Annotated in this window: 44 protein-coding genes and 1 pseudogene (2 of these 45 cut by a window edge); 22 read left to right on the plus strand and 23 right to left on the minus strand. The window is 60.0% G+C overall.

The features are described 5' to 3' along the window. A protein-coding gene (locus BTO32_RS02930) for an ExeA family protein (protein ID WP_076722918.1) crosses the window boundary here: on the minus strand, positions 1 to 1,032 show its 5' portion. 12 nt of this gene lie to the left of the window's left edge; 1,032 of the gene's 1,044 nt are visible here — the first part of the coding sequence; it begins with the start codon at positions 1,030 to 1,032; its stop codon lies beyond the left edge, outside the window. 20 nt (positions 1,033 to 1,052) lie between these two features. Next, positions 1,053 to 1,973 (minus strand): XrtA system polysaccharide deacetylase, encoded by a 921-nt coding sequence (locus tag BTO32_RS02935; protein ID WP_076722999.1) that lies wholly within the window; start codon positions 1,971 to 1,973, stop codon positions 1,053 to 1,055. Positions 1,974 to 2,276: 303 nt separating this feature from the next. Between BTO32_RS02935 and BTO32_RS02940 the strand changes: the two genes are divergently transcribed. The 18 genes from BTO32_RS02940 (at position 2,277) to BTO32_RS03025 (ending at position 25,370) form a co-directional block, all read left to right on the plus strand. Next, the gene (locus BTO32_RS02940) at positions 2,277 to 3,683 is read left to right on the plus strand and encodes a TIGR03013 family XrtA/PEP-CTERM system glycosyltransferase (protein WP_076722919.1); all 1,407 of its coding nucleotides are present in this window, start codon (positions 2,277 to 2,279) and stop codon (positions 3,681 to 3,683) included. A 34-nt stretch (positions 3,684 to 3,717) separates the two neighbouring features. Next, positions 3,718 to 4,356, plus strand: coding sequence for an XrtA/PEP-CTERM system exopolysaccharide export protein (locus BTO32_RS02945; protein WP_076722920.1), 639 nt, complete (start codon positions 3,718 to 3,720; stop codon positions 4,354 to 4,356). Continuing rightward, complete coding sequence (locus BTO32_RS02950; protein WP_076722921.1) at positions 4,356 to 5,924, plus strand: XrtA system polysaccharide chain length determinant; 1,569 nt, start codon at positions 4,356 to 4,358, stop codon at positions 5,922 to 5,924. Before BTO32_RS02945 ends, BTO32_RS02950 begins: the two co-directional genes overlap by 1 nt. A 2-nt stretch (positions 5,925 to 5,926) precedes the next feature. Continuing rightward, on the plus strand, positions 5,927 to 6,802 hold the full coding sequence (locus BTO32_RS02955) for a P-loop NTPase family protein (protein ID WP_076722922.1): 876 nt from the start codon (positions 5,927 to 5,929) through the stop codon (positions 6,800 to 6,802). A 4-nt stretch (positions 6,803 to 6,806) separates the two neighbouring features. Next, the gene (locus BTO32_RS02960; RefSeq protein WP_076722923.1) at positions 6,807 to 8,156 is read left to right on the plus strand and encodes a hypothetical protein; all 1,350 of its coding nucleotides are present in this window, start codon (positions 6,807 to 6,809) and stop codon (positions 8,154 to 8,156) included. Positions 8,157 to 8,184: 28 nt separating this feature from the next. Then, positions 8,185 to 9,180: a polysaccharide deacetylase family protein gene (locus BTO32_RS02965; protein ID WP_076722924.1), complete on the plus strand. Its 996-nt coding sequence runs from the start codon at positions 8,185 to 8,187 to the stop codon at positions 9,178 to 9,180. Continuing rightward, positions 9,177 to 11,003, plus strand: coding sequence for a carbamoyltransferase family protein (locus tag BTO32_RS02970; RefSeq protein WP_076722925.1), 1,827 nt, complete (start codon positions 9,177 to 9,179; stop codon positions 11,001 to 11,003). Before BTO32_RS02965 ends, BTO32_RS02970 begins: the two co-directional genes overlap by 4 nt. Further along, positions 11,000 to 12,148: a GNAT family N-acetyltransferase gene (locus tag BTO32_RS02975; protein WP_245820245.1), complete on the plus strand. Its 1,149-nt coding sequence runs from the start codon at positions 11,000 to 11,002 to the stop codon at positions 12,146 to 12,148. Before BTO32_RS02970 ends, BTO32_RS02975 begins: the two co-directional genes overlap by 4 nt. Next, positions 12,138 to 13,223 carry a FemAB family XrtA/PEP-CTERM system-associated protein gene (locus tag BTO32_RS02980; protein ID WP_084206752.1) on the plus strand — a complete coding sequence of 362 codons (1,086 nt, stop codon included), beginning with the start codon at positions 12,138 to 12,140 and terminating at the stop codon, positions 13,221 to 13,223. The genes BTO32_RS02975 and BTO32_RS02980 overlap by 11 nt, the downstream gene beginning before the upstream one ends. Then, positions 13,220 to 14,485 (plus strand): glycosyltransferase family 2 protein, encoded by a 1,266-nt coding sequence (locus BTO32_RS02985; protein WP_084206753.1) that lies wholly within the window; start codon positions 13,220 to 13,222, stop codon positions 14,483 to 14,485. The genes BTO32_RS02980 and BTO32_RS02985 overlap by 4 nt, the downstream gene beginning before the upstream one ends. 37 nt (positions 14,486 to 14,522) lie before the next feature. Then, positions 14,523 to 15,398 (plus strand): sulfotransferase family protein, encoded by an 876-nt coding sequence (locus tag BTO32_RS02990; protein ID WP_076722928.1) that lies wholly within the window; start codon positions 14,523 to 14,525, stop codon positions 15,396 to 15,398. An 11-nt stretch (positions 15,399 to 15,409) separates the two neighbouring features. After that, entirely contained in the window at positions 15,410 to 16,768 is a 1,359-nt protein-coding gene (locus tag BTO32_RS02995; RefSeq protein ID WP_076722929.1) for an O-antigen ligase family protein, read from the plus strand. After that, the gene (locus tag BTO32_RS03000; RefSeq protein ID WP_076722930.1) at positions 16,765 to 17,919 is read left to right on the plus strand and encodes a glycosyltransferase family 4 protein; all 1,155 of its coding nucleotides are present in this window, start codon (positions 16,765 to 16,767) and stop codon (positions 17,917 to 17,919) included. Before BTO32_RS02995 ends, BTO32_RS03000 begins: the two co-directional genes overlap by 4 nt. Positions 17,920 to 17,921: 2 nt before the next feature. Continuing rightward, positions 17,922 to 19,814: an asparagine synthase (glutamine-hydrolyzing) gene (gene asnB, locus BTO32_RS03005; protein ID WP_076722931.1), complete on the plus strand. Its 1,893-nt coding sequence runs from the start codon at positions 17,922 to 17,924 to the stop codon at positions 19,812 to 19,814. Next, positions 19,804 to 20,685 (plus strand): hypothetical protein, encoded by an 882-nt coding sequence (locus BTO32_RS03010; RefSeq protein WP_084206755.1) that lies wholly within the window; start codon positions 19,804 to 19,806, stop codon positions 20,683 to 20,685. Before asnB ends, BTO32_RS03010 begins: the two co-directional genes overlap by 11 nt. A 2-nt stretch (positions 20,686 to 20,687) precedes the next feature. After that, on the plus strand, positions 20,688 to 21,821 hold the full coding sequence (locus tag BTO32_RS03015) for a glycosyltransferase (protein WP_076722932.1): 1,134 nt from the start codon (positions 20,688 to 20,690) through the stop codon (positions 21,819 to 21,821). Next, positions 21,821 to 23,257, plus strand: a complete 1,437-nt coding sequence (locus BTO32_RS03020) for an oligosaccharide flippase family protein (RefSeq protein WP_076722933.1) — start codon at positions 21,821 to 21,823, stop codon at positions 23,255 to 23,257. The genes BTO32_RS03015 and BTO32_RS03020 overlap by 1 nt, the downstream gene beginning before the upstream one ends. A gap of 136 nt (positions 23,258 to 23,393) precedes the next feature. Next, on the plus strand, positions 23,394 to 25,370 hold the full coding sequence (locus tag BTO32_RS03025; RefSeq protein WP_076722934.1) for a PA14 domain-containing protein: 1,977 nt from the start codon (positions 23,394 to 23,396) through the stop codon (positions 25,368 to 25,370). Between the two features lie 21 nt (positions 25,371 to 25,391). On the opposite strand, the gene BTO32_RS03030 is transcribed toward BTO32_RS03025, so the two are convergent. Beyond that, on the minus strand, positions 25,392 to 26,237 hold the full coding sequence (locus BTO32_RS03030; RefSeq protein WP_076722935.1) for a sulfotransferase family protein: 846 nt from the start codon (positions 26,235 to 26,237) through the stop codon (positions 25,392 to 25,394). Then, positions 26,234 to 27,655 (minus strand): glycosyltransferase, encoded by a 1,422-nt coding sequence (locus BTO32_RS03035; RefSeq protein WP_076722936.1) that lies wholly within the window; start codon positions 27,653 to 27,655, stop codon positions 26,234 to 26,236. Before BTO32_RS03035 ends, BTO32_RS03030 begins: the two co-directional genes overlap by 4 nt. Before the next feature lie 197 nt (positions 27,656 to 27,852). Between BTO32_RS03035 and BTO32_RS03040 the strand changes: the two genes are divergently transcribed. Both BTO32_RS03040 and BTO32_RS17655 read left to right on the plus strand, forming a co-directional pair. Next, on the plus strand, positions 27,853 to 28,845 hold the full coding sequence (locus BTO32_RS03040; RefSeq protein ID WP_175618622.1) for a glycosyltransferase family 2 protein: 993 nt from the start codon (positions 27,853 to 27,855) through the stop codon (positions 28,843 to 28,845). A 237-nt stretch (positions 28,846 to 29,082) separates the two neighbouring features. Beyond that, positions 29,083 to 30,918 carry a right-handed parallel beta-helix repeat-containing protein gene (locus tag BTO32_RS17655; protein ID WP_139339003.1) on the plus strand — a complete coding sequence of 612 codons (1,836 nt, stop codon included), beginning with the start codon at positions 29,083 to 29,085 and terminating at the stop codon, positions 30,916 to 30,918. A 14-nt stretch (positions 30,919 to 30,932) separates the two neighbouring features. On the opposite strand, the gene BTO32_RS03045 is transcribed toward BTO32_RS17655, so the two are convergent. From BTO32_RS03045 to BTO32_RS03090, 10 genes are read right to left on the minus strand one after another with little or no spacing between them, the layout of a single operon-like run. Further along, positions 30,933 to 31,862 (minus strand): glycosyltransferase family 2 protein, encoded by a 930-nt coding sequence (locus tag BTO32_RS03045; protein ID WP_076722938.1) that lies wholly within the window; start codon positions 31,860 to 31,862, stop codon positions 30,933 to 30,935. A gap of 2 nt (positions 31,863 to 31,864) precedes the next feature. Next, the gene (locus BTO32_RS03050; RefSeq protein ID WP_076722939.1) at positions 31,865 to 32,464 is read right to left on the minus strand and encodes an acyltransferase; all 600 of its coding nucleotides are present in this window, start codon (positions 32,462 to 32,464) and stop codon (positions 31,865 to 31,867) included. A gap of 6 nt (positions 32,465 to 32,470) precedes the next feature. Further along, positions 32,471 to 35,080, minus strand: a complete 2,610-nt coding sequence (locus BTO32_RS03055) for an RIFT barrel domain-containing protein (RefSeq protein ID WP_076722940.1) — start codon at positions 35,078 to 35,080, stop codon at positions 32,471 to 32,473. Between the two features lie 3 nt (positions 35,081 to 35,083). Further along, entirely contained in the window at positions 35,084 to 36,430 is a 1,347-nt protein-coding gene (locus tag BTO32_RS03060) for a polysaccharide pyruvyl transferase family protein (RefSeq protein ID WP_076722941.1), read from the minus strand. 18 nt (positions 36,431 to 36,448) lie between these two features. Continuing rightward, positions 36,449 to 37,111: a PIG-L deacetylase family protein gene (locus tag BTO32_RS03065; protein ID WP_076722942.1), complete on the minus strand. Its 663-nt coding sequence runs from the start codon at positions 37,109 to 37,111 to the stop codon at positions 36,449 to 36,451. Positions 37,112 to 37,113: 2 nt separating this feature from the next. Next, a complete protein-coding gene (locus BTO32_RS03070) occupies positions 37,114 to 37,899 on the minus strand; it encodes a sugar phosphate nucleotidyltransferase (protein ID WP_076722943.1) in 786 nt (261 codons plus the stop codon). A gap of 17 nt (positions 37,900 to 37,916) precedes the next feature. Continuing rightward, positions 37,917 to 39,209 (minus strand): NAD(P)H-dependent oxidoreductase, encoded by a 1,293-nt coding sequence (locus BTO32_RS03075; RefSeq protein ID WP_076722944.1) that lies wholly within the window; start codon positions 39,207 to 39,209, stop codon positions 37,917 to 37,919. A gap of 16 nt (positions 39,210 to 39,225) precedes the next feature. Further along, positions 39,226 to 39,753 (minus strand): dTDP-4-dehydrorhamnose 3,5-epimerase, encoded by a 528-nt coding sequence (rfbC, locus tag BTO32_RS03080; protein ID WP_076722945.1) that lies wholly within the window; start codon positions 39,751 to 39,753, stop codon positions 39,226 to 39,228. Positions 39,754 to 39,773: 20 nt separating this feature from the next. Continuing rightward, the gene (locus tag BTO32_RS03085; protein WP_076722946.1) at positions 39,774 to 40,796 is read right to left on the minus strand and encodes an NAD-dependent epimerase/dehydratase family protein; all 1,023 of its coding nucleotides are present in this window, start codon (positions 40,794 to 40,796) and stop codon (positions 39,774 to 39,776) included. 17 nt (positions 40,797 to 40,813) lie between these two features. Next, a complete protein-coding gene (locus tag BTO32_RS03090; protein ID WP_076722947.1) occupies positions 40,814 to 41,716 on the minus strand; it encodes a glycosyltransferase family 2 protein in 903 nt (300 codons plus the stop codon). Positions 41,717 to 41,959: 243 nt separating this feature from the next. Between BTO32_RS03090 and BTO32_RS03095 the strand changes: the two genes are divergently transcribed. Continuing rightward, positions 41,960 to 44,269, plus strand: a complete 2,310-nt coding sequence (locus BTO32_RS03095) for an FG-GAP repeat domain-containing protein (RefSeq protein WP_175618623.1) — start codon at positions 41,960 to 41,962, stop codon at positions 44,267 to 44,269. Here BTO32_RS03095 and BTO32_RS03100 read toward each other — a convergent pair. The 9 genes and pseudogenes from BTO32_RS03100 to BTO32_RS03140 all read right to left on the minus strand — a co-directional run bounded on the left by BTO32_RS03100 (position 44,264) and on the right by BTO32_RS03140 (position 56,826). After that, a complete protein-coding gene (locus BTO32_RS03100) occupies positions 44,264 to 45,745 on the minus strand; it encodes an oligosaccharide flippase family protein (RefSeq protein ID WP_076722949.1) in 1,482 nt (493 codons plus the stop codon). The genes BTO32_RS03095 and BTO32_RS03100 overlap by 6 nt on opposite strands. A 112-nt stretch (positions 45,746 to 45,857) precedes the next feature. Further along, a pseudogene (locus BTO32_RS18270) lies at positions 45,858 to 45,941 on the minus strand (PEP-CTERM sorting domain-containing protein); the annotation flags it as partial. 593 nt (positions 45,942 to 46,534) lie between these two features. Then, a complete protein-coding gene (locus BTO32_RS03110) occupies positions 46,535 to 47,941 on the minus strand; it encodes an archaeosortase/exosortase family protein (RefSeq protein ID WP_076722951.1) in 1,407 nt (468 codons plus the stop codon). A 20-nt stretch (positions 47,942 to 47,961) separates the two neighbouring features. Further along, a complete protein-coding gene (locus tag BTO32_RS03115; RefSeq protein WP_076722952.1) occupies positions 47,962 to 50,400 on the minus strand; it encodes a tetratricopeptide repeat protein in 2,439 nt (812 codons plus the stop codon). 42 nt (positions 50,401 to 50,442) lie between these two features. Beyond that, positions 50,443 to 51,810, minus strand: a complete 1,368-nt coding sequence (gene prsR / locus BTO32_RS03120) for a PEP-CTERM-box response regulator transcription factor (protein ID WP_076722953.1) — start codon at positions 51,808 to 51,810, stop codon at positions 50,443 to 50,445. A gap of 138 nt (positions 51,811 to 51,948) precedes the next feature. After that, entirely contained in the window at positions 51,949 to 54,084 is a 2,136-nt protein-coding gene (prsK, locus tag BTO32_RS03125; RefSeq protein WP_076722954.1) for an XrtA/PEP-CTERM system histidine kinase PrsK, read from the minus strand. Between the two features lie 44 nt (positions 54,085 to 54,128). Continuing rightward, entirely contained in the window at positions 54,129 to 55,076 is a 948-nt protein-coding gene (locus tag BTO32_RS03130; RefSeq protein WP_076722955.1) for an SDR family oxidoreductase, read from the minus strand. Further along, on the minus strand, positions 55,076 to 55,891 hold the full coding sequence (locus tag BTO32_RS03135; RefSeq protein WP_076722956.1) for a lysophospholipid acyltransferase family protein: 816 nt from the start codon (positions 55,889 to 55,891) through the stop codon (positions 55,076 to 55,078). Before BTO32_RS03135 ends, BTO32_RS03130 begins: the two co-directional genes overlap by 1 nt. 17 nt (positions 55,892 to 55,908) lie before the next feature. Next, on the minus strand, positions 55,909 to 56,826 hold the full coding sequence (locus BTO32_RS03140) for a D-hexose-6-phosphate mutarotase (protein WP_076722957.1): 918 nt from the start codon (positions 56,824 to 56,826) through the stop codon (positions 55,909 to 55,911). Positions 56,827 to 56,942: 116 nt separating this feature from the next. On the opposite strand from BTO32_RS03140, the gene BTO32_RS03145 reads away from it, so the two are divergent. After that, positions 56,943 to 57,671 carry the 5' portion of a 2OG-Fe(II) oxygenase gene (locus BTO32_RS03145; RefSeq protein WP_084206760.1) on the plus strand. 27 nt of this gene lie beyond the right edge of the window, so 729 of the gene's 756 nt are visible here — the first part of the coding sequence; it begins with the start codon at positions 56,943 to 56,945; its stop codon lies off the right edge, out of view.

A 57,671-nucleotide genomic window follows, 5' to 3' on the forward strand; every position in this document is an offset into this window, starting at 1 on the left:
GGGGGACAGGGGCTTGACGTTGTCCACTGGAGTCACACTCCCTTTCTGGGGGGTGCGGTCGTCCGGGAACACCCGGTCGAGTCGGGCGTCGATGCGCTCCAAGGCCTCGGCAATCCGGACCAACGCGCCGGTGGCCGCGGCCAGATCCGCTGTGGCGCCCGACGGTCGGCTGGCGGGCGTGGCGGCTTCGGCTTTTTTGCGGCTGCCGGTACGGGGGGCGGAACCGGAGCTGTCCTCACCCAGCAGGTCCTTACGGATGCTCTTGAGGTCATGCGGATCAATGAACGGTCGGTCCTCCGCGTAGGCGCACATCATCATGCCATCACAGAGTTTGTTGATGAGCCTGGGGATGCCCTTGCTCAGCTTGTGGATCTCCCGGACCGTTTCCTCGTCGAACAGCTTGTTGCCACCATGGCCGGCCACCAGCAGGCGGTAATCAATATACTCGGAGGTTTCCGCGAGGGTCAGGCCCTCAAGGTGGAAAAACAGTTTGACCCGCTGGCTGAGCTGGGGAATGGCCGTGACGGCCGCCTTGAGTTCCGGCTGACCCAGCAGGATCACCCGCATCGAGGGGCCTCCCATGCTTTCCATGCCGGTGAGCATGCGGATGTCCTCAAGGTTTTCCCGGGTTAGATTCTGGGCCTCGTCGATGGTCAGGACCACCGGGGTCCCGGCCTTGGCCATGCGCTCCAGATACTCGGTGATCTGGAACAGCATGGCGACCTTACTGTCATCCTCCACCTTGAGTCCGGCCTTGCGCAGGATCAGGCCGAACAGGTCGCGTGATTCGAGGTTGGTGTAGGCGATGTTGAGCAGCTTGAGATCGCCTTCCAGGCTCCGGATGGTTTTTTTGAGCAGGGTGGTCTTGCCCGATCCGATCTCGCCGCTGATCACCACGAACCCTTCCGAACTCCAGATCGCGGACGACATGTAGACATACGCCCGGGAGTGCTGCTGACTCATGTAGATGAAGTCGTCTTCCGGGGTGATCCTGAACGGGTGCCTGTGCAGGCCGAAGAATTCCAGATACATGCCTTACATCCTGTGCAACATCACGTCATCCCCACCATTTCGGCGGCACTGAGCCGGTGGCTGTCTGGCCGGTAGGCGTTGTAGCTCTCGGTGACCGTGCCGAAGCGGAAATCCCGGAGCAACCGCTTCAACCGCTCTTCACAGCGGTCGAGGTTGGTGTAATGACGGAAACGGGAGAACCAGCTGGCGTTGTTGAAACGGGGCTGGTCCGGGTCGATTTCCCAGGGGTGCAGGTAGAACATCTGTGGCTGCGCCCCGGCTCCGGAGGCCTGGCTGAACAGGGCGCGGAACAGAGGGTAGGGAAACTGCCGGAAGTAGCCGCCGCCGGCGGCCGGAATCGTCAGGCCCAGAACCCGGGCGGTGGTGAGGGGAAACTCCCGCAGGACCTGCCCCCCGGCCGTTTCGATCAGGAATGGTTGCCGGGGTGCGGTGGGGATGCCGTAATTGTCGTGGCGGATGGGGAAAATACTGGAATCCCAGGTGAACCCGCACTCCGCCAGAATATCCAGTGCCCACAGGGAATCGCGGGTGATGGAATAACTGGCCGCCCGATAGCCCGTGACCGGTGTACCGGTTATGTCTTCGAGCAGCTGCTTGGAACGCCGCGTTTCGTCGCGAAACCGTGCCGGTGTCTGGCGGTAGATCAGCTGGTGACTGTAGCCATGGGAGGCCACTTCATGGCCGGCCGAGGCAATGCGCCGTATCAAAGAGGGGAAACGCTCGGCGACCCAGCCCAGAACGAAGAACGTGGACCTCACGCCCTGGTCCGCGAACAGCTCAAGCAGGCGCTCGGTATTGGCCTCCACCCGGCTTGGCAGGCGATCCCATTGCTCAGGGCGGACAACCCGGGCCAGGGCGGCGACGTGAAAATAGTCTTCGACGTCGATGCTCATGGCGTGCAGGACGCGGCCGGAGGCCGGCCGGCGGGGGTGGGTTGCCATCGTTCCCTCAGGCTGATCGTGTTCCGGCATGGGCGCTCCTTCCCAACATGGGCCTTGTGCTTGATTTTCGCCCAGAGGCCATTTAAATACAATTACCGTAGACAAAAACTTTGTTTCAACAAAATAAAACTTTGCAAAACACGGTTACAAAAAGATACAAATAAGTTGAGTTTGCCCAATACTCAGCGCAGAATGAAAAAATGGAAAGGGGCCAGCGAGCGGGTTGTCCGGATGTGCGGTCGTTGGAATAGCTTGGTGTCGGTTTGCCGGTAACTGGTCCGGCAAGCGGCAAGGAAGTACAGCGTGTCGTACATACGTTTTCGGAAACACTATCTTCATATCCCGTATCTGGTGCTTGCGCTGCTGGAGTTCGGGGTCCTTTTCGGCACTTTCTCGTTTCTCGCGGTTTTCCTGACCTTTGGCGCCGCCGGCCAGGGCGGTCCGGGCAATGAACTTGGCGCGGCCTTCCTGTTCGCTTTCATCCTTAGCTGCGGCACCCTGGCGATGGGTGGCTATCTGGCGATGGTCCAGGAAAGTCTGTCGGCGCTGTTCTACCGGACCCTGGTGGCCTACTGCCTGGTTGGCGGCCTTGGCCTGACACTGGTGTACGTTGTCCTGCCGCAGGCGGATCCGGGCAGTACCAACCTGCTGTGGGCGGTACTGCTGGCGTCGGCGATGGTCATCTTGCTCCGTTTGGTGTTCCTGAAACTGGTGGACTCCGAGCAGTTGGTGCGGCGGGTGGTGATTTTCGGTGCCGGCGAGTTTGCCGCTTCGTTGCTGGAGGAATACCAACAGCACATGCGCGCGCTGGGCGTGCGGATCATCGGCTGCATCCCCGAGAACAGCAATCATGTGGTGGCGGCGGACACGCTGTTGACGGCACCTTACGACTTCTACCAGTTCTGCCGGCAGAACCGGGTGTCGGAAATCGTGGTGGCCCAGCAGGAGCGGCGGCGCAACGAGGGGGGCTGGCTGCCGGTGCCGGAACTGATGGAGTGCAAGCTTCGGGGCATCGCCGTGACCAGCGCCCTGGATTTTTGTGAGCGCGAGCTGAAAAAAGCCAAGCTGGACATGGTTCAGCCGTCGTGGATCGTGTTCTCCGAGGGGTTCAAGGCCTCGAAGGTGCGCAACTTCACCAAGCGCTTCGTAGACCTTGCCCTGAGCCTGATGCTGCTGCTGGTGATGGCTCCGTTCATCCTGTTGACCGCGATCGCGGTGTTTCTCGAAACCGGTCGGCCCATCCTCTACAGCCAGAACCGGGTCGGCATGCTGGGTAAGGAGTTCCGGATCTTCAAGTTCCGCAGCATGCGTCAAGACGCGGAAAAGGACGGCAAGGCCCGCTGGGCCTCGGCCAACGACGCCCGCGTCACCCGGGTTGGTGCCTTTATCCGCAACACCCGACTCGACGAGCTGCCGCAAATCTACAACGTATTGAAAGGGGAGATGAGCATCGTCGGCCCCAGGCCCGAGCGACCGGAGTTTGTGTCCGAACTGAAGGAAAAGATTCCGTTCTACGACACCCGGCACTATGTCAAACCTGGCCTGATGGGATGGGCTCAACTTAAATATCCCTATGGGGCCTCGGTGGATGACGCCCGGGGCAAGCTGGAATATGACCTCTATTACTCAAAGAACCACAGCCTGGTGATGGATTTCCTCATCATGATCCAGACAGTGGAAGTCGTGCTCCTTGGGAAGGGCGTGCGCTAACCGACAATAACCGAGCAGGGACCGGAGGAAGGACATGGGACACTTCAAGCACTTGGGCATTTTTACCTTACTGGCGGTCATGACGTTGCTGACGGCCTGTTCAGGGTTGCCATCGTCGCGGGACATGCCGCCGGTTTCCGAGATCGAACCGGAGCCCTACCTGATTGGTGTCGGCGATACCATCTCCGTTCATGTCTGGCGCAATCCGGAGCTGAGTCAGTCCATTGTGGTCCGGCCGGACGGTTTCATCTCGATGCCGTTGATGGGGGATGTCAAGGCTGAGGGCAAGCGACCGGAGAGCCTTGCCTCGGAGATCAGTTCGGCACTGGGTGAGTTCATCCGTACCCCGGAGGTCACGGTCATGGTCACCAATCCCGTCAGTAAGGAATACCGGGACCGTGTGCGTATCACTGGCCAGGTGGCGTCGCCGCAGTCGGTGGCATTCCTGCCTGGCATGACGGTGCTTGATCTGGTGTTGCTGGCCGGCGGCGTGACAGATTTCGCGGCGGAGGGGCGGGCGGTCCTTCACCGTCAGGTGAACGGGGAATATAAGAGCTACCGGCTGGATCTCGATGCCATCCTCACCGACGGCGACATGACCACCAATCATTACCTGCAGCCCGGCGACGTCATCAGCGTGCCCCGCAAGCAGTTGTTCCGCGGTGAACTGTGATGGACATCCAGTTCATCCTCGATACCCTGCGCGCGGTGAAGCTGGAGCTATACCGGCGCAGGGTGGCCGCAGCCATCGTCTTCATGCTGGTGACCGCGGCGGTGCTGACGGTGGGTTACGTCACACCCAAGAGCTATACCTCCCAGGCGGTACTCTATGCCGATCAGTCCAACATTCTGCAACCCCTGCTGCGGGGCCAGGCGGAAGTCACTCAGCTGGACCGCATCAATGAGGCCCGGGAGCTGATCCAGAGCCGGTCGTTCCTGGAGCTGGTGGCGCTGGACACCGGACTGATCTCGGAACTTGATTCCGACCAGAAACGCAACACCGTCATTTCCGCCCTGCGCAAGACGGTGAAGCTGCAGGTCTCGAACCGGAATTTCCTGGAGCTCAGCTACACCAGCCGGGACCCGGACCAGTCGTTCCAGGTGTTGAGTACTGTACTTAGCCGGTTTGTCGAGCGGACGGTTCGGAAGAAACGCTCGGAAAGCCAGGGTGCGTTCGAGTTCATCGATTCCCAGGTCAAGTCCTACCAGCGCCAGCTGGAGGAGGCGGAGCAGCGGCTTAAGGAGTTCAAATCCAATAACCAGGACGGTACCGAAGGCAACGTACGCGGCCGTATCGAAACCCTCCGCGCGGACATCGAGAATCTGAAGCTTGAAATCCTGCAGACCGAATCCGAAATCCGACTGACCCGGCAACAGCTGGCCAACGAAGAGCCGGTCCGGCGGGTGGTGGTCGATCCCGGCAAGTCCTCCGCTGAGCGGCGCCTGGCGACACTGTATCAAGAGCTGGACGCCCTGTTGCTGAAATACCACGACAGGCATCCGGATGTGGTCAGCGTGAAGGATCAGATCCAGGACCTGAAGCGGAAGATCGCCACCGAAGGCGACCAGGACCGGGAAGGCGCGGTGACCGAAGTGCTGGAGAACCCGGTGTACCAGAACCTGAAGCAGCAGCTGGCGGACGGCACCACCCGTCTCGCCGTGCAGAAAAACCGCCTGGCCTCCCTGGAACGGTTGCTGGAGGAAGCGTTTGCTCGGGCCGAACGGGTGGCGGCGAATCAGGCTGAACTGTCGGAGCTGACCCGGGACTACGACGTGACCCGGGGCGTGTACGAGGACATGCTGCAGCGCCGCGAACGGGCCCGCCTCTCCATGACACTGGATATTCAGGGTGAGGGAGTCAGTTACAAAATTCAGGAACCGGCGTCCTACCCAGCCCACTGGGACGGACTCCAGCTCTACCAGATCGGACTGGCAGGCCCCTTCCTGGGCAGCGCCACGGTACTCGGGTTGCTGGTGGCCCTGGTCATGTTTGATCAGCGCATCCGCTCGCCCAGGGCACTGCACCTGGCGTTGCCGGAGTCGATTCCGGTGTTGACCTCCATTCCCCACTACCGCAGCGCCTGGCGGGAACGCCTGTTTCGCAGGGACATCCTGTTGCTCGGGTTCATCCTGGCGGTGTTCATGGTGGGCTACCTGAGCGTGTTGGTGTTCAGCGTCATGGGGATCACTCCAGAGCAGTTGGTGGACAAAGCATCCTCCCTCATGGGAACTGGGGAATAGTCATGGATGACAACAAACTCTACAACGCGCTGCTGAAAAGCCAGGAAGAGCAGAAGCGCAAAGACGGCGACCTGGAGCGCCTGACCGATCAACGTCGTGACCCGGGTCCGGATCAGAAGAGCCGGAGTGACCGCTACCGCACGAGCTGGCGCAATTTCACCACCCATGACGACGATCGCATTCCGACCGTATACGACGCGTCCGTCTCACTGGGACTGATTGCCAACCCTCGTCCCTGGAGCCGGGAGCAGCTGAGAAAGCGGAAAATCATCTACCCGGGCATGTCGGACAAGGCGGTGATGGATGCCTACCGGGAAATCCGGATCCTGTTGCGAAATCGGGCTCGGACACCCGGGTTCACGGTCATGGTGAGCAGCCTGGGGCTGGAACGGAACTCCCTGCTCACATCGTTCAACCTGGCGGTGGCTTTTGCCATGGATTCCCACACCTCCGCGCTGCTGGTCGACTGCGACCCCTACAACCGGGAACTGCAGGATCTGGTGTCGTCCGATCTGGACGCGGGCGTCACCGACTTTGTTGCCGACCCCTCCCTGAGCGTGAAAAAGATTCTCTATCCCAGCGGCGTTGACCGGTTGACCGTGATCCCGGCCGGCTACCAGGTGTCATCGGCAGTGGAGCTGTTCGCCTCGGTGCGTATGCGGGAGCTGATGACGGAGCTGAGGGAGCGTTACCCGGACCGCTGCATCGTGGTCAACGCGCCACCGTTCCGGGCGAGTACCGAAGCCCGGATTCTGGAACGGTTCTGCGACCAAGTGGTGTTCAGCGTTCCTTTTGGCGAGGTCAGTGGCGACGATGTGGCCGAAGCGGTGGAGGCCCTGGGGTCCGACAAGTTCACCGGCCTGGTCTTCCAGGAGTAACGCCATGGTCAACATACGGTTGTTCGGGGTTCGCAAGGCGCTGATGCTGCTTGGTGCTGGCTGGGTTATGGCACCGGCGGCTGCGGCGGCCCAGGGGCTGGAGGACCAGATACGCTCCATCACCGGGACCGGTTCCGTGTTCACCTCGGTCACTCACACGGAGGTGGACCGGGGCAGTTCAACGGATTCCACCACCGAGCCGAGTCTCGGCGTCAGCGGCAATGTCGCCGGCGAACTGAATAGCGGTGCCAACAACCTGCAGCTCCAGTATGGCGGCAGTCTGGAAACCAGCCGTGACTTGCCGAGCGGCGACCAGACAGAGAATTCCGCCATTCGTGGAGCGGCCCGGTTTACCTATTTCGACCCGACGCAACCGGTGGACTTCAACCTCGGCCATACCGTTCAGTCGGTACGGAACAACACCGGTTTTGTCGTGGACCCCGCCAATTACGATACCCGCAATGAGCTGACTGCGGGTGCCGGTGTCCGGGTCTATCCGGGCGAGCTGTCGTACCTGAGGCTGTCTGCCCAGGCGGGCCAAAGCTTCGGTGGCGGAACGCTCAACGATGACCGCTCGGAGACCCTGAGCGGTCAGTTCGTCCGGCGCCTGGACGAACGCTCGGAAGGCTCCCTGAATGCCAGCCGCTCCTGGTCGGAGACCACGGATTACGACCTGACCATCGATACCGTGCAAGTGGTGTATCAGCGCCGGACGGAATCCGGGTTCTTGCGGGGTGGCGTGGGGCAAAGCCAGGGAACCACTGAATTCCGTGATGGCGGCGACATTGACAGCGACGCGGTGACCGGATTTCTGGAGCGGGGCTGGCAGACCGACGAGGCCACCACCCGCTTTCGCTACGAGCGCAGGCTCTCGGACAGTGCCGCGGAGCTGTCGCTGAACGAGCAGCCGGTGTTCGGATTCCTGGAGGATACCGTCAGAACCCATGATCTGGTGGTGTCGGATTCCGTGCTGGTGTCCCACGATACCCGGAATCTGTGTGACGCCTGCACGTTTGGGGTCGGCCTGGAAGCCTCGGTGCTGGAGTCGGAACTGATCGGGGCGACCACGCACGAGTACCGGGGACGGATCGGGCTGGGGATACAGCTCACTGGCATTGAGCGGGTGTACTTTGATTACGACTGGCAGGCGGATGCGGGTGAGAACGGCGACGTGATTCAGGAGCAGGTTCACCGCTTCACCATGGGCTGGAGCCGGCTGCTGGCGGAGAACACCACCTTTGGGGTGGAACTGTTTCAGTCGTACCTGAACAGCCGGCTGGACCGGCCAGATGAGGACGAATACGCCTTGCGCTTCGTCCTGACCCGGGGGTTTTCCCTTCAGGGCGTTCGGTGAGACGGATTGTACAAGGACCGTGAACAGGATGTTTGACCAGCGCGAGCCCATCGACTTGCCCCTGGAGGCACCGCCACACCTGATTGTGGTGGTGGATACGGAGGAGGAATTCGACTGGCAGGCGGAGCCGGATCCGGACGCCAGCCGGGTGACGGCCATGGCCCGGATCGACCGGGTACAGAACATTTTCCGGGAATACGGCATCTGCCCGTGTTACGTGATTGATTACCCGATTGCCAACCAGCCGCTGGGGCACACGGTCTTGCGACGGCTGGTGGAGCGGGGGGAGTGTGAGATCGGCGCGCACCTGCACCCCTGGGTCAACCCGCCCCTCGGTGAAACCATGAGCCGGGCCAACATGTACCCCGGCAATCTGCCGGCGGCGCTGGAACGGGAGAAGCTGGTTACCCTGATTCAGACCATACGCCAGAGACTGGGCGTTTCCCCGGTGATCTACAAGGCGGGCCGGTATGGGTTCGGGCCGAATACCGCGGACATACTGGCGGACCTGGGTTTTCGTATCGACCTTTCGGTTTGCCCGCCCCTGGACTCCCGGGGTGACGGCGGTCCGGACTACCGTCGGTTCGATGCGCGTCCGTTCTGGTTCGGTCGTGCCCATCACCGCCTGCTGGAACTGCCCTGTACCGGGGCTTTTGTTGGATGGGCCGGCGCTTGGTCCCTGGGAGTGTATGAACTGGCCCTGAAGTTTCGGGCGCTGCGGGCACCGGGGATCCTGTCCCGGTTGGGCGTGGTTGATCGCCTGATGCTGTCGCCGGAGGGCTTTTCCTCCGAAGAGCACATCAAGCTCACCCGGGCGCTGTACCGTCGGGGGGTGCGGACGTTCACCTGGAGTTTTCACAGCCCGTCGGTGGTGCCCGGTCATACCGCGTACGTCCGGGACGAGCCGGAGCTGCGGGTGTTTTTGGAGCGGTTTCGCCGGTACTTCGATTTCTTTTTCAACGAGCTGGGTGGCGTGGCGTCCACTCCGACCCGGATGCGCGCACTGATGGAGGCCCAGACATGAGAGTGCTGGGAATTTCCCCGCTGGACAAGGATTCGACGGTCGCCATTGTCGAGGACGGCAACATCCTGTTTGCCGCCGGGGAGGAGCGCTTCTCCCGGACCAAGCAGCAGTCGGGCTTTCCCCAGCAGGCGCTGGAGGCCGGCCTGGCCTATACCGGCCTGTCCCTGTCCGATTTCGACCAGGTGGTTTATCCGTTTCTGGACTGGCGCAACGAACAGGCCCTGTTCACCCGAAATCTGGAGGACGAACGGCGCTTTATCCGTTCATTCCGGGCGCCGGACCTGACGACTCAGGTTCGGGAGGCCCTGACGCGTGTCCCGGACCGGTCCCGCCCGATTCATGGCCTGGGCCACCCCAATGAAGTCATGGACAAAGGGTTCCTGCACAGCTCCTACTACAGCATGGCCGGCGCTCAGCGGCTGGCCTCCAACAACGCCGCGCTGAAGGGCTCCAGGCAGTGGAGCGACGCTGCCACCGAATCCCTCCGGCACTGGCAGGAAACGCTGGTGACCGGGCTGCGTGCGTTGGGCTGGCAGGCACCGGTCAAGCGCATGGAGCATCATCATTCCCATGCCGCCAATGCCTACCTGTGCAGTGGCTTTGACCAGGCCCTGTGTGTCACCCTCGACGGCTACGGTTCGGGACTGGCGGGGTCCGTTGGCGAGGCGCGGAATGGCCGGATCCGGCGCCTGCATGGCCTGGCCTATCCGAATTCTCTGGGCACGCTGTATGAGCATGTCACTTCCAGTCTCGGCTTCAAGCCAAGCCGACACGAAGGCAAGATCGTTGGTCTCGCCGCCTACGGCGATCCGGCACTGCTTGCGGATATCCTGCTGTCCCGAGTGCTGGAGCTGCCTGGAGACTTCCGCATCTACGAAGCCAACAATGTCTATTTTTCCCGCTATCTGGCCTCCAAGTTTCCCAAGATCGACGTGGCTGCGGCCTATCAGTTCGTGCTTGAACACCTGGCCACCGGATACATCCGTCACTGGGTCGAGCAGACCGGCATCGACACCGTGGTGCTCTCGGGCGGCGTGACCGCCAACGTAAAGCTCAATCAGCGCATTTTCGAGATCGAGGGGGTCCGCAGGATCTTCATCTACCCGAATATGGGGGACGGTGGGTGTGGCACCGGCGCGGCCCTTTACCACAGTTGGCCCGGAGGCATTCGACCCACCATCAGCGATGCCTATTTCGGCCCGGACTACACCGAACAGGCGATGGCTGAGGCCCTGGATGCCGAGGGCCTGGCCCGCCGGAAGCCGGAACACTTGGCCCGGGAGGTGGCCCGGCTGATTCACCAGGGCAAGGTCGTGGCCCGCTTTGACGGGCGCATGGAGTATGGTCCCCGGGCCCTTGGCAATCGATCGATCCTGTATCACGCCCGGGAACCGGAAGTGAACCAGTGGCTAAACAAGCGACTCGGCCGCACCGAGTTTATGCCTTTTGCTCCGGTCACCCTGTATGAAGCCCGGGAACGTTGCTACCACAACATCCGGGGGGCCGAGCACGCCGCCGAGTTTATGACCATCACCTTTGACTGCACCGATGCCATGCGGGAACAGTGCCCGGCCGCGGTGCATGTTGATGGCACAGCCCGGCCACAGCTGATCCGGCGGGAAGTCAATCCAGGGTACTACGACATCCTCAAAGAGTACGAGGCGATCAGCGGTATCCCGAGCTTGATCAACACCAGCTTCAACATGCATGAGGAGCCGATCGTCAATACGCCCCGGGATGCGGTGCGCGCGTTTCTTCAGGGCGCGCTGGATTATCTGGTTCTCGGCCCGTTCCTGGTCGAGCACCCGAGGCCGGCGTCTTGAACAGCGGAGCGGATGCCATGGTGCCGGGCACATTGACGGTGACGTGTGAAGCCGTGCCGGAGCTGTCCTCGTTGCGCCGGGAATGGCTCGATCTGGAAGCCCGAGCCCAGGCCTCGGTGTTCCTGTCCTGGCAGTGGGTGGGGCACTGGCTGCACCTGTACCGGCCGACCGTTCATTTGCTGCGGGTTCGTCAGGATGGCCGCACGCTGGGGCTGGGACTGGTGGTGGAGGCAGAAGAGCGGCGCCACGGCGTGCTGCGCTCGAAGTGCCTGCGTCTGCACCAGACCGGTCATCCGTTGCTGGATCAGATCTGGATCGAGTACAACGGTTTCCTGGCCGAGCGTGGCCGGGAGCAGTCGGTGGCAGCGGCATGCCTGGACTATCTGTGCCGGGAAATGAGGAACTGGGACGAATTCGTCGTGGGTGCCATTGACGCCGACGAAGCGGAGGCCTACGCCCGGCATACGGGACTGTTCCACCATGTGCGCTGGAGCGCGCCCTGCTATGGCGTGGATCTCAACGACCTGAGACGCCATGGCCAGCCTTATCTGGATACCCTCTCACGCAATACCCGATACCAGATCAGGCGGTCGGCGCGTCTGTACGAAGCCCAGGGAGACATCCGGCTGGTCCGGCCCGATACCCTGGCAGAGGCCCTGGCCATGTTCGACCGAATCGGCCCGCGGCACCTTCAGCGTTGGGGCGAAGGGCCTGATCAGAGCGGGTTCGCCAATCCTGACTTCATTCGTTTTCACCGGGAAATGGTCCGGGCCCAGTGGCCCGAAGGCGGTGTTGATCTGGTGTCCCTGACGGTGGGCGAGCGAGAGGTCGCCGCGTTCTACAACCTTCTGTATAACCAAGTGGTCTACTTCTACCTGGGTGGGATCGAGGTGGAAAACGACAACCGCCTGAAGCCGGGTTTGCTGGGCCACAGCCTGTGCATCGAGGACTACCGGCATCACGGCTTTCACTACTACGACTTCATGGGCGGCAACGAACGCTACAAGCAGAACCTGGGGCAGCGGCACTGCAACCTGGTTCAGTTGTCGCTGCAACGGGGCAGGCTCAAGCTCCGGCTGGAACACATGGCCCGGAAGGCTCGCCAAAAATGGCTCCGGGAAGAGGGGAGTGGGTATGAGCACTGATATGGATGTCCGGGTGTCTCGCCACTCGGTGTTTCCGGTCGAGGACTATGACCGCTACGTCGGCGACAGCCCCAGGGCCACGCCGTACCACGCCAGTGCTTGGCTCCAGGCGATCGAGAAGGCGTACGGCCACACCGCCTGGATTGTCAGTGGGCACCGTGGTGGCGCTCTCTGTGGCGTCCTACCCCTGGTTGAGGTGCGCCGGCCGATTGGCCAGCCGATCCTGGTGTCGCTGCCGTTCTGTGATCTGGCCGGCCCGCTGGCGGATGAGCCGGCGCTGGAGGAACGGCTGGTTCAGGCTGCCCGTGATCTGGCTCGTACCAACGGTATTGCCCGATTGCAGGTGCGCAGCGGGGGCCGCGCCGTGGCGCCGGAGGCGATCGCCGCCGGTGATGCGCGCGATAAGGTCCGGATGCTGATGCCATTGCCCCGGACCAGCGCCGACCTGTTTCAGTCCTTTAAGCCGAAGTTGCGCAGCCAGGTACGCAAGGCAGAGAAGAACGGCCTGACCTCCCAGGTGCGTACCGATCCCGAGGCACTGGACCCTTTCTACCGTGTCTTTTCCGCCAACATGCGGCGGCTGGGATCGCCGGTGCACAGCCGCAGCTGGTTCCGGGAACTCCAGCGCAGCTACGGTGAACGTTTGCTGGTGGGCTTGGTCCACCTGGGTGATACCCCGGTGGGCGCGGGCATTGTCCTGATCCAGGGGGATCGGGCCAGCATTCCCTGGGCTTCCACCCTGGCGGAGCACAACCATCTGGCGCCGAACATGCTGCTGTACTGGACGCTGCTCAGCCGGGTTTGCGATTCGGGGTGTCGAGAGTTCGATTTCGGCCGATCCACCCTTGGTGAAGGCACTTACCGGTTCAAGAAGCAGTGGGGCGCCGTGGCCCACGAATTGATCTGGCGGGACGGGGGCGTGGCGGACGACGCTTCGGCCGGAACCCGGTCACCGGCGACCGGAGGCGGTTGGATGTCTGGCCTGCGGCCTCTGGTGGAGTTGCTCTGGAGTCGTCTGCCACCTGGCCTGGTGAACTGGCTGGGGCCCAAACTGAGACGGTACATCACACTATGACCTGGCTGCTCGTACTGACCGTGATTTGCCTTGCCGTGCCGCTGTACGTCTACGTTGGGTATCCGGTGCTGCTCTGGGCCGTGGCCCGCTGCCGGCGATCGCCGATGCCGGAGGCCGGGTGCCCACCGCTGCCGTCCGTGACCCTGGTGATTTCTTGCTACAACGAAGCGGCGGTGATTCGGGCGAAGCTGGAAAACAGTCTGGCGCTGGACTATCCCAAGGAACGCCTCCGAATCCTGGTGGTGTCGGACGGCTCGGACGATGGCACCGACGAGATCGTCCGGGCCTACGCCGATGACGGTGTGTGCCTGGTGCGTCAGGAAGGGCGACTGGGCAAAACCATGGGGCTCAATCTAGCCATGACACAGGTGGACACTGACATCACCGTCTTCAGCGATGCCAATGCCATGTACGATCCCGGGGCCATTCGTGAGCTCGTGCGTGGGTTTGCCGACCCGAATGTCGGCTATGTCGTGGGCGCGGCCCTGTACACGGACGGCGACGCGGGGGCCAGTGCCCGCAGCGAAGGTTTGTACTGGCGTTACGAACTGGCCATCAAAACGCTGGAATCCCGGGTGTCATCGGTGGTGGGTGGAGACGGCGCCATCTACGCCATCCGCACACATCTGTGGCAGCCGCTGGACCAGCGGGACATCAACGATTTCGTCAATCCGCTGCAGATCGTGGCCCGGGGTTACCGGGGCCTGTTCCAGCCCCAGGCCCGTTGCTATGAGGAAACTGCGGGAGACTTTGGCCGGGAGGTGGCTCGTAAGGAGCGGATCGTTAATCGCAGCATCCGGGGCCTGTTTCGGGTGAGGGCGGTGATGAATCCCTTCCGGAGCGGCTGGTTTGCTTGGCAGGTTATTTCACACAAATTGCTGCGCTGGCTGATTCCCTGTTTTCTGGCACTGGGGCTGGCAGGCAGTGCTTGGTTGTCGGCGGTGGGCCTGCCGCTCTTTACCGGGATTACGTTACTGGGGGCGGCCGTCATATCCGCGGCACTGGTTGCCCGGCTGACCGGTGAGCGAAACGTATTACCCGTCTGGCTTTCACTTCCGTATTACTTTGTGATGGTCAACCTGTACTCCGTCAAGGGGGTTTGGCGTGCCCTGACTGGCAAGACTCAGGTTACTTGGGCTAGTGCCAGAACGGCTTCGAACGGAGCAACAGCGCCGGTTCGATGGGTAGATCCGATCACGATGGTGATGGCGTGCTCCGTCGTTCTTTTGTTGGTGAGCGTAGGGGTTGGCTATGCTCAGTAATATCACAAGCCCCCAGAGGGCTTTGGGGACATCTGACATGCACTCTCCCATATTTCTGATAGGTACACAGCGATCTGGAACAACGCTTCTTGGGCGAATGTTGTCAGCACACTCAGCTGTCTTTATCAAGAACGAGTTACCAGTACGTCTCGTGTTTGAGCCAGGGGCTGGAAGAGATCGCATTCAGGCCAACATCGACCGCTTTGTCAGGGAGCGGTTCGGCCAGGGAATTAATGAGTTGCTCGCAGCAGAGGGGAAATCGGTCTGGGGCCTGAAAGATCCGGAACTGACCCGCTATCTTGATGCTCTGGAGCAATTTCTCCCCGAAGCCCGTTTCATCGTAATTACGCGAGATCCCCGTGCAGTGGTCAACTCCTACATGGAGAACAAGTGGGGATTGGGAACCAATGCCTACACCGGAGCATTGCGGTGGAAGCAGGAAGTATCCCGGCAATTGTCGTTCGAGGCTGCCTTACCGGGGTACGTCCTGCGGGTCCGATATGAGGACCTTGTGCTGGATCAAGAAACCCACTTGCGGAGAATCTGTCGTTTTCTCGAACTCCCGTTTGAAGCGGAGATGATGGGCTATTACCAGTCCAAGTCATTTGTATCAAAAAACCGGGAGAACAAAAACACGTTCAAAGCACCCGATGCAGCGCTTACCACCAAGTGGCGTCGAAAACTGACGCCCCACCAGATTCGGGTGATTGACTCGGTGGTCAGACCCCTGCTCGGGGAAACCGGCTACGATGATGAGTCGGATCCCTATTGTCCCCCACCCTGGTTGGTGTTCTGGTACCGGCTCCATCAGCGAGTATTGGGGGAGATTCAGATCCAGTACCAGTGGCGCGTGCGCCGATGGTTGCGGCTCATTCGCCGGCGGTATCAGTCGGCCCGTTCGGCCAGCGTCTGAGCAGGTTAGAAATGTCCAAGTTTGCGCTGCTGTTCATGCTACTGTTTTTTGGGGGTGTCGTTGCGACATTCGCCTACAGTGGTTCTGCATCTTTCCTGCTGTATCAGCTGGTGTACTTTCTCAACCCGGATGCACGTTGGTGGTCCGCTCAGATTCCAGGGATCAGCTATTCCTTTGTTGCCTCAATACTCATGATCGGAACCCTGGCGATGGGGTATCGCCGGTACACTGAGAAAAGCCCTTGGACGGCACAGCCTGCGCTGAAGTGGCTTGTTGTACTGCTGCTGTTTTATTACCTGGCGTATGTTCTCTTTGCGCTTGACCCTGTGATCCACAAGCGTTTCACCATCGACTTTACCAAGCTCGTCATTATTGTCTTTGTTGCTTACAAACTGCTGAACTCCAAGCGCGCCTTGGCCGCTTCCATATGGGCCTATCTTATAGGGGCAACCTACATTGGCTATCTGGCCACCATTACTGGCCGCAATTCGGGTGACCGGGTCGAAGGTATTGGCCTGGTTGACTCACCCGACGCCAATGGCGTGGCCGCAGCCTTGGTTCCAGCAGGAGTGCTGCTGTTGTACTACGCATGGATGGGGAACTGGAAAGTTCGCTTGCTGGCTGTGATATGTGGAGCTCTTATCGCCAATGGGTTGGTGCTGATCAACAGCCGGGGTGCCTTTCTCGGAAGTGTCGCCGGCGTCGCACCATTCTTGCTGTCTATGTTTTTTTCCCGCTACCAGCGCCGGGGACAGCGCCCCATGGCATTGCTTATCGCCATCGTCGGGTTGTCTGGCGCACTCTATGTCACGGACGCACAGTTCTGGGAGCGGATGAATACGCTACAGAATCTTGAATCCAAGGAGAGCGGTGCCGGGAGGGTTACCTTTTGGCTAAAGACTTTCGATATGTTGGAAGACCATCCCATGGGGATGGGGATATATGGGTATAACCGTCTGGCCCCTTTGTACATGGATGACGAGACCCGAGGAGGCGTGGAATTCCGGAGTGTTCACTCGCTGTGGTTCCAGGGCCTGTCTGAAGTCGGGCCGCTTGGTTTTCTGGTGTTCCTGACCATGCTGGTGTCCCTGTACCGGACTTCGCGTAAAGCACGTCACTGGCTTCGGGCTGAAGGGGGAGACAACCGAACGTACTTCCAATTGTTGGCGCTGGAATGTGCGCTGCTGAGCTACCTGGCGGCAGCGACTTTTATCAACCAATTCCGAGCGGAAATCCTTTATTGGATGATACTGCTGTTGGCTGTGGGAACCAATGTCCACTACCTCCAGCACGTTCGGGTTTCCGCAGATACTCCGGCACCTCGTCGCGGCCGGACGCCTGTATCAGAATCGACGGCAGGAACCTTGTGAATCCCATCCGAGTACTTCAGTTCATTACGCCCTCCGGGTTCTACGGAGCCGAGCGTTGGGTCATCGCTTTGGCCAATAATCTGAATTCCGGTGACATTGAATGCGATCTTGTGGTCACCGATGAAGGGGGAGACCAGGACCTTTCGGTCGTTGATCACTTTCCCTCATGGGCGGGCAGAGTCCATCGCATTCCCATGTCCGGCCGGTTTGATCCTCGGGTCATTGCCAGGTTGTCGACGATTATTCGTGAGCGTCGGATCGATGTGCTTCATACCCATGGTTATAAGTCCGACATTCTGGGCTTGATTGCGGCTCGTCAGGCAAAGATTCCCTGTGTCAGCACGCCTCATGGTTTCTCGGGCAAGGTGGGTTTGAAATTGTCTGCATTCATAAAACTGGGAACCTTCATGCTGCGGTATTTTGATGCCGTTGTTCCGCTGTCCCAGGAGCTGGTCCGCGATATGGACCGGTTCGGTATACCGGCCGAAAAGGTCCGGCTGATTCCTAACGGTGTGGATCTCAAGGAGATTCTCCCGGTGTCTCGCAAAACGAAAGTACCTGGGGCGGAACCTGCCGTACAGACGGTGGGCTTCATCGGCCAGCTGATTCCTCGTAAAGGCGTGAAGGATTTGCTCGATGTCTTTGACATGCTGCACCAGAACCACCCCGGGTTGCGACTGGAACTTCTAGGCGACGGCCAGCAGCGAGGCGAGCTTGAACTCCATGCCCAGACACTTGCATGCCGGGATGCCATTGCATTTCGGGGCTTTTGCCATGACCGACTGGAGCAGCTGGCGCACTTTGACCTGTTTGTCATGACGTCGTCACTGGAGGGTATTCCTCGTTGCCTCATGGAAGCCATGGCCATGGGGGTCCCTGTTGTCGCCTACGATATTCCTGGGGTGGACCAGCTGATCAAGCACGAGCAGACAGGCCTGCTGGCACCACTGGGTGACAAGGAGGGGTTGGCTCGGTGTTGCCAACGGTTATTGTCCGACTCTGAATTGGCGGCACGGTTGTCCGAGGCCGGGCAGAGAAAAATCGTCGATCAGTTTTCCGCGGGCGCCATGGCTCGCTCGTACACGGAGTTGTTTCGTGAGCTGGTACAGCCTGCAAGAGTCGATCCGCGCGACCTTGGGGAGACAAAGTAACAATGTGCGGGTTGGCGGGCTTTATACGGCTGGCGGAGACGCCAGAACGAGATGGGCATGGTTCGGTACTTGAGGCGATGGGGGATGCCATTCGCCATAGGGGGCCCGATGCCGGACAGGTGTGGATGGACGAGGATATCGGACTGGTGCATCGACGCCTGAGCATTATCGACTTGTCCGAGGCGGGTACCCAACCGATGGTTTCGGGAGATGGGAACCTAGTCATCGTATTTAATGGGGAGATCTATAACTACCAGGCACTGCGGACTGACTTGATTCGGTCGGGGTACCAGTTTCGGACACAGACCGATACCGAGGTACTGCTGGCACTGTATGAATCACATGGGCCTGCGTGCCTGGAGGCCCTGAATGGGATGTTTGCGATGGCGATCTGGGACCGAACGGACAAGCGTCTCTTTTTGGCCCGGGACCGGTTGGGTAAAAAACCCCTGTACTATTACTGGAATGGAACGCAGCTTGCCTTTGCTTCAGAGCTCAAATCACTAACCCAGGCCCCTTTTGTGCCTCGTGCGATTCGCCTGGACGCGGTCAAGGATTTTTTTGCCTACCAATACATTCCTGATCCTAAGACCATATACGAAAACGTTTACAAGCTGCCCCCCGGCTTTTGCATGGAATGGACGAAAAACGGGATTCGCCAGCATCAGTACTGGGACGTGTCATTTGCCAGGTGTGATAGTGGTAGTGAGGCCCGGCTCGCTGAAGAGCTGGAATATCTGATTGATGATGCTGTACGGCTCCGAATGGTGAGTGATGTCCCGTTAGGGGCGTTTTTAAGCGGTGGCATTGATTCCAGTGGTGTCGTGGGTTTGATGGCCCGACACTCTGATCGCCCAGTTACCACCTGTGCCATTGGCTTTGACTCTGAGCGATTTGATGAGGTGGCATGGGCTCGTAAGGTTGCGGACCGGTTTGCCACTGACCACTATGAATTCACTGTTCGGGAGAATGTTGCTGGCAGTCTTGAATCGATCGCTCGTTTTTTTGATGAGCCTTTCGCTGATCCCTCATTTGTGCCCACCTATTTCGTGTCCCGCTTGGCTCGGCAGAAAGTTACCGTTGCCCTTGCCGGTGATGGCGGGGATGAGAACTTTGCCGGATACAGCAAATACCGGACTGATCAAGTTGAAAATCGACTCCGGGGGTACTTTCCGGCATTTATACGCCGGCATATGTTCCCCTGGTTAGCCGGGCTGGCCGGCCACTCCGGACACGCATTTGCACGCAAGGCAAATACACTGCTGTCCACGCTGGCACTGCCTCCAGATGAAGCTTTCTTCACAACCAACAGTTTTTTTCGGCGTTCGGTCTGGGATGCCTTGGTCAATGGCGAGTTTCACCGAGCGACCACCGATTACGACCCCGCCGACGTTACCCGAGAATACTACCAGCGGGCCGATGCCGAAGATCACTTGGGGAGGGTTCTGTATACGGATATCAAATCCTATCTGCCAGGTGACATTCTCGTGAAAGTCGATCGCATGAGCATGGCCAACAGTCTTGAAACCCGGGCGCCGTTGCTTGATTACCGTGTCGTTGAGTTTGCCGCACGGCTTCCTTCGGTGCTCAAGCTCCATGGAAGGGAAAAAAAATACCTTTTAAAACGGGCATTCTCGGAGTTGCTTCCTGACGATGTCCTGTATCGTCGGAAAATGGGGTTCTCGGTCCCGTTGGCAGAATGGCTGCGTCATGAATTGAGGCCTTTGGCGGCCACGGTGTTTGAGGGCACCGGTGGGGTGGGGCTGGCCATGTTTTTTGATCCGGGGGCAATACGGAGGCTGTGGCACGCTCATCTGACTGGAGACGATCGTTATACACAGGAACTCTGGTCCCTTCTGGTATTCGAGTTGTGGTGGCGGGCCTATGAAGCATAGAGACAGGCGCAGTTCGAGTCGGCGTGCCGCGCAGCCATCCAGGCTGTGGTGGGGCGTTGCGCTGATAGCCTGGGTACTGGGTGCCGTGCTTCTGGCGATCAATCTCTACGGGTTGGCACAGCCATTGAGAAAGCCGGGGTTGGGGCAAACCGATCAGGCGTCGTTACGCTTTGTTCCGGACCAAGTATGGAGTTATGAAAAGAGCCTCAAGGAGATCAATGCTCTCGACCCCTCTCTCCCGGAGGACCAGTTTTTACGGGATGCCAATCGGGTGGTGAACCGGAGTCTGGTTCATGTTGACTGGAATCGAGTCGACCCTGAGGCATACCGGCAGAGGGTGCCGGTCTGGGAAAACTATTTTCTCTACTTACTGGGAAAGTTCTCCGGGCTGCCACAGTTTGAGCGTTATCACTACGCTGACTATCGCAGAAACATTCGTCGAGGTATTGGCATTTGTGGTGATGCTGCAACGGTTCTGTCGAGTGTGTTGGACCGCTATCAGGTGGACAACCGAATCGTATCGTTTGAGGGGCATGTGCTGGTAGAAGCCGGAACGGGGAGTAACGGGGTGTTACTTGACCCGGATTTTGGAGTTGTACTCGATGTGCCACTGGATGCGTTAGCAACCCGTTTGCCGGACATTAGACAACGGTATCTGGATGCGGGCTATTCGGTCAGAGAAATTGACTATCTGATGCCAATTTATCTCGGTCAGTACCGGTTGTTTGATGACACCTACCATTTTATGTCAAAGCGTTACCTGTTTGAAAACGCAAGTTATATTCTAAAGTGGCTGTTGCCGTTAGGTCTGATGATGGCGAGCAGCGCCTGGTTATGGGTTGTATGGTCTCGAGCCGGGAGCATTCGCTGAAGATGGAACGGGAAGACCAGGGACTGCATGTCCTTCATGTAACGTTCAATCTTGATTTCGGTGGAACCGAGCAAGTCATCGCACAGCTTGTACGAGGTCTGCCCCGTGATCGGTTCCGTAGCGTGGTGGCGTGTATTGATGGGCGTGCCGGTCCCATGGCAGCAGGAATTAGAGACAGCGGGGGTAAGGTAGTCGAATTGGGCCGGCGCTCAGGGATTGACTGGGCATTGGTCCGGAGCCTGAGGCGGGTGATCCGCGAAGAGCATATTGATGTGGTGCATGGCCACCAATATACCCCATGGTTCTACGCATGCCTGGCCAGTATGGGGACCGGCGTGCGTATTGTTTTCACTGAACACGGCCGTTTTTATCCAGATCGCTATCGCTGGAAGGCGGCTTGGCTCAACCCGATTCTTGCCTTTCGAAGTCAGGCTATCGTCGCAATATCCAAGGCGACGCGTCGGGCACTGTCGACTTACGAGTTTATTCCTCGGTCGCGCATTCAGGTCATATACAACGGTATTGAACCACTGATGCCCCGACCTGGACAGCGGGAACAGGGGCGAGGCGATCTGGGGATTCCTGAAAACGCCTTTGTGTTGGGGACGGTTGCCCGTTTGGATCCGGTCAAGAATCAGGGCATGTTGATGACAGCGGCCGCACGGCTGATGCATCGCTGCCCTGATGTCTGGTTGGTTCTGGTTGGAGATGGTCCTGAGCGCGTTCGTCTTGAACAAAGAGCGGATCAACTCGGTATTGCCGATCGAACCGTGTTCACGGGTTTTCAGCCGAATCCCGGAGACTTTATGCAGTTGATGGATGTGTTTTTGCTCACTTCCTGGACGGAAGGTACATCCATGACATTGCTGGAAGCCATGAGCCTGGGAGTTCCTTGTGTGGCAACGGCGGTAGGAGGTAATCCGGAAATTGTGATGCACGGAGAAACCGGGCACTTGGTACCTTGCGACGATGTGGAGGCTCTTCATCAGACATTGTGGAGTCTTCGGCAGTCCCCTGGTCAGCTGAAGGTGTTGGGGCAGCAGGGTGCGGCGCGTTTCCGGGCTGAGTTCACTGTGGATGCGATGGTGGCCCGCTATGTCCGACTATATCATCACGACACCCCAGGTAATTCGTGATGGGAGGCATTCGCCAGGCCATTATTTATTCGTCTGCCGCTCGTTACACCATGAAACTGATGGGCTTGGTTTCAACCATGCTCATTTCCCGTCTGCTGACTCCCGAGGAGATTGGAACATTTGCCATTGCCAGTGCCATTGTGATGGTTATGAGCGAGTTCCGAATGTTGGGGGCTGGGGGATATCTGATCCGAGAAAAGGTGCTCAATCCCGACAAGGTCCGATCGGTGCTGGGATTGACCCTGATCATCTCTTGGTCGGTAGGCGTTCTGATACTCGCAGCAGCGTGGCCGGCCGGGCGCTTTTACGATTTACCCGATCTGGCATGGATTTTTGTCATTCTTTCCGGGAGCTTTTTTCTTGCGCCCTATATCAGCATTCCATCATCGCTGTATTCCCGGTCGATGGATTTCCGGGTTCAGTTCAAGATCCGTTTTGTGTCTACCCTATTGGGTTTTTTTTCGACAATCGGGCTGATCCTCCTGGGGTTCAGTTATTTTGCGCTAGCATTTGGCCAATCCATCATGGCAGTGAGCCAGTTTCTGATGTTTTTACGGGAGCGGCCTGAGAATATGGAAATGCGTCCATCGTTTCGTGGGCTGAAAGCGGTTGCGAGCTTCGGAGTGTTTAACTCGCTGGCAAACCTGTTGCGCCGGGCGACGCTTACCGTACCCGATATGGTGATCGGTAAGATGGGGACCACTGCCCAAGTAGGCATGTTTTCCCGGGGACTGGGGTTCGTCACCTTTGTTTCCCAGACGCTCACGATGGGTGTCGTTGCGGTCGCACTTCCTTATTTATCAAACACTCGCCGTTCGGGGGGGGATTTGGCTGCGGCCTACACCCGGGCCAGCGTCATGATGGGAGGCCTGGTTGTGCCGGTGTTAGGTGTGGCCAGCCTGATGAGTCTTCCCGCGATACGGCTGTTTTTTGGGCCCCAGTGGGATGCGGCCGCTCCTCTTGCCGCCTGGCTTGCGGTTTGGGGCATGATCCGTGTTGTGCACAACTTCGCCAACGATGTGTTGATGGCCAGTGAGCGAGAGCGGGTCATGCTTTTGAAAGAGGTGATTGCTTTTGCCTTTTTGCTGACGGGGATCATCCTTGCCTATCCCCATGGCCTGGAATCGATAGCCCGCGTGTTCGTACTGGCCGGGGCCTTTGAGTGGTTGTTGGTGACTTGGTTGCTGTGGCGGGTGATCGGACTCTCGCCGGTACGATTTGTTTGTGCTTGGTGGGGGACCGCACTAGTAACTGCCCTGTGTATGCTGGTCACCTGGGCCCTGGAGCGCTTGTTCCCATTTGACAGCCCGGACTACTGGAAACCCATTGTGGTGGTTGCCTTGACTATGCCTTGGGTCTGGCTGGTTGGTCTGAAGCTGGTTGGTCATCCTCTGTTCACTGAAATTGTTTCGTTGCTGCGTCGTCGAGGGCTTTGATCCACACGGGCTAGGGTGTCGTTATATTGGAAAAGTTTTAATCGCAAATTGTTGTTTTGGCTAATTGGACATTCCCTCAGGATCAACTTAACTGATTTTAATGGTTTCCTGTCGACGAGCTTTGTGAGGGGGGCGTATGTCCGTTCTGAAAGCGTCGGGGTTTGTGTTTCTCATAGCGGTTGTGTCGGGATGTCAGTCTTTCCGGTATACCGACCCGAATCGAATGCCTCCCACAGCGGCCTTGCCGGATGTGAGTGAGCAGGGGGTTGTCGAGGCTCGTTATTACGATGGTATTGATGGGAGCGATGTGTCAGCACTGCTGGCGGCGAGTGTATACCCTGACAATCCCACAGAGGTTATCCAGCTTCAGACCCTCGTCCAAAGTGAGTATCGTGGAAACAATTATGGTGCACTGGTTCGAGGCTATATCAAACCACCAATATCCGGTAACTATCGGTTTTTTATAGCATCGGATGACCAGTCTGAGTTCCTTCTCAGTCACTCGGAGAGCTCGGCCGAGGCGCAGGTTATTGCGTCGGTTCCCGCCTGGAGTTATCAGGAACAGTTCGATAAATACAGCTCGCAATCGTCTGGGTACCAGAGTCTTGATGCCGGTCAGGCGTATTACTTTGAACTGAGATTTAAGGAAGGCAGTGGTGCTGATCACTTTCGCGTTGAGTGGGAAGGGCCAGGATTCAGTCAGCAGGTTATTGCCTCGGAGTTTCTTTATAGCTATGCCGAACCTGTTGCCGGTGACGGTAGCGGTTCGGTGGAGCCGTCGATTGAGGACTATCAGTCCGGATACCGGGTGGGTTTCCTTGACGGCCGGCAGAATCTGGCGTTCAACCCGGTTTATCCCCCTTTAGATGCTGATGGTGATGGTCTCTATGACAACTGGGAAGTTGTATTTGGGCTGGACCCAAGCAATCCAGATGATGCGCTTGAAGACCAGGACGGTGACCTGCTCAGTGCTCAGGACGAGTACTGGCTGGGAACCCATCCCGGCAACCCGGACACCGACGGTGACGGCATTCCTGATGGCGCAGAGTATGCCTATGAGCTGAACCCTCTGAACAGCGCTGATGCCGCTGAAGACCTGGATGGAGATGGCGCAAGCAACCTGGATGAGTTTCTCGCACAAACGGATCTGACTGACGCCGCTGACATCCCGTCGACTCCAGAGTCCATTGCTACGGAGCCGGGGCTGTGGGGGCAGTATTTCGAAGGAACGGAGTTTACCCTGTATCGCTACGGACAAATAGATAGCTCTATTAATTATCAGTGGCGTACCGGGGCCCCGGATGGTCTTCCAAAAAACAGTTTCAGTGTTCGTTGGAGCACGCTGTTAATTCCCCCGCATGAGGATGGCCGGGCCGGCTACAGGATTGTTGCGACCGCAGACGACGGCGTCCGTGTCTACCTCAATGGTGATGTCGTCATCAATGGATGGGTGGATCAGCCGGCGACTACCTATACGGCTGATGTGGTGCTGGATGCTGGAACGGCTTACCCACTGGTAATGGAATACTACGAGTCGGGTGGTGGAGCAACGGCTCAACTGGTCGTGGAGGATCAGGAAACGGGTACGGAATTGGCGCCTGCGGACATATTCAAGTTGCCCCCCGCTTTAGAGTCAAACGCGGAGATGGACTCCGACAGCGATGGCATTCCTGATTCATGGGAGCTTGCTTATGGCCTGAATCCATGGCGGGTGGACTCAGGAAACGTATATAACAATGCAGCGGTCACCGCATTGGATGCATACACATCCAATCTGAACCCCTGGACATTGGAGCCCGTTGACGGTGGAACCAGTGATGGTGAGGTGTTGCCGCCGCCGGATGTGTCCGGGAGCGATACGGTCGTCCTGAAATGGACGGCTCCGGACACCCGTGAAGACGGCTCGCCCCTGACGACTGATGAAATTGCCGGTTACGAGATCAGTTACAGTCAGAATGCATCGGCCGAAGGAAATATACTGGAAGTATCTGGCAGCGAAACGACGGCCGCTCTTGAAGGTCTGTCCACAGGCGACTGGTTCTTTAAGCTGCGTGTCATAGACACCAATGGCTTGGCTAGCAGTTGGTCACAGATTGTGGAGTACAGTCTGTAGGTGAAAACTGGCTATTGCCTTTCAGGCGGATAGCCAGCCTTCTGTCGGCACCTGGAACCGATCATGGAGTTCACGGGTATCTTCCGCAAAAAACGCGATCAGCTTGGCGCGCTCTGCTTCCGTTGGGACCGGTGTGGTCACGACTTTACCGCCCAGATCACTGGTGGACAGCACCAGTTTTTTTACGGCGAACGGTATATCCCGGTGCTCCAGATAGCGGCGGTATGCGCGCAATAATTGGCCCCCCAGACGGCTTTTTCGTACGACTCGTGTGTTTGCGTTATGAATTTTCTGCAGTCCTCTGACCTCGAAAGATTCGTCCACATCCAAAAATCGGTAGATATCCCGTATAACCTGTGCCGGCTCGTCTCGAATCTGGTCGATAGAGCGGATCAGCAGCTGAGTTTCCGGAAAAAACCGAAGGTACTGCTTTATCTGGTATGCGTAGCGGCCTTGCCAGGCGCAGGCCTCCTGCTCGAGATTTTCCAGAGTTTGGCTGAATGAACGGGTTTCGAGGCCCGTCTGGATACGTTTCATATAGTGTGAAATGTATCGGGCAATAGGGTCTCTGACGATATACACCAGTTTCATGCCTGGATTGTAATCATGGATTCGTTGCGCCACATCGGCGGTGAAAGGGGCCTTGGTGTAGCTGGTTGAGGCCTCCCCGATGGCCTTGACCCCGGCAGGCGCGCCAGCAAACCGCTGCTCATACCAGTCGATGCCCCTTGACCAGAAGCGCTCATTGGAGAAGAAGTTCAGCTCCTTGACCTGAGACATGTAGATCTCCGGGTGCGGGTCCAGATATTGAAACAGGCTGGTGGTTCCTGAACGAGCTGCGCCGACAATGAGAAAATTGGGTTTCATGCGGATGGACTCCCCGTTACTTGATGAATTCTCCGTACAAGGTCGGCAGTAATGTTTTCGATCAGGAACTGATCGCGGCTGGCGTAGTGCTCATCCAGCCTACCGTGCTCGGCTAACTGGTCTGACATGGTCCTAAGGTAGGAAACCAGGCCGGGTACATCGCTGAAATCCAGTTGCTGCCCAAGCTGGTAGCGTTTGACCAAGGTGCCCAGGGCGCCACTGTCTGGGGTAATGTGGAGGATGGGGCGCTCGATAGCGAGGTAGTCGTAGAGTTTTGAGGGGATCTGGGTTTTGGTGCCGGACTGAATGTTGACCACAATATCCGACTGAACCATGGACGCGAGGCAGGATTGGTATGGTTGTGCTGGCTCCAGGACAAAGGTTTGTTGTTCGATCAGGTCAGCGTATCGCTCCCGAACATCATAGTTGAGCGATACCTTGCCAATCTGGCGGAACACAACCCGTCGATCATATGGTACAAGATCACGATTCACTATTCTCAGAGCCTCAAGCAGAGAGCTGGGGTCCCGAACGCCATACAGAAACCCAGCATGACATAGTGTGAGGGTATGACGGGAACCGTTGCGGTGCTCGGGTTGAGAGGCTTGCGCGAAATCGGAAGCGTCGATGCCGTTGGGCATCACAAAAAAATGGTCTGGAACCTGGTCCGGATATCGGCTCAGAAATTCTTCCCGAAGCGCGTCGGTGTTGAGTGAGACTGCGGCGGCACGGCGAACGACTTGTGCTTCCAGCCAATGGCCGAGACGGTCCAGTATGGCACCCTTGGACATATGGAACGGGTTATTGACCCAAGGGTCCCTGAAGTCGGCAATCAGAGGTTTTCCTGTCAGCCGGCTGACCAACAAGCCGACCGTAAGCCCGGACCAGGGTGAGCCGGTTGCGAAGATGCAATCCAGGTGATAACGCCGGACAAGACGCACTCCCTTCAAGACAGCAGGTAGGATCCAGGGGCCTGCATGATCCGGGAAATAGCATGTGTTGTAGATGAAGTCCTTGATTCGTTGGAGCAAGGATATTTGACTGATCTCAGGCTGTCCTGAGCCGGTAAAGGCCGAGTTAGCTTTTGATTCCTGCGGGGGGTGGGATCGGCCTGTTTCGCGACGTCCGGCCAATTTCTGGAGGCGAGCACGAACGGCCAGAAGGAGGCGAAAAATATCCCAGCTTCTGACACGGTGGACGGTTTCGTCGTTAACCGGCAACGAGAGATGGGCAAGAGCGTTATCGCCAGGAGCGACATCCGCAGTGTGTGTCAAAACATGCCGAGCACCGTTTTTGAGATGACGGATGAACTTGATGGTTCTCATGCTGCCAGGGACTTCCGTGCTGGCGGCGGGCGGATAGAAATATGCGACAAATAACAGGTTGGTACCATCGAGATCTATCCTTTGGGTGGGCATACGGGCAGTCCCTTCCTTTAAATTTTGGTAACGAAACCCTGGAACCATGCACGTTTCCTGGGGCCCCTTGCAGGGATACAAAGAAATATCCGTTTTGCGGGCGACAGTTTCGTAAAGTTATGTTACAAAAGGTTACCAGAAAGTCGAAAAAGTTGCATAGAATCCACACATAAAGACTCCCAATGGGAGGGTCAGACTTGCAATCCAAGGGCAGGCCGTACTCCGGTGAAGATCTGACCGTCGTCATTCCCGCACACAACTGCGCAGAGTTCGTGGCCGAGGCAATAGCCAGTGTCGAAGCTCAAACGATCCGGCCGGCTTTGATAATTGTGGTTGAAAATGCCTCCTCCGATGGCACTCGTGCCGTGCTGGAATCTTTGGTGGAGCGCTGTTCCGTAGACCTCCAGGTTTTGCACACCGACTATCCGGGGGTGTCGAACGCCCGCAATCTAGGCTTTTCGCATGCGCATACGCGGCTGGTTGCCATGCTTGATGCGGATGACATGTATTGTCCCGACTTTCTTCAGAAAGGCCTGGATGCTTTTAATACGGTCACCAGCCTGCAACTGTTTTTTGGTAACCGGAAGCCGTACTCAGAGGGCCAAGTGACAGGCCCCTCCTTTTTAGAGCAGAGCCGGTTGGTCGAGGTTGGTTTTCGAGAGGCTGGCCACCGGATTCGGGAAGTGACCGGCGACCTTTTTTCGCCACTCTTAAGAGGGAATTTCATTCCTCCCAGTGCCACCATTGTTGTCAGGGAGGCGGCTTATCGTGCAGGCCTGTTTCCTTTGTCTTTGGACTCCAGTGAGGACCGTTTGTTTTACAGTAGACTCGTCCGGCTGGGAACTGTAGCTTACTCTCTTGATTCGGCTGCTTTGTACCGGATCCATGATCTCAGCAAGACGCGCTCATCACAGCTCCTACACCTGCGTAAGAACGCAGTACTGTGTCTAAAGCACTTGGGGCTGGAGCTGTCTGGCAAGCAGCTCTCAGGGCATGAACAAAGGGCCATTAGGACTGCCCTTAGAGAGGCCGCCGAAAAGTTTTTTTACACTGCCGCAGAAGAGGGGCCTATTGGATACGCCCATGCTTGTGCATGGGCGAAAATGGTTGAGTTAAGGAACCCGAAGCCATTGTGGTTTCAGCTCAAGGCACTTCGAAACTCCAGGCGGAACTCCGCCAACGTGCCCTGAACGCAGAAAGGGCGGGGGGACGAGAAAGGCCAGGCATTGAAACGCTATAACCTAGAGCACTATGTTCTAGGAGTTAATTCTAATTCTGTCTATTTGTCAGTGGTTGTGTTCAAGAGCCCGGTGCTAATCTTAACATGAGGTTAAATTTGACTTTCATCGGGATTAACCTGGCGGCGAATCCTGGCAGTTGGTTGTTGATCCGCCTCCATACCTAGATCTAGATATTGGAGATGTGCCATGGGTGCCTTGCCTTCCCTCCTGAGTCGACCCCGCGCTTGGTTGATATTTTGCCTGCTAGCGTTTTCTCCTGCCTCTTACGCGGCCGCGCCATTTCTTGCTTTTTCGGACCTCATTAGCGGGCCGTCAACCGGCCTTGGGGATGGCAAAGGTAGTGGGGTGATTGTCACGGTTTGGGGGCAAAGTCTCGGCGTTCAGGATGGCGGAAAAATCCTGTTTCAGGACAGTTCCGGGAAAATTTTCGAGCCAGTTGTCTATTACTGGAAGGCCGCGGATGGAGCACTGCCAGGGGGGCCGGCTAACTTGTCTGAGTCGCATCAGATGCAGGAAGTTGCCTTTTCGATACCCGCCGCGACTTCAGGTCAGGGCCAGATTTACGTTGAAGTGGCCGGGGAACGTTCCAACGCCCTTCCTTTTACGGTAAGAGAGGGGAGCATCTTTCATGTCCGGCTTGGGGGAAGTGATGGGGGCGATGGCTCTTGGGAGAGTCCATGGGCCACGGTCAGTCATGCTGTTGCAACGGCTCCTGCTGGTAGCACGATTTACGTTCAAGATGTGACGACTGGGTCTAAATCTTCGGCTACCGGTGTGTACTGGAATAATGCTAAGGCCTCTAGCACTCTGGGAGCCCAATTCGGGATCGTTGCTTATCCCGGGTTTCGTCCAGTGATCATGGGCCAACGCGGGTTTGAAGCATACAATGCGGAAGCGCCGGTTTTATCGAAGCTCGACATATATTCTTCTGACTACACGTCTGTTACTTCAGCGGGACAACCCTCCGGGTCCCGCATTGATTCCAAGGGAACTTGGGGAATTCGTGCAGCTAAAGATGGTCGGGCAGTGGCGAATCGGATTGGTGACATTCCGGGAATGTGTGCCAGCCGGTACCATGGCGCTATTGTTGGAAGTGATGGCACCCGAGTTTCAAATTTTAAAATTCTGGGCAATGAAATTTATGACTATGGTTGTGAGGGATCATCTAAGCTGCATCACACCACTTACATGTCAATTCGTAGCGGTCCAGATGATGTTTTGGTGGACCCGTGGGAATTTGGCTACAACTACCTTCACGGAAACAAGGCTAAGTTTGGGATTCACAACTTTGACCAGAACACTGGATGTGGCCGGACGACCGGGCCAGTCAAAATATACAGCAATGTGATCAAAGACCAAGGTGGCGCCGGAATCAGTGTCGGTGCCAGCGCCGACTGCATCTGGAGCATGGATTTTTATATAGAAAATAACATACTGATCAATGTTGGCTTGGCCGCAGCCTGGGATGGAGTAGATACGTACACTTCCGATGGATCTGAGCCTGGAGGAATTGCAATTAGGGACTCTGGGCTTAGCGGAACTATATATGTTCGTAACAATCTGATTTATAAGTGGACAACTGATGGTGATCAGAAAGGTGCAGATGGATGTCTCAGTTTTAATGGCAGTAGTGATTTGGTGACTGTTATTTTTGATAATAACATTTGCTATACCGAGCTTGATAAGCCTTTCTTTATGCTGGGGTATCAGGCTGATGCGAAGGCTGATAACGCATCCGGCTCACGCAATGTATGGTATTACACAGGCGGGAATTCAGCTACACATGCCCGGGTTCCGAATTGGGACAGCCGTCCCATTACCGACGATCCCATGCTCAAACTCAGCGGTAGCCTTTTCGTTGCCAACTCGGACTCTCCATTGGTGGACCAGGGCACAAGTGTTGATCTGACCCGGGGTATATACGGTCGTCTTAGGGACTCGTCTCCGGATGTTGGGCCTATTGAAATCGTGGAAGGTATAATTGCGCCTCCCAAGCCCCCTCAGGTGATAGAGGTTCAGTAGTGGTCTACGGAACCCTAACGTCTGGCCTTTGGACGCTGATGAGCTCTCCACAGTGCAGCTGTTCGTCCACACAGATATGCTTGAAAGCAGGCTGCTGTTCGAACCGTTTGTAGTAGGGGGAGGTTTTGGAACTTTATGTGGGTCATGACCAGAGTGCCTCCCGCCCATACGCTCAAAAATACGGCGGGCAGCCAAAGTGTCTCTGAGATTATGGCTGAAATTGGTGTTAACAAAAGCAAGGTGGTGTTGGCAACGGCTACTTGAGCCGTACGGGAACTCAAAAACGCACCGAGTGACTCGACGTCACTGCGGCCATGCCATGCTTCGCGTTCAACAAAGTCATAAAGTCGTGATGGGAAACCATAGTGATACGCTTTGAGTTCGGGGCGAACCTGAATCTTTAATCCTTTTTTTTTCGCGCGTTGACAATACTCATAGTCCTCGCCTGTTCTTAAATTCTCGCAAAACCCTCCAATTTTTTCATGTAAGGATTTGGGGACAATCAGGTGTCCAGAATTGATGTAATTATGGCTTGATGTGGGCAGTAGAGAAAACCAATTTTTGATGATAAATGAACTTGAGTTAGGGGGAGGTAGGCACTTGCTGCCCGTAATAGAAGTAAAGAAGCTATCTTCTGAGCTTATGGATTTCAGGTTGGAAAGCCACTCTGGTGCCAGCGAAACATCACTATCAATGAAAACAAGAAGTTCTCCAGATGCTGAATTTGCGGCGAGGTTTCTTAATCGAGAAATAGTCGCCAAGGGGTCTGAAATAACGTGGCATCCTGCACGTTCTGCAAACTCGGGAGTACCATCTGTTGAACCATTGTCACTTAGAATGACTTCATATTCTGTGTTATCCCCCATTGTTTTGTGAATGGCATCAAGTGTTCGAGGCAGGTGATTTATTTCATTGAGTGCGGGAATGATGAATGAAAGTTTCACTGTCACTTCGCCTGCGTTGCTGAAGAGCGGGAGCCCACCACCCGGGCGGGATTACCGGCGACAATGGCTGATGTTGCCGTAGGTTGAATGACGATACTCCCTGCTGCGACGATGCTATGAGCACCTATCTCCGCCATGACCAGTGCTTGATTTCCCAACCAGCAATCGGTTCCGACCTGAATTTTTTCAAACTGACCGCCTTGTTCCTGGATTGGTCGGCTAGGGTCTTCGAACTCGTGCTGATGTTTTCCGCTGAGGATGTGAACGCCGCTGCCAATCAGGGTATTGGCACCGATGTGGCATTTACCAATATTGCACTGGGGACCGATATAGACACCTTGTTCTATCGTAGTGTCCCGATGGGAAAGTATTGTCAAAAAGCCGATGGATATGTCCTGGCTGGTGCCGGGACATGCGAGCCGATAAAAGGCTGCCCGGAGGTACTTCCCGGTTTTTCCCGGTAACAGACTGAGCACTTGGGAAAATGACTGGAAGGTTGAATCGGGATTGAATATCCAGCCAAATACTTGATATAGGGCGAACAGCGGCGTGACCACCAGAAGAGCGAAAATCTGAAAACAGCGTTTGAGTTGAGCTTTCATTGGAAGTTAGCGTTCCTGTCTACAGCTTAGCCACTGGCGTTCCCGGGATAACCGGAATGTTAACAGACTGAGGGCTAGTCGAATTCCAATCTGGATCAGAACTTTCGCTATACCGTGAATCGTCGCTGGAGGGCTCGGGGGCAGAGCATGTCCAGGGGGCAACCGGGTGGCTTCCGGTGGTATCGGATGTTCATATTCATGGGGACCGTAGTTTTGCAGCAGAATAACCTGGGTGCGGGTAAACATCCGCTCCGGTGATTCGCGAAGTGTCGTTACCACGTAGTCAAGCCAGTGATCGCCGCGCTCCCGGTATAAATCGCGGTGTCGAGGATCGAATGCGGCGGCTTGAAACATCAGCATGGCTTTGCGGATATCCTGCGCTACCCAAGTATGATTGGGGTATTCCAGAGTATCTGCTTTTTCCAGGAAAGGGTGTTCATGCTGCGCCATCCACTGCCAGTATCGGTGCAATGCTGTCAGGGTGTATTGATAGCAAGGGTCTCTGGTCTCTTGCCTTTCCACCTTTACCCATAGGTAACGGGTTAGGCTGGCAAGGAGAATGAGATAGGACCAGCCGGTCTCCGCGTCCAGAAGGTGGCGCTGCTCTATGCTGTCTTCGGGGCTTATGGTGGCTTGTATCACGCGTTCCGCCTGCGCGAGCCAATCCGCCTCGGGTTCTACAAGCGAAGCATCCAACAGCGTATTGAGGTAGTTGCCGGTGCCCCGCGTAAAGGGGTATTGGTGCACACCGGAGCTGTCTTTACGGAGCAACCGACGGAGCCGGGGCAGATCCTGCTTCTTGATCTTCAACAGCTGCTCCAGCAGCCCACCGGTGCCTTCGTGATTGTTGCGGATCCAGTGGGCCAGCTCCAGAACCGCGGCACGGGAGTCTGGAGATCCGGTCAGCCAGTGGTGGTAGAGCAGGCCCGTGGTGTAGCAGTGTTCCGCCGCCGGGCCACCGCCGGTCTGCCCCGGGATGGAGCTGGTGCTGTTGTGCCGTGAATAGGTGCGGTGGGTGGCGGTGTGGGCGTCCAGATAGTGGTCAGTGTGCCAGAACAGGCCGCCATTGTATTCTGCCCGGTCCTCCTCGGTGTGGTAGATGTCGATGTCGGCCACGTGACGGGCGAGATCGTCCATCAGTTCGTGCCAGCGGACATCCCCGGTCAGGGCAAACTGGCGAGCGAAGCCGTAGATGGCGTCGTACTGGTTGTTGTAGTGCGACAGGTACAGGGGGTCGCCCGGTGCCTGGTAGAGGGTTTCGTGGTCGGCGTAGAGGTCGCCAAAATTGCGCCAGCCGTATTCGTCGATGACTTCGCGCTTCTTAAAAAAACTGCTTTTGGAGGCGATGCCCAGATCGATCAGCCGCTCCAGCGCTCCGGCCGGACGCTGGCCGGAAAACCAGGGAAAGGCTCCGGTTTCGGCGTAGTGATCGGCGGGAACCCGCAACGGGGTGGGGGTGTGGACGTGGTTCAGGGCGTCAGGGGTGTTGCCGTATTGGAACCAGGCGGTCTGGGTTTTGCGTTCACCGCCCTGAAGCTCGTAGGGCGAGGCGCACTCCCGGGGGAAGAAACCCACCTCCAGGGTGTTGCCAAGGCACCCCAGGCTAGAAGGAAAGTTCTGCCAGAAATGCGCCAGGGTAGCCCGCACCGAGGCGGTGGCTCCGGTGATGGCGGCCACCGGGGTGGCCCGCAGGGACTGTTGCAGCACCTGGCCATCCAGGGTGACCCGATACCCCTGGAACCGGGGAATCACCTGCCCGTCGGCGTCCTGATGGTTGCTGCTGTTCCAGCGGTGGCCGCCGCTGGAATCCTGGTAGATTTCCAGGGAGGCCCGGGCATCCGCCTCGAAGGGGGTAAGATCGCTTGCGGGTCGGAGCGAAGCCGTTTGGCCGGTGGGGTGGGTCACCCGGATCGTCAGTGCCTTGAAATACACGGATCCCGGGTCGCCGAGGTCCCACAGTCCGCCCGGGTGGCTGGCTCTCCGGGGGTTGTGGATGCCCAGCTCGCACCGGACCTGCCGGTTGTTCCGGAAGGCCGTCAGCCGTACCCGCAGGATCGCCACCACCCGGCCCTCGGCATTCTTGACCGGGGCGCTGCCCTGCAGAGTCCCGAAGAGCGGCCCCGATTCCGGGCAGCTCCAGTCCTGGGGGGGCTCGATCCGGCGGGGCTGGCCGGTGGCATCCTCGAATTGGACCTGATGGGATAGCCAGTCGTCGAGCCCGACCCGAACCCGCCATCCCAGGGTGTCGGGCAGTGGTTGCAGCTGGAAGTCGTTCCATTCAATGGCAGGGACGTCGGCGGGCACCTCCTGTTCCCGGGGCGATCCGGGCACCGGCTTCGGGGTCGCTTCCGGCTCGGTTTCCAGAATCAGGGTGCGTTGCTGGCGGGGCCCGAGATCGGCGTGGAATCCCAGCCGCAGCCAGCGCACGCTGGAGTCTTTCCAGTGGCCAAGAACCTTGGTCTGAAGCGGAATGACTTCCCCGCTTTCCGGGTCCCTCAGGCGGACGGCCGTGCTCGGCGACAGTTGGCCCCGGGCGAAAGGAACGCCCCCCAGAATGGGCTCGCCGATGCGCTCCATGCCATGGTCTTCCGCGAGCTGAATCCTGCACAGTTCCATGGGTCAGTGTGCCTCTCCCCCGGTGGCGAGCTGGACGATGGCCTGGTACTGCTCGGCCAGGGCGTCCCGGTAACGGGCCATTTCCCCGTCCAGTTGTATGTCGCCCTGCCGGACCCGCCGGGCGAGATCCCGGTACTTGGCGATCAGCGTGGGGGCGTCGAAATCGTCGATGGCGACCTGATAGTCACCCAACCCGACATCGTTGAGCAGTTCGGCGGCCTTGCGGTAATAGCAGATTCCCAGAACCGGCACGCCAAGCTGCAGGGGCAGCACGGTGGCGTGGAATCGGGTGGCGACGACCAGGTCGGCGGCACCGAGGTGCTGCATCAGTTCGTTGACCGAGCGGTTGCGCTGGATCGAGAGGTGACCGGTGGCGACGGCGTCCTCGGCACCGAGTTGCGACAGGATATCGTCGATGACGTTTTCGTCCTTGCGTTGAGTGCTGAACAGGGTCAGCCGGGCGCCGTCGGACAGCACTTCCCGGCAGAGATCCGTTACCTTGGCCACGTAAGCCTGGTATCGGTCTTCGTCGCCCTCATGCCAGTACCGGCTGTCGTAGACCGGCATCGGGTTGAGGGCCACGCTCAGGGGCCTGTCTGGCTTGGCGATGCGGGTACCGGCACCGTCGTAACCGAGGCTGTGGGCGAGGTCCGGGTAGACCCGGCCAGCCTGGTGGGTGCGGCTGCGCACCAAGTCCAGGGACCCCTGGTCCCGGAAGGAGACGAAATCGGCCCGGCGCAGCGTGTGTTTAAGCATGAAAAAGCTCAGGGGGTGGCTGAGGGGGCCGGCGCCGACGCTGATGAACGCGACCCGGGTGCCGTTCTTCTTGGCCAGCAGCGTCCATTTCAGCAGGGTATAGGGGAAGCCCCAGGGGCCACCGAAGTTGTCGAGGAACTGGTTGGAGCCGGTCACCAGCAGCAGGTCCATGCCCCGCAGGTAATCTCGGGCCTGCGCGAGGAAACGGTATTCGCTGGCTAGGGTGTCCTTGAAGTCCAGCGCCCGAGCGGCGGCTTTCAGCCCGTGGCCGAGAATCGGGACGGCCTTCAGGCGCGCTTTCCAGGCGCGGGGAGCGGAGGCGGCGGACGGCGACGGCGCGCCGGACGGGGAAGGGGGTGAGGCGGACACGGGCCTGGGGGTGAAGAAATCCGGCCGGTAGCGGATCGGGAAGGCGTCCACCTCGTGGCGACTCCGGCTGTCCTCCGGGTCCAGGGACAGGCATACGATGTCGGCGTCGGGCAGTCGCTGCCGTAGGTTACGGATGACGGCCTCGATGATGGATTCGTCACCCAGGTTCTGGTTGCCGTAGTGTCCGAACACGCCGATTCGCACCCGCTTGGTGGCTGCTTGCATCGTTGTCACTCCCCCCTGCTACCGAAGTTCCAGGCGGAGCTTGCGGCAGTAGAACGCCTCGGCAATGGTACTTTCCGCGTTGCATTCCATGCCCCGGATGCGCATCAGGCTCCAGAACAGGTCTTCGCTGAACCAAGCCTTGCTGGCCTGGGACGCGTAGGCCTGGTGCAGCTTGTGGATCTTGTCCATGCCCGTTTCCCGAGACAGGGGCACGAAAACAGCGGGCTGGCCCAGGTCTCCGTCCCATTTCGGAATTTCGTACTCCAGAATCAGGTGGTTGCGATAGGTGTTCCAGGTCAGCTCGTTGATCAGCCGGTGGTCCTGGTGCAGGTCGTGACGGTAGTGGGTGAAGATCAGGTCGGGGGCGGCGGTTTCCCGCCGGATTTCTTCGAAGGTCTCCTTGACCCTGGCCTGCTCGGTGGGCAGGAAACCGTCCCGGAATTCGTGAATGCGCAGCTCGATGGACGCGGCCTGCTCGGAAAACAGGTCTGCGCTGGCCATGGCTTCGTCGCGGCGGGCCTCGTTCGAGGCGAACACGATCCAGGTGAGGTGCACCGCGCGGTGTCCGGACAGCAGGGTGAGCAGGGTGCCGCCGCAGCCGATCTCGATGTCGTCGCAGTGGGCACCGAGGCACAAGACATTCAGGGGGCCCTGATCCGGCCCAAGCAGTGCGTGCAGCATGTTCAGAGCCCTTCCCGCCAGACCTGCCAGGGGCACTCGCCGGAGGCATGGAGTTCATCGAAGGCTTGTTTGTCCTTGAAGGTGTCCATGCACTTCCAGAAACCGTCATAGCGGTAGGCCATGAGCTGGTTGTCGGCGATCAGGCGCTCAAACGGTTCATGCACCAGTTCCTCGCCGTCCCGGATGTAGTCGAAGATTTTCTTCTTGAAGATGAAGAAGCCGCCGTTGACGGTGAGGCCGGTGTTGGTGGTGTCCTGGATGCTGTGCACGCTGCCGTCGTCGTTCAGGCGAACGTAGTGGAACGACTGCTGGGGCTGAACGCACAGGAAGCAGGCGGTCTTGTCGGATTCCTGGAAGAATTTCAGCATGTCGTCCAGGGGCACATCGGAGAGACCATCGGCGTAGTTGGCCATGAACATGTCGTCGGGGCCCAGACTGTCGAGGTACTTCTCGACCGCCTTCAGGCGCATGCCGATGTTGGATTTCAGGCCGGTGTCGGCGAACGTGATCTTCCAGTCATGGATGTCGGTCTTGGTCAGGTGGGCCTGGCCGGCTTCCAGCACGAAGTCGTTGGTCAGGCACTCGTCGTAGTTGAGGAAATAGTCCTTGATGACGTGGGCGTGGTGGCCCAGGCACAGGATGAAGTCCTTGTGGCCATGATGGGCATAGAACTTCATCAGGTTCCAGACGATTGGCCGATGGCCGATGGGGACCATGGGCTTGGGAATGTTGTCTGAAAACTCCCGGAGGCGCATCCCCAGCCCACCGCAGAACAGAACGACTTTCATCTTGGCGCTCCTCTCCTTCACGAATGCGGGAAAAAGGTGTCGATCATCTCCGCCCGGAGCTGATCGATCTGCCGGCCGGCGGGCAATTCAACGTCGTCGTAGGTCAGCGCGGTATCCATCGCCACTGGCCGCTTGACCACGCAGTTCTGGGCAACGCCCATGGGCAGCAGGTTCTGTGCCCGCGCGGTGTCAAAGTTCTCGATCAGCGCGTAGTTGGTGTAGCCACCGATGCCATCGAGAACATCCCCTTCCCGCAGGTCGCGTTTGGCGATCGCGACGGCTTCGCAGTAGGGGCGGCCGAGCGGAGTCACGGTGGCGTCCTGGCAAAGTACGCCCCGGCATACGGTGATGGGAATCTCCAGCTGGGGCAGGTGGAACGGGGTATAGAAGACGTAGAAGGGGCCGTCGCCCATTTTCAGGTATTTCAGGTAGTCCTGCTTCATGGGGTGGTCGGTGTACCCGATCACGAAAGCGCCGGTGGCCGGGGCTGCCCCCAGCAGGAAGTCGACGATGCCCCGGCCGGGCTGGAAGGCGCCCTCGGGAAAGTGGGGCAGACAGTGGCGGACGTCATCGCAGGCCGGGCCGTACATGCCCCGCTGGCCGACCCCGAACCCCAGGGCGTTGGCGGTGACGGTCAGTTCCATGGAGAGTTTGGTGCCATCCACGAACGACGTCATCATGTGGGGCTTCTGGTTGTGGGCCTCAGCGAATGCCTTTTGCGTTTCCGGGGTCCGGTGCACGTCATAGAACCCCTTGAGGTTGCCGGCACCGACCACCTCCAGGCCCATGGTCCGGACGTGTCGGGCCAGGTTGGAGGCCACTCCGGGCTCGTCGCCGTCGGAGTTCGAGTAGATCACTCCCATTCGGTCGGCGTAGTGCTTCATCAGAGGGCCGACGGTGGCGTCCATCTCGCAGTTGAGCACGAAGGTATGCTTGCCGGCCTTGATCGCTTCCAGAGTGGCCCAGGCGCCGTACTCCACCTCGCCGGTGGTTTCCAGGACTGCGTCGATGTCGGGGCTGTCGAAGGCGATCCGGGCGTCGTCGGTCACGGCCTGGGCGCGGTCCGCGATGGACCGGGCCAGCGCCTCCGCGGAGTGGACCTGCCGAATGTCCCCGGCGCCCGCCTGGGTCAGGATGGCCCGGGCGTTGTCCGGCGTGCGGTTCACCACCACGGCCAGGTGTATGGCCGGGAAAGCACTGAGAATCTGCGAGGCGATATGTTTTGCACTGTACCCGGCGCCCACTATGGCGAGCCGGATCGGCCGGTCTTCCTGAAGCCGTTTGGCGATGGCGGTGTCTACGATGATCATGCTCGGCCCTCCACGGTTACCTGAAGTCCGGCCACTGCGTGTCGTTGTCGGAAATGGCAGTGATCTCCAGGGGCCAGTCGATTGCAAACGCCGGGTCGTCGTAGCGGACGCCGGTCGCCGACTCGGGATGATAGAACTCGGTGGTGTGATAGTAGATCTCGGTGTCGTCCACCAGGGTCTGGTAGCCGGTGGCGCAGCCTTCGGGGATGTACAGCATCCGGGCGTTTGCCGCCGTCAGTTCGGTGGCGAACCATTGCTTGAAGGTGGGCGAGTCGCGGCGCAGGTCGACGATGACATCGTATACCGCCCCCCGGGGACAGCGGATGATTTTCACTTCCGCGTGCGGCGTCCTCTGGAAGTGCAGCCCACGCAAGGTGCCGGCGCGGGCGCTGACGCCGATGTTCGACTGGCGGATGCATGTGGCCAGTCCCATATCGGCCATTTCCTGCTCGCACCAGAGCCGGCCGAAAAACCCCCGGTCATCGCCAATGCGGTTGACGTCGATCAGGTAGGCACCGGCGATGGGGGTTTCGGTGAATTCCATGGAATCCGTCCTTCGCCCGGCTATTGCCAGAACAGGTCGCGACTGAGCTTGCCCTGCTCAATCAGGTTGGTGATGTGGGCAATCCGCTTGTACCGGATGCCCTCGTAATCGTCCTTGCTGAGGCCGAAGCGACGGTAGGACTCGTAACACTGCTCAACCCCCATGCGGGCGGTCCAGCGGGTTTTGAAATCCGGGAACACCGAGTGGATCTTGTCGAAATTGACCTTGTAGGAACGCGGGTCCGGGCCGGCGTCTTCGGCGTATTCCACCTCGCAGTTGGGCACCGTCTCCTTGACGAACTGTGCCAGCTCCCGCATCTGATAGTTCTCGCTGTTGCTGCCGACGTTGACGGCCAGGTTGTGTATGACCGGCTTGTCGGCGCGGAGGGCACAGATCACCGCCTGGGTGATGTCCTCGATGTGCACCAGCGGGCGCCAGGGCGTGCCGTCGCTCTTGAGCAGGATCTTGCCGGTGGTGTAGGCCCAGGCCACCAGGTTGTTGATGACCAAATCGAAGCGGATACGAGGGGAAACCCCGTAGGCCGTCGCGTTGCGCAGGAAGACCGGGCTGAAATGCCGGTCCGCCAATTGCGAAACGTCGCGCTCCACGTACACCTTGGATTTGGCGTAGGGCGTCACCGGGTTGAACTCCGCGGTTTCGTCCAGCACATCCTCGCCGGCCTTGCCGTACATGCTGCAGGAGGATGCGAACAGAAACCGGTCCACGCCAACGGCTTTCGCGATTTCCGCCAGGCGGACGGAGGCGCGGTGGTTGATGTCGTAGGTCAGGTCGGGGTTGATGTTGCCCAGGGGGTCGTTGGACAGGGCCGCCAGATGCACGATGGCATCGAAGCCTTCGATGTCCCTCGGCTCCACCTGGCGGACGTCCTTGGCGATGGTGGGGACGGCGAGGGGCTCGTCGCCGTAGGTACAGTAGCGGTAGAGGTCGGTGTCCAGACCGGTCACCTCAAACCCTTCCTCAAGCAGCATGGGCACCATCACGGTTCCAATGAAGCCCCTGTGTCCGGTAACCAGTACTTTCATGATGTCTCCTTGGCGTGCTAGGGGCGTTTCAGAAGCCCGAACTTGATGAGATCTACCAACTCATTCTTCATGGGCTCCTTGTACCAGTAGGCCCGCTTGAGGAGGTAAAAGAACAGGACCCGCTGATCACTGAAGGGAATGGGCGCGCGGGCGACCGCCTTGTAGAACTCGAGAATGCTGCGCCAGGTCTGGAGGACCATCCGGCGTTTCTGTGGATCCCAGAAATTGCGCTGGCGCTCGGCATCGGAGCGTTCCCAGCTGCTGGCCTCCGGGTGCATGCGGCGGTTGAACAGGTGGACTGGGATTTCATGGAACTTGCCATACAGCGTGAGCTCCACGATCAGGTTGATGTCCGAGGCGACGTAATTGCCCAGCAGTGCAGTCCGGGCCAGTGCCTCCCGGCGGATCAGGCCGTACATGAGGTTCTGCAGCCCGATCCGCCGGGTACATTCGATGAAACGGTCGGCGGGACGTTCGTCGCGAAGGTCCAGGTTGTCGTCGTAGTCCTCGATCGGCTGGCCGTGTTCGTCGATGATGCGGGTCTTGCCATAGGCCAGGACGACATCCGGATGTTGGTCCAGGACCTCCACACATCGTTCGAGCAGTGTCGGTTCGATCGGATCGTCGGCGTTCTGCCACCGGAAATACGGCGACCGGGCCGGCTCGAAGCAGCGGGCGTAGTTGCGGGCGGCGCCCAGATTGACCGGGTTGCGCAGGTAGGTGATCCGCTTGTCCTCGCGGGCAAACCGCCGGCAGATGTCCTCGGTGCCGTCCGTGGAGGCGTTGTCGGCAATGAAGAGGGAAAAATGGGGGTAGGTCTGGTTCAGAACCGAAGCCAGGGTCCCGGCCAAATATCGCTCTCCGTTGTATACGGGCAGTCCGATTGCAACCGGCGTGGCCAGGTCGTACTGCTGACTCATTGCGCTTTCCTTCGCCGAAAAATGCCGTCTTACTTGTTTGTTAATATTAGTACACTTTTGTAACAAAATGTATAGTGAAAAAGGACGGTAGGGGGCCGTTTTTGTCCCCTCTGACACAGGGCTGGACGGCCAGGGGACACTGAAACCATGGATCTATCAATGGGTTATGGAGGAGATTGCAGGCGGCACCCGAAGTCACGGAGTGCGCGAACCCTGGTGTTCGGGGTTGGGCTGTGTTGCCTGTTGACGCTGCCGGGTTGCGGGGACGATCCGGGGCAGGGGGCGGAGGCAGCCTCCGGCGGCGCGCCCTTTCGCGAAGAGGTCATAGACCCTGAAGGCCCCAACGCTCCCTGGGGCAAGGCGGTGGGTGACATCAACGGCGATGGTCTGATCGATATCGTCATCGGTGGTCACCGCCCCCGCTACCTGACACTGTTTGAACGGGGGCTGCGCAAGCTGGGGTTCGAGCCGGGCAAGGACCGGGTCGGGGAGCTGGTGTGGTACGAGAATCCCGGCTGGCAACGGCACCTTGTCAGCGAGCACTTCAGTATTCGGACGGAAATGGAAGTGGCGGACCTCAACGCCGACGGCCGCAATGACATTGTTGCGGTCACCGATCAGGGGCTGGTCTGGCTGGAAAATGGCGACTGGACCCCGCACTTGGTGGACCCCGCCAAGTTCCATGATGTCGAAGTGGCGGACTTGGATGGCGACGGGCAGCCGGAGCTGGTGGTGCGGAACCAGTCTCTGTTTGGTTACGCCAACGGCAATTTCGTGCGGGTATTCCAACGCGATGGCGACGGAGCCTGGCAGTCCCGGGATCTGCCGGTTCCCCACGGCGAAGGCTTGGTGGTGGTGGACATGAATAACGACCGGGCGCCGGACATCGTTGTCAACGGTGTCTGGTTGGCAAGCCCGGGGGCCGATGTGCTGCACCAGCCTTGGCTGCCGATTCACTACACCCTGGGTGCCGGGGGCGAGCCGCTGTGGCAGTGGGACGACACCTTTATCAGTACCGCCGATCTTAACCAGGATGGTTACCGGGATATTCTGCTGTCGCCGGCGGAAGAAGCGGGCGAGCACTATGACATTGCCTGGTTGATCAATCCCGGTCCTTCCGGAGATGGCTGGCGCAAGCAAGTGGTGGCACAAGGGGTCGAATCCGTCCACCACTTCGTGGCGGCGGCCGATGCCGACGGCGACGGCGACATGGATGTCCTGACGGCGGAAATGAACCAGGGCGAGGGCGACAACCCGGTTTCGGTGTACTGGAACGAGCCGGGAGGCTGGCGGGAAGACATCCTGTCCCACGATGCGGGTCACAGCCTCCGGGCCGTGGATATCGACGGGGATTTCGACGTCGACTTGATCGGCACCAACTGGGAGATTCGAAATTACCAGGAAGCCTACCCGGTCCGGATCTGGAGGAACCTGACGTCCCCAAAGGAGGACTGGGCCCGGCACGTCATTGATGACGACCGGCCGGGCCAGGCCACCAGCCTCCTTGCCAGGGACCTTGATGGCGACGGCTTCCCGGATCTGATATCCGGTGGCTGGTGGTACCGGAATCCGCACCGGCTGGCGGCCCCCTGGCCCCGTCAGCCATTGGGCGCAGGGGCCACGGATGCGGTGGTCGCCGACGACGTGGACGGTGACGGGGATGTGGATGTCATCGCCACCGGCTGGTACGCCTACCATGGGCACCCGAGCCTGCTGAGCCGTGCTTTCGACCTGTTGTCGGGCCGCCCCCGGCACCCGGGCAATCACGGCCAGCGTCTTTTCCTGGCCGAGAATCTGGGGGGCGGGCACTGGCGTCCGCGCCTGGTGGCGACCTCGGACGAGGGGGATTTCACCCAGGGTGCCGCGGTTCTGCCGGGGGGCGTCGGCTGGACAGTGCTGCTGTCCTGGCACCAGGAAGGCACCGGTCTGGACGCGCTGCATCTGGATCCCGGCAGGGCCGGGGCGTGGCGGATTGGCCGCTTCAGCCCCCATTCCCAGAGCGAGGACCTCAGTGTTGCGGACCTGGACCGGGACGGACGGCCCGACGTGGTGCTCGGTACCCGCTGGCTGCGCAACACCGGTGACGCCTGGCATCTTCGGGCGATGGATGAGCCGCCGGGCAAGCCGGACCGGAACGAGGTCGGCGACCTGGATGGTGATGGCTGGCCCGATGTGGTGGTCGGGTTCGAGGCAGTCAGCCGCCCCGGCGATCTGGTCTGGTACCGCAATCCCGCCGGAAACGGTGCCTGGCGGCGCAACCCGATTGCCCGGATGACCGGGCCCATGAGTCTTGGCCTGGGTGATCTGGATGGAGACTCGGATCTGGATGTGGTGGTCGGCGAGCACAATCTCGTCAGTCCCGGCCATGCCCGGTTGGTCTGGTTCGAGAACCTCGGCGCGGGCGTCGCTTGGCGGGGGCACCGGATCCATCAGGGCGATGAACACCACGACGGGGCCGTGCTTGCGGATCTGGACCGGGACGGTGACCTCGACATCGCCTCCATCGGATGGGGCCACCGGCGGGTGATGGTATACGAAAATCCGGGCTTATGAGGCGCTGGGTGGCTCCCGGGAAGCGGGCCCGCGACCCAGGCTTTGCCGAACGACGGAGCGCAGCTGCCACCATTCTTCCTGGCCGGCCAGCAGAAGCCGGGCGCCCACCAGCAGCAGAACGGCGTAAAGCCCAACAAACAGGCTGCCCCGGATAAGAAACTCCAGCAGCGGAGGGGCCCAGGGCAACGCCAGGCTCCAGGTCAGGGTGCCGGCCCCGGCGCCTCCCAGCATTGCCGGCAGAGACAGATAGGCCAGGCGCGCCAGGCCGAATCCGGTCCACCGGCGGATCATCATCAACAGCACCCAGGTCGTTGCCACCGCCAGCCAGCCCCGGGCCCAAGCCATCTGCGGCAGGCTGCCGGTGGCCAGCACCAGCAGCAGCGACAGAATGACTGCGGTGGACACCAGGTCGAACAGCAACAGGGCCCTGACCTTGCCAAGGGCAATGACCACGTCGCTGAGCAGGGCAAAGAAGCTGAAGGTGAAGAAAAACAGCCCGAACGGCCGGAGCAGGTCGGCGTAGTCACGCCATTGCGGCCCGAGCAGCACCTCCACCGTCAGGGTGGGGAACAGCATCAGGAACACCGTAATGGGAACCAGCAGGGTGATCATCAGGGCGCTGCTCAGGCGAACCCGATAGGCCAGTTGGGCCTGCCGGTGCTTGACCTGGGCCGTGGCGGCCAGCAACGGCTCGCTCATGGGGATGAGGATCGACAGCGCCGGTAGGAGGCTGACTTCCCGGACCAGGTTGTACCCCCCCAGAGCCTGGGTGCCGAAGAAGCGGGATACCAGCAGGTTGTCGACCTGAGAGCGGGTGAACCCCACCAGTCCACGCAGCAGCAGCCATTGTGAAAACCCCCATTGCTCCCGGAGTCGGGCCAGGGTGAAGGCGGGGCGATGCCGGTGCAGGAGGTAGGAGCCGGCCGCCAGTACCGTGGCCGAGACCAGATTGCCCAGAACGATGGCCCAGTAGCTGGCCTGGAACAGGGCGAACCCAATCACCGCGCAGAACGACAGCAGCTTCTGCCAGACGGTAAGCCGAAACAGGGGGCGATAGTTAAGATCCCGGGCCAGCCGCATCAGCCCCGGGTTCCTCAGTGCCCGGATCGGCAGCGCCAGTGCCGCCACCGACACCGCCAGCGCCAGGTCCGGTTCCTCGAAAAAGGCCGCGAAGGCTGGCGACAGCAGCACCACGATCACGGCGAGACTGGTTTTGATCAGGATATCCATGGACCAGGCGGTGTTGAGGTCCAGGTCGTCCACGGCGTCCTTTTGCACGATGTACTGCTGGTTTCCAGTTTCCACCAGCAGCTCGAACAGCTGCAGCAGGATGGTGATCAGGGCGATCACGCCAAAGTCGTCCGGGGTGAGCAGCCGGGCCAGAATCAGCGTGCTGACAATGCCGAGGCCGCGCTGGATCAGCTGGGTGCTGAGCAGCAGAAGGGCGCTTTTGATGACTTTCAGGCTGACGGACATCGGCCAGACAAGCTCGGAGGGTTGATCGGCGTGGCTAATGAAAGGTTTCTGCCATTAAAGCAGAAAAAGCCAGCAGTCGCTGGCTTTTTCATCCTCTGTGCGAGGGGTGGGTTCAGGCTTTGCGCCGACGGGCCACACCCAGGCCAACCAATCCCAGTCCCAGCAGGGCCAGGGTGCCGGGTTCCGGCACGGCTTCGGTTACGACCGTAAGCACGGATTTGCCGACGTAGAAGTCGCCCAGGGTCGGCAGCGTGGAGCTGATGGTCACATCCAGATAACCATCCGCGTTCAGGGCGCCGATCGCCTTGACGCCAAGGTCGTTGAAAAAGTCCGCGGTTCCGAACTGGAAATAACCCGTGTCGAAATCGAAGTCCTCAATGGTGAAGAGGATGGATTCCGGCAGCGGTTCGAACCAGTCTTTGTCATCCCAGATGTCGATCGCGAGCGTGCCGCTGACGGCTGTCCCCAGGGTGAAGCCATCATCGTTGATATCGTGGGTGTAGGTATGGGAACCCAGGTACCCCACCTTGACGTTCTGGTAGACCGTGTCGGTGATTACACCCGCGTTGGCAGCAGCGGACAAGGTCATGACCGCCCCAGCAACGATTCCTCCAACAAGCTGTTTCATATTGCCACCTTCCTTTCGTGTGTCTGTTGTGGTGCAACTGGATTGGAGCAAGGGGCGGGCCAGTTTTGAAAATACCATTTAAAACAATGAAGTGAGACCATTTATTGAGGCTGTCGGCGGCGTGAGTGTAAAAATATTCGACAGGCCGGGAGGGGGGGGGATCAGTCGCCCAGTGCCCGCGCCGCCGCCTGCAGGCGGTCCGCCGCCGCTCGGCAGGACGCGTAGTCACAGGGCGCCAGGAGTGTGACCATTCGGAACCGGGTATCTCCCTGAAATATGGCGGGTATCTGAAGCAGTTTGGCGGTCCGGTAGTTGTCGCTGGTGTACTGGCCGACGGTGTAAAGGTTTTTGACAAGCACCCGCTGGCCGGTGCTCAGGGAACGCCAGGTGGTCAGGCCATGGGTGGCCTCCCCCTCCCGGTACCAACGGGCGTCGAACAGGTCGTTTGACAGGTAGGGCACGATTTTCGCGTCTGGCGAAGGCCGCCGGTAGCGGGACACCACCGCGAAAACGGCGCTGTCGGAGACGCGGGCGTAGCGGCTTGTGAAGTGCGGGGGAAGCGCCGGTACCATGGGCGGCGGTGCAGCCATCGCTTCCAGGCCTGTGGGCAGGGCCTCGTCCGGGGCCAGGTCGCTGGCGCCGGACCGTGCCATATGCAGGGCGCCCTGGCTGGCCATCAGGCAGACCAGCACCGGAATCAGCGAGGTCAGGGACACCGTACCGGCTGCGTGCCCGGGCCTGTGGATGCGTTTTCGGACCGGGGAAAAATAGATCGCCGGCACCACCGCCAAGCCATAGAGCAGCCAGCCGAACAGTTCGTGGTCCCGGACCAGGGGGCTGTCCATGTCGGTGGTGTAGGCGACGGCCACAAGCACGACGATGCGCACCCAGTTCACCACTAGGGCGATGGTGGTGGCCAGCGTCAGGGTCACGGCCCAGCCCTTCCAGCGAAAGTCGTTGAGGATCGACAACACCGCGCCCAGCAGCAGGGAGATCGCCAGGTAACCAATGCCCGAGCAGCCGTCGGCGATGACCAGGCGACCATAAGGCAGGGTGATGTGGTTGCCCTCGATCAGGGCGGTCATCCCGACGCTGCTGACCAGGTGGCCGACCACCACCGATGCGAGGGCCACGAGAGCGGGGATCAGGTCGCTCCAGATCGGGATCGACAGCCCCAGCAGCAGGGCGTGGGGCAGGAACGCGAGGGCGGCCCGTGCGCCCAGCAGAGTCCAGGCGATCAGCACCATGCCCGTGGGCAGGCACAGATAGCTCAGAGTGTCGATGCGGACGCTCTCGAAAATGGACCAAGCAAGGGTCAGGATAACCAGCAGGGCGGCCCCGACGGGGTGGAACCGGCGTCCGGCCGGTTCGCCGGCGGGCAGTCGGGGAGGATGGCGGAACAGCAGGTAGAGGTAGATCAAGGCAGTGGGCAGACCGTGGGCCATGACCTGTTCCCATGCCAGCCAGATCGACGCCAGCCGGGTCCAGGTGGGCAGGAACAGCAGTACGCCAAGCACGGTGACCAGGGCGTACCACCAGGAGGCCGGCATCTGCCAGTGCAGTCGCATGGACGCTGTGCCCGTGGTGTTCACAGCTGCTGTTTGATGCGGCTGCGGTGGGACTTGATCTGGTCGTTGTCCGGCGCCAGGGCGAAGGCCCTCTCGATGATATGGTCCGCCTGGGCGTGGTCACCGGACAGGTGCAGTATCCAGGCATAGGTGTCGAGCACGTCGGCGTTGTCCGGCGCCAGTTCGGCGGCACGGCCGGCCAGTTCCAGGGCTCTTTCGGCGTTACGCTCACGCAGAATCCAGGCGAGGTTGTTCAGCGCGACGACGTGGTCCGGTGCCTGCTCCAGCACGGCCTGGTACTGCTGCGCCGCCGCGTCCTCCTCGCCACTTTGCAGCAGCCAGGTGCCCCGGGCCAGCAGGGTGTCCGGCTGCCGGCCCAGGGTGGACTCCAGGGCGTCCAGGGCACTCAGCGCTTCCGGGATCCGGCCCTGTTGCCCGAGGAGCTGAACTTCCAGCAGGGCGTAGGTCCGGTTGTCCGGCGCCAGGGCCCGGGCCTCGGCGGCCTTGGCCAAGGCAGTCTGCCAGTTCCGGTCACGTCCGGCCTGTTGGGATTCCGCCATCAGCAGTTGCCCTTCCACGTGCCGGTAAAGGGGCGACTCGTTGCCCATGTGTTCCGACAGTTCCCGGCGGGCACTTTCCAGTTGGCCCTGCCGGACACTGGCCAGGATGCGCAGGGCGTCGGTGCTGTCCCTCAGTTCCGGGTGGCTGCGTCCCAGTTCGCCCAGCCAGTCGCGCACCGGTGTGTCCGGCGCCACCAGCCGGTGGGCCTGGGCGGCACGCTGGAGGTAGCCCGCTGCCTGGGGTGACCGGGGCGCTTGCCGGGCCAGGGCCAAGTACGCCTGTTCCGCCTCGGCGCCAAGTCCGCGCCGGGTATAGAGAGCGGCCAGAGCCTGTCGGGCGGCGTCATTGTCGGGGTGGTCGGCAACCAGTTGTTCCAGGCGTGCCTGGGCCCGGTCGGCCTCGCCTAGCTGGAGATCGGCCATGCTGGCCAGGATGACCGCTTCGGGCTGATTGCCATAGCCGTTCAGGAGCGAGTCGCGAATCTCACCGGCTTCCTGGTCCTCATGGTTCGCCAGCAGAAGCTTCAGATACAGGCCGGTTGCGGCCCATTCTGCCGGGTTGGTGGTGAAGGCCATGCGCAGCTGGCCCAGAGCCTGCTGGGTCTGTTGCTGCGAAAGGTAATAGCGGGCTAGGGCGAGTCGCAGGCGGACGCGCTCCGGCTCATTGGCAATGGCCTTGCTCAGGCTGGCCAGACCCTCCTGCCGGTGTTCGGCCATGCTCAGAGCCAGCACCCCATGCATGGCAAGCAAGTCGTTGTCGTTGGGGCGGGCCTGCAGTGCCCGCGCCAGGATCCCGTAGGCTTTTTCCCGTTGGCCCAGGTCTACTTGTGCCGCGGTGGCTGCCTGGATGAACGGCGTTGGGCTGGTTTCCGGGTCCAGGTAGGTGTCGAGCAACCGGGCACTTTCCTCGGTGTCCCCGGTTCCTGCCTCCACCGTGCCCAGCAGCAGCCCGATGCGACTGTTCTCCGGGTTGAGCTTGAGAACATCCTGGAGAATGGTCTTGGCATCGTCCAGGCGGTTCTCTTCAATGGCGGTGATCGCCGAGCGGACCTGTTCGTCCACCTCCGAGTCGGCATTCTCGGCCAGCAGCTGGTTGTACACCTGGGCTTCGCTGATCCGGCCCTGTTCGGTCAGGACCTTGGACAGGGCCAGCAGCACCTGACGCCGGACCGGCAACAGCACGTCGGCGTCGGGAATGGCGGTTACGGCTTCGGTCAGGGATTCGGTAGCCGCTTCCAGCTGGTTGCTCCGGTACAGGGCAATGCCCTTGAGATACAGGATGCCGGGGTTGGCCGGATGGGTGGCCAGCCAGTCGTTGGCGGTATCGATGACCCGAGCGTTCTGGCGCAGGTCCAGGCGTGACTTGAGCAGCCCCTCCATCGCCTCGGGGTTCGCCGGGTGAGCGGTGACCAGGGGGGCAAATCGGGCTTCCGCTTCATCGGGCCGGCCGGACTGCCTCAGGATTTCGCCTTCGATCAGGTCTGCTTCGAGGCGCTCCTCCGGCGTCGAGGGCTGGAAGCCCGCCATGGTTTCCCGGGCGGATACATGTTTGCGCAGGCGCAGGTAGGCCCTGGCCAGGGGCAGGGCGGTGTCGTGGGGATGGTCGCCGCGGACCTGTTCAAGCAGGGTCGCGGCTTGTTTGGCGGCACCGATGTCCATGTAGAGATCAACCAGGGTCAGCCGGTGGGACAGGCTGGCCGGTTCCAGCTGAATGGCGTTCCGGGTTTCCAGAATGGCCGAGCGGTACTGTCCCTGTGCGACGTAGGTGGCTGCCCGCTCCATATGCGAGGCGGCGTCGGGGCTGGCGTCCTGCTTGCCGCAGGCGGTCAGCAGCGGCAATACCAGCATGGCCGCCAGCAGGGTGGCCCGTCCGGGGCGGTGGGTTCGGGGGCTATGCATGGCGTCGTCACTCCTTGGCGGATCCGGTTCCAGTCCCTGTAGCTAAGAGGCGTCGGAGGTCGTCCGGATCCGGTATTTGTCGGTCAGGTTGTAGAGGGTGGGGCGGGTGATGCCCAAGAGGCGGGCTGCCTGGGCCATGTTATAGGCTGAGGTCTGCAGGGCGGTTTCGATGGCCTGCCGTTCCGCCTGCTCCCGGACTTGCCGGAGATTGAGGTGATGGCCGGAGTCGGACGCCGGCGTGTCCAGTTCCAGATCCCGGGCGCTGACGCGCTTGCCGTCGGCCATGATGGTCGCGCGTTTGACCTTGTTGATCATCTCCCGGACGTTGCCGGGCCACTCATAGCGGCCAATGGCGCTGATGGCGTCCTCGGAAAAACTCAGGTTGGGGCGCTCCACCTGCTTGCCCAGGTTTTTCAGGAGCGACTGGGCGATGACCAGGGCATCGCCGTCGCGCTCCCGGAGCGCCGGCACCTCCAGGGTGATTTCACTGATCCGGTAGTACAGATCTTCCCGGAACAGGCCGTCGGCGATCAGTTGGCGGACGTCTCGGTGGGTGGCGCAGACCACCCGGACATCGACGGGTATGGGGTTGACGGAACCCACCCTGTCGACCACCCGTTCCTGCAGGAAGCGCAGAAGCTTGGCCTGCAACGGCATGGGCATGTCGCCGATTTCATCGAGAAACAGGGTGCCGCCGTTGGCGTGCTCGATTTTCCCCTTTTTGCCTTGGGTGGCGCCGGTGAACGCGCCTTTCTCGAAGCCGAACAGTTCGCTTTCCAGCAGGTTCTCGGGAATGGCGGCACAGTTGATGGCGGCGAAGGGTTTGCCGGCCCGGGGGCTGAGGTCATGCAGCGCTCGCGCCAGCAGCTCCTTGCCGGTGCCGGTTTCGCCGGTGATCAGGGTGGTGACGTCGGTGGGGGCGATTTTTTCCAGGGTCCGGCAGATGGACAGCATCTGTGGGCTGGCGGCGACGATGCCCTTGATGTTGGTGCCGTTCGGCTGCTGCGAGAGGTAGTGGTTTTCCTGTTCCAGTTCGGCGATCCGGAACGCCCGGTTGACGACGAAGGTCAGGATGTCCGCATCCAGGGGCTTCTGGTAGAAGTCGCAGGCGCCCATGCCTATGGCCTTGACGGCGTTTTCCTTGTCTTCCCGGCCGGTCACCACGATGACCTTGGTCTGCGGCGCGAGATGCAGGATCTCTTCAAGCAGGCCGAAGCCCTCCGTCGCACCACCGGGATCCGGTGGCAACCCCAGGTCCAGCGTGACCACCTGAGGCTCGGTCCGGCGCAGCGCGGCGATCGCGGTATCGCGATCGGAAGCCACGTTGACTTCGAGGTCCTCGCTGAAGCACCACCGCATCTGGCTCTGCAGTCCGGGGTCGTCCTCTACGATTAGGAGTCTTCTGGTCACAACGACAACAAGTCCCTTGCTACTGGAGGCCTTTTTATTTGGGGAAACGCGGAGGTTTCGAAAGGCGCCTATGATTGATTCTTAACTGAAGATTGACACTTTGCAATGCTGGTATTGAATTATGTGCCAGAGTGTCAATTAACCGACGCCCTCCTGTCGGTTTCCCTCATGGAAAACCGTCTGGCCATCGGATGCCTCTGCGCCGGTTTCCAGCGTATGGGCCAGCGGAATGCGCACCGAGAAACAGGAACCGACGCCCCGTTCGCTGGTGACATCGATGGTGCCGCCCAGTTGTTTGATGTACTCCCGTGCCTGGTAGGCGCCGATGCCCATGCCGGTCAATCCCTTGGTGCTTTCGAATGGCTTGAACAGAGAGGTCCGGATGAACTCGTCCGTCATGCCGACGCCGGTATCCTGGATGAACAGCACGACGTTGCCGGTGGCGATTTTCAGGTTCAGGGTGATTTCCCCATCCGGCGGCGTGGCATCCTGGGCATTTTGGATCAGGTGCCCGAGGACACCGCGCAGTTGCTCCGGATGCGCCCGCACGATGGCTCTGGGCGGTTCGCCGACCAGACGGGGCGCCGGTTTCTGGTGTCGGTAGGCCTCCGCCAGCTCCACCGTCAGGGCGCCCAGATCCACCTCGGTGAGCGTCGCTTCCTCGTCGCCGGTGGGCTTGCGGATGTGGTCGACCAGATTGGACATCTTGCGCACCGCGTGCTCGGTGGTGTTGATCATGTCGTCGATGAAGGCAGGGTTGTGGCGGTGTTTGTCGGCGTTGCGTACCAGCAGGGACAGCTGCGCGATCACGGTTTTCAGGTCATGCACCATGAATGCCGAGGCCTTGTTCACCGCCTCGAACTGCATGGCCCGCGACAGCCGGTGCTGGGCGTCTGCCTGTGCCAGCAGGTTGCAGGCCTGCCGCGCCACCACTTTGATCAGGTCGTAGTTTTCCCAGTTCAATTCCACCTTGGCGTAGGGCGTTCCCACCAGCGCGATGCCGTACAGCTCGTTGCCCAGATACAGGGGGATGATCAGCCAGGCGTCGGGCGTTTTCATGATCGGTTCGGGGATTTCCAGCAGGTTGTAGGTGATCGGGTCCGCCCGGTATTCCCGCAGATCCACCACCCATTCCCGGTCTTCCAGAAACCGGATCAGCTCGGCGTCACCGTCGATGGCGGTGTGTCTCGGCATCGACAGGTTGACCGCTGTCTTCATCTGGTAGTCACCCTGCTCATCCCGGATCCAAAGGGCACCGGCGTTGCTTTCCACCAGCCCCGAGAGGATACGGATCACCCGGGTCGGCAGCGGCGGATTGTCGCCCACGTTGGCCAGTTCCCGGGTCATTTTCAGCCACTCCTCCCGGTAGTCGTACTTGTAGTCGAAGAAGTTCTGGCTGATCAGGACCATGAGGCGGGCCCGGAGCCGGCGGGATAACAGCAGCGTGATCAGGAACGCCAGGGCGATGGTCAGGAACAGAACCCGCAGGGCGCCTCCCCAGTCGCCCCCGAGCGCCTTGACGTAGTAGCCGCCGACGGCCAGAAGCAGGAGGTAGCCACCGGCGAAAATCAGCGTGCCGGCGTGGAAGACAGCGGAACGGGAGAGCTGGAAATCAATAGGTTGCTTACGGGTGTTGACCACGTTGATGGCCAGCAACGGAACCATCATCGCATTGACCAGACCGCGGGCGTTCCAGAAGGACTCCGCCAGTTGGCCGAACAGCAGGGCATCGGCGTACATGAAGAAGTCGAACGCGAAGATGGTGCCGACGGCGATGCACAGATACTTGATGCTGGAACGGCCCAGCCCAGAGGCGTTGCGCCAGATCTGCTCGATCAGGGAGAGCCCCAGCAGCGACAGCGCGATTTGGCCGAGAATCTTGGTCTTACCGCTGAGCGGTGTCCATTCGAACACGAACTCGAGGGAGCCAAAGCCCAGCAGAAGCACCACCAGTAACAGGGTGGCGGCGCTGAGGACCCGTTTCATGTCGTCGTGGAGGGTGGCGCGCTGGGAAATGTCCCGGAGCATCGCGAGCAGCAGGGCGATCCAGCTGGCGTCCCGCAGCAACTCCAGCAGGTAGCGGATGAGGAAATCGGGCAACCCCCACAGGCTCTGGCTGACCAGTGCGCCGGCCCAAAGGGCCGATACCAGAGCGGACAGCGCCAGGGTCTGGTCCACGTCCCGCCGCATGTAGCGAACCGCCACCAGAACGGCAAGCAGGGTGAAGGTGAGCGCGGCTACCCCGTGGCTGATCAGGCTGAAATCACTAAGCATCGCTCGCTTCCTGCCACGCGGTCCGCATCCCTGGCCGCAGAGGGCTACACCGGCTTCTTGTTTTCCCGGTAAAAGTGGAAAATCTCCCGAAGCGGTCGTTGGGGGCGGAAGCCGAATTCCCGGCTGAACGCCCTGCCATCAATAATGACAGGATACTTGAAAAACGCGATCAGGTACGATGGAAAGCTCTTCAGGCGCAGCGCTTTCAGCAGCAGGCGCGGTACCACCGGTGGCACCGAGGGAATGGGGATCCGGGTGCAGCCGCAGAGCTTGAGTGCCTGCTGATAGGCCACCCAGTCGTCGGGGGCCACGTTGAACACGCCGCGCACCGGTTTCTTGTAGGCCAGCACAATGGCGTCGGCCATATCGTCGATATGGATAAACTGCATCATGGGCGAAAAGCCCGCCAGCACCGGGGCCCGTTCGCTCGCCAGCAGCGTGCCGATGCTGTTGCGGACGCCGGGGCCCACGATGTTGCAGGGCCGCAGGATGGTGATGTTGAGATCGGGGTAACGCCAGAGGTAGATGTTGGCGAGATTCTCCAGTTCCACCGAATCCACCAGGTCCGAACTCAGGCCGGCGGCCTTCAGGGGAGCGGATTCGTCGATCAGCGCTGGGTTATAGGCGACGGCGCCGTATACGTGATAGGTCGACAGCACCACCACCCGCTGGATGCCGTACTTGTGGCTCAGGTCGAGCAGCTTTTGGGTACCCAGAACGTTGGCGTTGTATCGCCGCATCCGGGTCAGCTGGCTGGACTGGATGCGGCCGAGGTGGATGACGCCGTCGAACTGATAGCGACGAAACAAGTCCTCAAACACCCGCTTGGTGAAATCGATGCGATAGCTGGGGATGTCATCGCCGAGGTAGACCTGTTCCCGGAAGTCCACCGCCACCAGGTCGCAATGGTCGCGCAGGCGTTGGATCACCTGCTGGGCGAGGGCGCCAGCGGCGCCGGTAACGAGAATTTGGGGGCGCTTTTGCTTGGCCATTAGAACAGAGTTTTCCTTTCGCTGAGTCCCTTGTCGATCAGGCGGCTGATTTCGGCCTTGACCTGTTCCACCCGTTCGGTGACCTGCTCCTCGGGAATGTCGAGGTCGTCGAAATACATCGGCGGCCCGAAATTGAGGTGGACTTTCGCCGGCAGGACCACCGGCATGGCCACAGGCGCGTAGGGAATGCCAAGCATTCGGGCCAGCGGCTTGATGTTGGCAATGGCCGGTATGGTTTCCTCGCAGCCGACCACGCCGACCGGCACGATAGGGGCCCGGTATTTCATCGCCAAGTGCATGAAACCGTTACCAAACCGCTTCAGCTGATAGCGGTTGCGGTACAGTTTGCCGGAGCCCCGGACCCCTTCCGGGAACACAATGACCGCCTCGCCATTGGCCAGCATCTTGGCACAGTTCACCGGGTCCCCCAGCACCGCACCCATTTCGTTGAGCAAATTGCCGATCCAAGGCACGGTAGGAAAGAACCGCTCAATCATGGCCCGGGGAATACGGGGGGGTTCCTGCCGCGAGGCCAGGGCGTAGCCGATCAGCAACCCGTCCAGGGGCAGTTGCCCGCTGTGGTTGGCGATGATCAGGACGGGGCCCTCGGCGGGCACCTGCTCAACGCCGTGGGCCTCGACACGGAAGTATTTCTCATAGATCAGGCGGGTCAGCCAGAATCCGTACTTGATCGCCTCGTTGTTGTAGCCCCAGGGGTCGTACCCGAGGGAGCCGATGGGTTTCTGAATTCGGTTGATGTGTTCGTCGATCTCCGCCGGGATCAGTTTGCGTTTCAGGATGGTCGCCAGGCCCATTGTCTCTCCTTGAGGTGTTATCGCCCGATCAGCACGCCGAGGGTGTGGCTTTGCCCGGTATTAAGCACTCGGTAGTCGCTCGCCGCATTGGCCGTTTCGACGCACAGCATCCTGGGCCATTCCGTGGCGGGGAAATCCGACAGCCGGGCCGCTTTGTCCGGGCCCGGGTTCCAGACCACCGTGGAGTCGCTGCCGACCGGGGTGAGCTTGCGGCTGCCCGCGGGCGTAACGACGGTCAGCGGCTCGCCGCTTTCGTAGATCCGGTCGGTCTCGCCGGAAAAATAGACCGGACCCTCCTGAAATGTGTACGCCCAGTTGTCCAGAGTGTCGATGTAGCTGCTGTAGCCAAGCCCCAGGACCCGTGTTCGGATCAGGTCGGGGGTGGGCAGGTAGGTGTGCAGCGCCTGGCTGAGGGCGAGTGGTTCGGCGCCCAGGTTGGTGGTGGTCAGCGCCAGCCGGCAGCCGCGCACGGAAAAATGAAAGGTGATCAGTGCCAGGGCATGCCCGCTCCAGAGATCCGCGAAATCATCGTTGCCGTCGAGGGCCAGGCTGATTTCCACCTCGTGGGCATTTTCCCGGACATCCTCCAGACGCCAGAGCGCGGTGCGGGCAAAGCCATGGGGCTGCTCCGTGTGGATGCGCTTGCGCACTTCCGGCGGGTTCCGTTCGGGCACGCCGAACCAGGGCCAGCACAGCGGTATACCGCCGCGAATTGCCACGCCCGGTTCGAACCGGGCGGCCGGACTCAGCCACAGCCATTGAGCTTCGTCGGTGGGCTGAAACTGCACCAAGTGCGCGCCCTGGAGAGTCAGGGTGGCGTTGAACAGCGGGTGGCGGATTTCCAGGGCTTCCAACCGGCCCAGGGTGATCCAGCGGGTGAAGGCCCATTGTCCGGGGGCCAGGGGCCGGGAGGGACGGTGACTGCTTTCGGACATGGCGTCGGTTTCGTACCGTTTTTTAGGGGTATGTGCTTATCATGAGCGTAAATTAAAAGTGCCGGGGCCGCGAGGTTTCCATCTAAAATAGCACCCGTGATGGGGGAGAACAGGCGATGAACGACTCAGTGATAACCCCCATCGGTCGCCCCCGGTTGCAGGCCGGTCGGGAGCCGATGGATGGAACCACCGGTGCCGCCCTGGGGCTGGAAAGCGCTCCGGAACGGCCCTGCTGGACCCTGACCGAGGCATGGCTCGATGGCGTCGCCGGCGCCCTGGCGGAGCAGGGCTGGTTGGCCCTGGATGCCTGTGATTGCCTGTCCCGGCCACTGCTGGAAGCACTGCGGGAGGAAATCCGCATACTGGATCGCACCGATGCCATGCAGGCGGCTGGCGTCGGTCGGGGGGCGGACCGGATACGCGACCGGTCGATCCGCCGTGACCGGATCAGCTGGCTGCAGGGAATCACGCCGCCTCAGACCGAGCTGTTCGGCTTTCTGGAAGCTCTGCGAACTGGCCTCAACCGGCAGCTGTTCCTGGGCCTGAAACGTTTCGAAAGCCACTACGCAACCTACCATGCCGGCGACTTCTACAAGCGCCACCTGGACAGCTTCCGCGGCCGGGCATCCCGGGTGGTCAGTCTGGTGCTGTATTTCAACGACGGCTGGCGCCCCGAGGACGGTGGCGCCCTGCGGGTATTCAGCCGGGACGACGACACCCGGGTATGCGCCGAAGTATTGCCGGAGTTCGGTACTTTGGTGTTGTTCCTGAGCGAGGAAATTCCGCACGAGGTGTTGCCGGCCGCCCGCACCCGCTACAGCCTAGCCTGCTGGTTCCGGCAGGAC

The sequence above is a fragment of the Marinobacter lutaoensis genome (assembly GCF_001981305.1).
Classification (GTDB): domain Bacteria; phylum Pseudomonadota; class Gammaproteobacteria; order Pseudomonadales; family Oleiphilaceae; genus Marinobacter; species Marinobacter lutaoensis.

Bases quoted from the DNA above. Each gene is read 5' to 3' on its own strand.
- BTO32_RS03010 (WP_084206755.1), top strand. From the start codon at position 19,804: ATGAAGCATAGAGACAGGCGCAGTTCGAGTCGGCGTGCCGCGCAGCCA.
- BTO32_RS03025 (WP_076722934.1), top strand. From the start codon at position 23,394: ATGTCCGTTCTGAAAGCGTCGGGGTTTGTGTTTCTCATAGCGGTTGTG.
- BTO32_RS03020 (WP_076722933.1), top strand. From the start codon at position 21,821: ATGGGAGGCATTCGCCAGGCCATTATTTATTCGTCTGCCGCTCGTTAC.
- BTO32_RS02950 (WP_076722921.1), top strand. From the start codon at position 4,356: ATGGACATCCAGTTCATCCTCGATACCCTGCGCGCGGTGAAGCTGGAG.
- BTO32_RS03065 (WP_076722942.1), bottom strand. From the start codon at position 37,111: ATGCTGCACGCACTGCTTGGGCCGGATCAGGGCCCCCTGAATGTCTTG.
- BTO32_RS03035 (WP_076722936.1), bottom strand. From the start codon at position 27,655: ATGCCCACCCAAAGGATAGATCTCGATGGTACCAACCTGTTATTTGTC.
- prsK (WP_076722954.1), bottom strand. From the start codon at position 54,084: ATGCTTAGTGATTTCAGCCTGATCAGCCACGGGGTAGCCGCGCTCACC.
- BTO32_RS03140 (WP_076722957.1), bottom strand. From the start codon at position 56,826: ATGTCCGAAAGCAGTCACCGTCCCTCCCGGCCCCTGGCCCCCGGACAA.
- rfbC (WP_076722945.1), bottom strand. From the start codon at position 39,753: ATGGAATTCACCGAAACCCCCATCGCCGGTGCCTACCTGATCGACGTC.
- BTO32_RS02970 (WP_076722925.1), top strand. From the start codon at position 9,177: ATGAGAGTGCTGGGAATTTCCCCGCTGGACAAGGATTCGACGGTCGCC.
- BTO32_RS03100 (WP_076722949.1), bottom strand. From the start codon at position 45,745: ATGTCCGTCAGCCTGAAAGTCATCAAAAGCGCCCTTCTGCTGCTCAGC.
- BTO32_RS02955 (WP_076722922.1), top strand. From the start codon at position 5,927: ATGGATGACAACAAACTCTACAACGCGCTGCTGAAAAGCCAGGAAGAG.
- BTO32_RS02995 (WP_076722929.1), top strand. From the start codon at position 15,410: ATGTCCAAGTTTGCGCTGCTGTTCATGCTACTGTTTTTTGGGGGTGTC.
- BTO32_RS03075 (WP_076722944.1), bottom strand. From the start codon at position 39,209: ATGATCATCGTAGACACCGCCATCGCCAAACGGCTTCAGGAAGACCGG.
- BTO32_RS03090 (WP_076722947.1), bottom strand. From the start codon at position 41,716: ATGAGTCAGCAGTACGACCTGGCCACGCCGGTTGCAATCGGACTGCCC.
- BTO32_RS02980 (WP_084206752.1), top strand. From the start codon at position 12,138: ATGAGCACTGATATGGATGTCCGGGTGTCTCGCCACTCGGTGTTTCCG.
- asnB (WP_076722931.1), top strand. From the start codon at position 17,922: ATGTGCGGGTTGGCGGGCTTTATACGGCTGGCGGAGACGCCAGAACGA.
- BTO32_RS02985 (WP_084206753.1), top strand. From the start codon at position 13,220: ATGACCTGGCTGCTCGTACTGACCGTGATTTGCCTTGCCGTGCCGCTG.
- BTO32_RS02960 (WP_076722923.1), top strand. From the start codon at position 6,807: ATGGTCAACATACGGTTGTTCGGGGTTCGCAAGGCGCTGATGCTGCTT.
- BTO32_RS03130 (WP_076722955.1), bottom strand. From the start codon at position 55,076: ATGGCCAAGCAAAAGCGCCCCCAAATTCTCGTTACCGGCGCCGCTGGC.
- BTO32_RS02965 (WP_076722924.1), top strand. From the start codon at position 8,185: ATGTTTGACCAGCGCGAGCCCATCGACTTGCCCCTGGAGGCACCGCCA.
- BTO32_RS03060 (WP_076722941.1), bottom strand. From the start codon at position 36,430: ATGCAAGCAGCCACCAAGCGGGTGCGAATCGGCGTGTTCGGACACTAC.
- BTO32_RS02945 (WP_076722920.1), top strand. From the start codon at position 3,718: ATGGGACACTTCAAGCACTTGGGCATTTTTACCTTACTGGCGGTCATG.
- BTO32_RS03115 (WP_076722952.1), bottom strand. From the start codon at position 50,400: ATGCATAGCCCCCGAACCCACCGCCCCGGACGGGCCACCCTGCTGGCG.
- BTO32_RS03085 (WP_076722946.1), bottom strand. From the start codon at position 40,796: ATGAAAGTACTGGTTACCGGACACAGGGGCTTCATTGGAACCGTGATG.
- BTO32_RS17655 (WP_139339003.1), top strand. From the start codon at position 29,083: ATGGGTGCCTTGCCTTCCCTCCTGAGTCGACCCCGCGCTTGGTTGATA.
- BTO32_RS03110 (WP_076722951.1), bottom strand. From the start codon at position 47,941: ATGCGACTGCACTGGCAGATGCCGGCCTCCTGGTGGTACGCCCTGGTC.
- BTO32_RS03055 (WP_076722940.1), bottom strand. From the start codon at position 35,080: ATGGAACTGTGCAGGATTCAGCTCGCGGAAGACCATGGCATGGAGCGC.
- BTO32_RS03030 (WP_076722935.1), bottom strand. From the start codon at position 26,237: ATGAAACCCAATTTTCTCATTGTCGGCGCAGCTCGTTCAGGAACCACC.
- BTO32_RS03050 (WP_076722939.1), bottom strand. From the start codon at position 32,464: ATGAAAGCTCAACTCAAACGCTGTTTTCAGATTTTCGCTCTTCTGGTG.
- BTO32_RS02935 (WP_076722999.1), bottom strand. From the start codon at position 1,973: ATGGCAACCCACCCCCGCCGGCCGGCCTCCGGCCGCGTCCTGCACGCC.
- BTO32_RS02990 (WP_076722928.1), top strand. From the start codon at position 14,523: ATGCACTCTCCCATATTTCTGATAGGTACACAGCGATCTGGAACAACG.
- BTO32_RS03135 (WP_076722956.1), bottom strand. From the start codon at position 55,891: ATGGGCCTGGCGACCATCCTGAAACGCAAACTGATCCCGGCGGAGATC.
- BTO32_RS03015 (WP_076722932.1), top strand. From the start codon at position 20,688: ATGGAACGGGAAGACCAGGGACTGCATGTCCTTCATGTAACGTTCAAT.
- BTO32_RS03070 (WP_076722943.1), bottom strand. From the start codon at position 37,899: ATGAAAGTCGTTCTGTTCTGCGGTGGGCTGGGGATGCGCCTCCGGGAG.